This window comes from Pseudaeromonas sp. HNCC25DJ180 (assembly GCF_055413345.1).
This window is the reverse complement of the sequence record NZ_JBVAYF010000004.1, coordinates 1-57,671: the sequence shown is the minus strand read 5'-3', so window position 1 is coordinate 57,671 and position 57,671 is coordinate 1. Positions and strand designations below refer to the sequence as shown.

General features: G+C 51.0%; 50 protein-coding genes and 2 other RNA genes (1 of these 52 running past the window's edge). 39 read left to right on the top strand and 13 right to left on the bottom strand.

The window, feature by feature from the left end; all coding sequences use genetic code 11:
• A protein-coding gene (locus ACZYTD_RS04610) for a transposase (RefSeq protein ID WP_463889786.1) crosses the window boundary here: on the top strand, positions 1 to 864 show its 3' portion. It extends 138 nt beyond the left edge of the window; only the last 864 of its 1,002 coding nucleotides appear in the window; its start codon lies off the left edge, out of view; its stop codon occupies positions 862 to 864.
• Between the two features lie 239 nt (positions 865 to 1,103).
• Here ACZYTD_RS04610 and ACZYTD_RS04605 read toward each other — a convergent pair whose 3' ends face one another.
• The 7 genes from ACZYTD_RS04605 to ACZYTD_RS04575 form a co-directional block, all read right to left on the bottom strand.
• Positions 1,104 to 1,454, bottom strand: a complete 351-nt coding sequence (locus tag ACZYTD_RS04605; RefSeq protein ID WP_463889784.1) for a hypothetical protein — start codon at positions 1,452 to 1,454, stop codon at positions 1,104 to 1,106.
• Positions 1,455 to 2,540: 1,086 nt separating this feature from the next.
• A complete protein-coding gene (locus ACZYTD_RS04600; protein ID WP_463889782.1) occupies positions 2,541 to 3,095 on the bottom strand; it encodes a hypothetical protein in 555 nt (184 codons plus the stop codon).
• Positions 3,046 to 10,362, bottom strand: a complete 7,317-nt coding sequence (locus ACZYTD_RS04595; RefSeq protein WP_463889780.1) for an RHS repeat-associated core domain-containing protein — start codon at positions 10,360 to 10,362, stop codon at positions 3,046 to 3,048. Before ACZYTD_RS04595 ends, ACZYTD_RS04600 begins: the two co-directional genes overlap by 50 nt.
• 294 nt (positions 10,363 to 10,656) lie before the next feature.
• Complete coding sequence (locus ACZYTD_RS04590; RefSeq protein WP_463889778.1) at positions 10,657 to 10,995, bottom strand: hypothetical protein; 339 nt, start codon at positions 10,993 to 10,995, stop codon at positions 10,657 to 10,659.
• Between the two features lie 853 nt (positions 10,996 to 11,848).
• Positions 11,849 to 13,270 (bottom strand): exodeoxyribonuclease I, encoded by a 1,422-nt coding sequence (sbcB, locus tag ACZYTD_RS04585; protein WP_463889776.1) that lies wholly within the window; start codon positions 13,268 to 13,270, stop codon positions 11,849 to 11,851.
• A 177-nt stretch (positions 13,271 to 13,447) separates the two neighbouring features.
• Positions 13,448 to 13,864, bottom strand: coding sequence for a hypothetical protein (locus ACZYTD_RS04580; RefSeq protein ID WP_463889773.1), 417 nt, complete (start codon positions 13,862 to 13,864; stop codon positions 13,448 to 13,450).
• Positions 13,865 to 14,021: 157 nt separating this feature from the next.
• Positions 14,022 to 14,372, bottom strand: coding sequence for a DUF3693 domain-containing protein (locus ACZYTD_RS04575; RefSeq protein WP_463889771.1), 351 nt, complete (start codon positions 14,370 to 14,372; stop codon positions 14,022 to 14,024).
• A gap of 426 nt (positions 14,373 to 14,798) precedes the next feature.
• On the opposite strand from ACZYTD_RS04575, the gene ACZYTD_RS04570 reads away from it, so the two are divergent.
• From ACZYTD_RS04570 to ACZYTD_RS04455, 24 genes are all read left to right on the top strand, one after another.
• Positions 14,799 to 16,178 carry a replication initiation factor domain-containing protein gene (locus ACZYTD_RS04570; protein WP_463889769.1) on the top strand — a complete coding sequence of 460 codons (1,380 nt, stop codon included), beginning with the start codon at positions 14,799 to 14,801 and terminating at the stop codon, positions 16,176 to 16,178.
• A complete protein-coding gene (locus ACZYTD_RS04565; protein WP_463889767.1) occupies positions 16,171 to 16,572 on the top strand; it encodes a hypothetical protein in 402 nt (133 codons plus the stop codon). The genes ACZYTD_RS04570 and ACZYTD_RS04565 overlap by 8 nt, the downstream gene beginning before the upstream one ends.
• Positions 16,569 to 16,784, top strand: coding sequence for a hypothetical protein (locus tag ACZYTD_RS04560; RefSeq protein WP_463889765.1), 216 nt, complete (start codon positions 16,569 to 16,571; stop codon positions 16,782 to 16,784). Before ACZYTD_RS04565 ends, ACZYTD_RS04560 begins: the two co-directional genes overlap by 4 nt.
• A gap of 23 nt (positions 16,785 to 16,807) precedes the next feature.
• Positions 16,808 to 17,041 carry a hypothetical protein gene (locus ACZYTD_RS04555; protein WP_463889763.1) on the top strand — a complete coding sequence of 78 codons (234 nt, stop codon included), beginning with the start codon at positions 16,808 to 16,810 and terminating at the stop codon, positions 17,039 to 17,041.
• 111 nt (positions 17,042 to 17,152) lie between these two features.
• The gene (locus ACZYTD_RS04550; RefSeq protein WP_463889761.1) at positions 17,153 to 18,865 is read left to right on the top strand and encodes a hypothetical protein; all 1,713 of its coding nucleotides are present in this window, start codon (positions 17,153 to 17,155) and stop codon (positions 18,863 to 18,865) included.
• Positions 18,865 to 19,263, top strand: coding sequence for a hypothetical protein (locus ACZYTD_RS04545; protein WP_463889759.1), 399 nt, complete (start codon positions 18,865 to 18,867; stop codon positions 19,261 to 19,263). Before ACZYTD_RS04550 ends, ACZYTD_RS04545 begins: the two co-directional genes overlap by 1 nt.
• A 1-nt stretch (position 19,264) precedes the next feature.
• On the top strand, positions 19,265 to 20,599 hold the full coding sequence (locus tag ACZYTD_RS04540; RefSeq protein ID WP_463889757.1) for a zonular occludens toxin domain-containing protein: 1,335 nt from the start codon (positions 19,265 to 19,267) through the stop codon (positions 20,597 to 20,599).
• A gap of 478 nt (positions 20,600 to 21,077) precedes the next feature.
• Positions 21,078 to 21,497, top strand: coding sequence for a hypothetical protein (locus ACZYTD_RS04535; RefSeq protein WP_463889755.1), 420 nt, complete (start codon positions 21,078 to 21,080; stop codon positions 21,495 to 21,497).
• 817 nt (positions 21,498 to 22,314) lie between these two features.
• Entirely contained in the window at positions 22,315 to 22,737 is a 423-nt protein-coding gene (locus ACZYTD_RS04530) for an NADH-quinone oxidoreductase subunit A (protein WP_463889753.1), read from the top strand.
• A gap of 8 nt (positions 22,738 to 22,745) precedes the next feature.
• Positions 22,746 to 23,420: a NuoB/complex I 20 kDa subunit family protein gene (locus tag ACZYTD_RS04525; protein ID WP_463889752.1), complete on the top strand. Its 675-nt coding sequence runs from the start codon at positions 22,746 to 22,748 to the stop codon at positions 23,418 to 23,420.
• Positions 23,421 to 23,429: 9 nt separating this feature from the next.
• Positions 23,430 to 25,235, top strand: a complete 1,806-nt coding sequence (gene nuoC, locus ACZYTD_RS04520) for an NADH-quinone oxidoreductase subunit C/D (protein ID WP_463889750.1) — start codon at positions 23,430 to 23,432, stop codon at positions 25,233 to 25,235.
• Between the two features lie 2 nt (positions 25,236 to 25,237).
• Complete coding sequence (gene nuoE / locus ACZYTD_RS04515; RefSeq protein ID WP_463889749.1) at positions 25,238 to 25,780, top strand: NADH-quinone oxidoreductase subunit NuoE; 543 nt, start codon at positions 25,238 to 25,240, stop codon at positions 25,778 to 25,780.
• Positions 25,777 to 27,114, top strand: coding sequence for an NADH-quinone oxidoreductase subunit NuoF (gene nuoF / locus ACZYTD_RS04510; RefSeq protein ID WP_463889748.1), 1,338 nt, complete (start codon positions 25,777 to 25,779; stop codon positions 27,112 to 27,114). The genes nuoE and nuoF overlap by 4 nt, the downstream gene beginning before the upstream one ends.
• A gap of 59 nt (positions 27,115 to 27,173) precedes the next feature.
• Positions 27,174 to 29,900, top strand: coding sequence for an NADH-quinone oxidoreductase subunit NuoG (gene nuoG / locus ACZYTD_RS04505; RefSeq protein ID WP_463889747.1), 2,727 nt, complete (start codon positions 27,174 to 27,176; stop codon positions 29,898 to 29,900).
• Entirely contained in the window at positions 29,900 to 30,871 is a 972-nt protein-coding gene (nuoH, locus tag ACZYTD_RS04500) for an NADH-quinone oxidoreductase subunit NuoH (RefSeq protein ID WP_463890101.1), read from the top strand. Before nuoG ends, nuoH begins: the two co-directional genes overlap by 1 nt.
• 9 nt (positions 30,872 to 30,880) lie before the next feature.
• Positions 30,881 to 31,423: an NADH-quinone oxidoreductase subunit NuoI gene (gene nuoI / locus ACZYTD_RS04495; protein ID WP_463889746.1), complete on the top strand. Its 543-nt coding sequence runs from the start codon at positions 30,881 to 30,883 to the stop codon at positions 31,421 to 31,423.
• Positions 31,424 to 31,433: 10 nt separating this feature from the next.
• Positions 31,434 to 31,967 carry an NADH-quinone oxidoreductase subunit J gene (gene nuoJ, locus ACZYTD_RS04490; RefSeq protein ID WP_463889745.1) on the top strand — a complete coding sequence of 178 codons (534 nt, stop codon included), beginning with the start codon at positions 31,434 to 31,436 and terminating at the stop codon, positions 31,965 to 31,967.
• Positions 31,964 to 32,272 (top strand): NADH-quinone oxidoreductase subunit NuoK, encoded by a 309-nt coding sequence (nuoK, locus tag ACZYTD_RS04485; protein ID WP_463889744.1) that lies wholly within the window; start codon positions 31,964 to 31,966, stop codon positions 32,270 to 32,272. The genes nuoJ and nuoK overlap by 4 nt, the downstream gene beginning before the upstream one ends.
• Complete coding sequence (gene nuoL / locus ACZYTD_RS04480; RefSeq protein ID WP_463889743.1) at positions 32,269 to 34,116, top strand: NADH-quinone oxidoreductase subunit L; 1,848 nt, start codon at positions 32,269 to 32,271, stop codon at positions 34,114 to 34,116. The genes nuoK and nuoL overlap by 4 nt, the downstream gene beginning before the upstream one ends.
• 16 nt (positions 34,117 to 34,132) lie before the next feature.
• A complete protein-coding gene (gene nuoM / locus ACZYTD_RS04475) occupies positions 34,133 to 35,656 on the top strand; it encodes an NADH-quinone oxidoreductase subunit M (protein WP_463889742.1) in 1,524 nt (507 codons plus the stop codon).
• A complete protein-coding gene (gene nuoN / locus ACZYTD_RS04470; protein WP_463889741.1) occupies positions 35,657 to 37,117 on the top strand; it encodes an NADH-quinone oxidoreductase subunit NuoN in 1,461 nt (486 codons plus the stop codon).
• 161 nt (positions 37,118 to 37,278) lie between these two features.
• The gene (locus ACZYTD_RS04465; protein ID WP_463889740.1) at positions 37,279 to 38,037 is read left to right on the top strand and encodes a transporter substrate-binding domain-containing protein; all 759 of its coding nucleotides are present in this window, start codon (positions 37,279 to 37,281) and stop codon (positions 38,035 to 38,037) included.
• 134 nt (positions 38,038 to 38,171) lie between these two features.
• An RNA gene (gene ffs, locus ACZYTD_RS04460) (signal recognition particle sRNA small type) lies at positions 38,172 to 38,268 on the top strand.
• Between the two features lie 86 nt (positions 38,269 to 38,354).
• Positions 38,355 to 39,554, top strand: a complete 1,200-nt coding sequence (locus tag ACZYTD_RS04455; RefSeq protein ID WP_463889738.1) for a tyrosine-type recombinase/integrase — start codon at positions 38,355 to 38,357, stop codon at positions 39,552 to 39,554.
• Positions 39,555 to 39,976: 422 nt separating this feature from the next.
• Here the strand turns inward: ACZYTD_RS04455 and ACZYTD_RS04450 are convergent, their stop codons facing one another.
• Positions 39,977 to 41,071, bottom strand: coding sequence for a hypothetical protein (locus ACZYTD_RS04450; protein WP_463889737.1), 1,095 nt, complete (start codon positions 41,069 to 41,071; stop codon positions 39,977 to 39,979).
• A gap of 141 nt (positions 41,072 to 41,212) precedes the next feature.
• Between ACZYTD_RS04450 and ACZYTD_RS04445 the strand changes: the two genes are divergently transcribed.
• The 8 genes from ACZYTD_RS04445 (at position 41,213) to ACZYTD_RS04410 (ending at position 48,084) form a co-directional block, all read left to right on the top strand.
• Complete coding sequence (locus tag ACZYTD_RS04445; RefSeq protein WP_463889736.1) at positions 41,213 to 43,882, top strand: DUF927 domain-containing protein; 2,670 nt, start codon at positions 41,213 to 41,215, stop codon at positions 43,880 to 43,882.
• Positions 43,836 to 44,261, top strand: a complete 426-nt coding sequence (locus ACZYTD_RS04440) for a hypothetical protein (RefSeq protein WP_463889734.1) — start codon at positions 43,836 to 43,838, stop codon at positions 44,259 to 44,261. Before ACZYTD_RS04445 ends, ACZYTD_RS04440 begins: the two co-directional genes overlap by 47 nt.
• 659 nt (positions 44,262 to 44,920) lie before the next feature.
• Positions 44,921 to 45,391 (top strand): RadC family protein, encoded by a 471-nt coding sequence (gene radC, locus ACZYTD_RS04435; RefSeq protein ID WP_463889732.1) that lies wholly within the window; start codon positions 44,921 to 44,923, stop codon positions 45,389 to 45,391.
• Positions 45,388 to 45,786: a DUF2787 family protein gene (locus ACZYTD_RS04430; protein ID WP_463889730.1), complete on the top strand. Its 399-nt coding sequence runs from the start codon at positions 45,388 to 45,390 to the stop codon at positions 45,784 to 45,786. The genes radC and ACZYTD_RS04430 overlap by 4 nt, the downstream gene beginning before the upstream one ends.
• Before the next feature lie 143 nt (positions 45,787 to 45,929).
• Positions 45,930 to 46,097, top strand: coding sequence for a hypothetical protein (locus ACZYTD_RS04425; RefSeq protein ID WP_463889728.1), 168 nt, complete (start codon positions 45,930 to 45,932; stop codon positions 46,095 to 46,097).
• A 250-nt stretch (positions 46,098 to 46,347) separates the two neighbouring features.
• Positions 46,348 to 46,905: a recombinase family protein gene (locus ACZYTD_RS04420; protein ID WP_463889726.1), complete on the top strand. Its 558-nt coding sequence runs from the start codon at positions 46,348 to 46,350 to the stop codon at positions 46,903 to 46,905.
• Between the two features lie 34 nt (positions 46,906 to 46,939).
• Positions 46,940 to 47,728 carry a hypothetical protein gene (locus ACZYTD_RS04415; RefSeq protein WP_463889724.1) on the top strand — a complete coding sequence of 263 codons (789 nt, stop codon included), beginning with the start codon at positions 46,940 to 46,942 and terminating at the stop codon, positions 47,726 to 47,728.
• Positions 47,719 to 48,084: a hypothetical protein gene (locus ACZYTD_RS04410; RefSeq protein WP_463889722.1), complete on the top strand. Its 366-nt coding sequence runs from the start codon at positions 47,719 to 47,721 to the stop codon at positions 48,082 to 48,084. The genes ACZYTD_RS04415 and ACZYTD_RS04410 overlap by 10 nt, the downstream gene beginning before the upstream one ends.
• 403 nt (positions 48,085 to 48,487) lie before the next feature.
• Here the strand turns inward: ACZYTD_RS04410 and ACZYTD_RS04405 are convergent, their stop codons facing one another.
• Entirely contained in the window at positions 48,488 to 48,721 is a 234-nt protein-coding gene (locus ACZYTD_RS04405; protein ID WP_463889720.1) for a hypothetical protein, read from the bottom strand.
• 7 nt (positions 48,722 to 48,728) lie between these two features.
• On the bottom strand, positions 48,729 to 48,911 hold the full coding sequence (locus ACZYTD_RS04400) for a hypothetical protein (RefSeq protein ID WP_463889718.1): 183 nt from the start codon (positions 48,909 to 48,911) through the stop codon (positions 48,729 to 48,731).
• Between the two features lie 218 nt (positions 48,912 to 49,129).
• On the opposite strand from ACZYTD_RS04400, the gene ACZYTD_RS04395 reads away from it, so the two are divergent.
• Positions 49,130 to 50,128: a DNA cytosine methyltransferase gene (locus ACZYTD_RS04395; protein ID WP_463889715.1), complete on the top strand. Its 999-nt coding sequence runs from the start codon at positions 49,130 to 49,132 to the stop codon at positions 50,126 to 50,128.
• A gap of 28 nt (positions 50,129 to 50,156) precedes the next feature.
• On the opposite strand, the gene ACZYTD_RS04390 is transcribed toward ACZYTD_RS04395, so the two are convergent.
• Positions 50,157 to 50,948 (bottom strand): NaeI family type II restriction endonuclease, encoded by a 792-nt coding sequence (locus tag ACZYTD_RS04390; RefSeq protein ID WP_463889712.1) that lies wholly within the window; start codon positions 50,946 to 50,948, stop codon positions 50,157 to 50,159.
• 784 nt (positions 50,949 to 51,732) lie between these two features.
• Here ACZYTD_RS04390 and ffs (ACZYTD_RS04385) point away from each other — a divergent pair.
• An RNA gene (gene ffs / locus ACZYTD_RS04385) (signal recognition particle sRNA small type) lies at positions 51,733 to 51,829 on the top strand.
• 373 nt (positions 51,830 to 52,202) lie between these two features.
• Positions 52,203 to 52,532, top strand: a complete 330-nt coding sequence (locus ACZYTD_RS04380) for a helix-turn-helix domain-containing protein (RefSeq protein WP_463889710.1) — start codon at positions 52,203 to 52,205, stop codon at positions 52,530 to 52,532.
• Positions 52,533 to 52,721: 189 nt separating this feature from the next.
• On the opposite strand, the gene ACZYTD_RS04375 is transcribed toward ACZYTD_RS04380, so the two are convergent.
• Complete coding sequence (locus ACZYTD_RS04375) at positions 52,722 to 54,881, bottom strand: phytase (RefSeq protein ID WP_463889707.1); 2,160 nt, start codon at positions 54,879 to 54,881, stop codon at positions 52,722 to 52,724.
• 304 nt (positions 54,882 to 55,185) lie between these two features.
• On the opposite strand from ACZYTD_RS04375, the gene ACZYTD_RS04370 reads away from it, so the two are divergent.
• The 3 genes from ACZYTD_RS04370 to ACZYTD_RS04360 all read left to right on the top strand — a co-directional run bounded on the left by ACZYTD_RS04370 (position 55,186) and on the right by ACZYTD_RS04360 (position 57,161).
• The gene (locus ACZYTD_RS04370) at positions 55,186 to 55,461 is read left to right on the top strand and encodes a hypothetical protein (protein ID WP_463889704.1); all 276 of its coding nucleotides are present in this window, start codon (positions 55,186 to 55,188) and stop codon (positions 55,459 to 55,461) included.
• A 481-nt stretch (positions 55,462 to 55,942) separates the two neighbouring features.
• Entirely contained in the window at positions 55,943 to 56,749 is an 807-nt protein-coding gene (locus ACZYTD_RS04365) for a hypothetical protein (RefSeq protein WP_463889702.1), read from the top strand.
• Positions 56,739 to 57,161 (top strand): hypothetical protein, encoded by a 423-nt coding sequence (locus tag ACZYTD_RS04360; RefSeq protein WP_463889699.1) that lies wholly within the window; start codon positions 56,739 to 56,741, stop codon positions 57,159 to 57,161. The genes ACZYTD_RS04365 and ACZYTD_RS04360 overlap by 11 nt, the downstream gene beginning before the upstream one ends.
• Before the next feature lie 330 nt (positions 57,162 to 57,491).
• Here the strand turns inward: ACZYTD_RS04360 and ACZYTD_RS04355 are convergent, their stop codons facing one another.
• Entirely contained in the window at positions 57,492 to 57,620 is a 129-nt protein-coding gene (locus ACZYTD_RS04355; RefSeq protein WP_463889696.1) for a LysR family transcriptional regulator, read from the bottom strand.
• Positions 57,621 to 57,671: the final 51 nt, after the last annotated feature.

Genomic DNA, 57,671 nt, shown 5'->3' with positions numbered 1-57,671 from the left:
TGGATATTGGCGCGGTTGGCCCTGCTGGCTGAGGTCTTCACCATAGAATTGTTCTCGTATGCTGTGATGTCCAATCACTACCATCTTGTCGTTAATATCAACCAGAACAAGGCATTATCTTTGACTCAGCACGAGGTCATCTCCCGTTGGAGCAGACTGTTCCGCGTCCCTGCGATTGTCGAGCGCTGGCAGCAAGGTAACGCGCAAGAAGGCGAAACCGAGGTGGCAGAAAAATTGGTCGCCCTGTGGCGTCAACGCTTGGCGGATGTTTCCTGGTATATGCGCTGCCTCAATGAATACATAGCGCGGGAGGCCAACCTTGAAGATGGTTGCAAGGGGCGATTCTGGGAAGGCCGTTTTAAATCCCAAGCCATACTGGATAAGCCCGGGTTGCTGGCCTGCATGGTTTATGTGGATCTCAATCCACTGCGCGCCTGCCTGGTTTCCACACCGGAAGAGTCCGCAGACGTCTCCATCCACCAACGCTTGGTGGAACATAAACGGCTGGCTGAAACAAATGGCACGACAGGCCAGCCCGAAGCAAACCACCCCTGGTTGCTGCCATTTGCCACCACAACTTCCGAGCCAATGAGCTTACCCTGTACCTTGAATGATTACCTGCAATTGCTGGACTGGACAGGAAGAGCAAGGCGTGAAGATAAGCGAGGTGCTATTGCTGCCGATATTCCGCTTATCATGTCTCGCCTGGGGATTGATAGCGGTAGCTTCCTGTCTCAACTGGCGATAAAGCAGCTATCACGCGGCACTGTCATTGGGCTGGTCACGGGCGCTGCAGATCATGCCAAACTCACGAACCGACAGAAGGTCAAGGGCAGTTTGCTAAGGCCGACCGCACTACAGTAATGCCCCCAGCTTATATTATCCCTAGCCATTGATCAGAAGCTTATGCGCTCTTCACTGTCCCTGGGCCGTCCTCACCGTTTTACCTGCGAAAGACGTGTGTAGCGGTTGTTGTTACCAGTCATTGAACATCTCCATTAGCGCTCAGTCCGGGTGATGCTGGAAGGATCTCTACCTGTAGCACCGGTTTGAGGTGGGTGTCCTTTTCAGCTCTATTAGATTTACTATCTATTTAGTTACCTTTAATTTTTGACATCCATTGCTGACAACTTGACAGACTTTCCAGATGGGCCATCGATGCAATTATTGTTACCTATAACCCAAACAAGCTTCTCAGAAGCCTTTGCTGTCAGAGCCATGCTTATGATTGCTTTATCATAATCCTGCGCTGGGTCCAACCAAAGAGATATAAAATTACTTTGAGTATTACAGGTGCTTGTGCTATCGAAATTGCCTTTACTAATGCTGACGAATATTTTTCCATTATAAGCAAATATGCTGCTCACATATCCTTGATAAGAATCGCAAAATGCTTGTGTGCTAAACAACATAAATGATAGTGATAGCAATAGCAATGACTTTCTTAGTGACATAAATCATCCTTGTTTTGAAATTAATTAGCGCATGAGGCGGTGAATAATACAGTCAAGTATTGAGTTTTAATAAATTAAATGATTGATTGCGGGTAAGCTGGCTTAAAAGCTGAATTTTAATTCTTTATAACCAAGTAATCAGCTCTAGCGCAAGTCTGTTTATTGGTGGCGTCTGTGCTATCTAGAATAAAATAGTGTAGCTCATCAATTCTGACTATTACATCTCTTTTACCTTGCCACCTTGGGTGCCGGCGAATGAATAGCTGCTTAATAAAATGCTTATTATGGCAATGGTCTTTTCCATGTTGTCTCCAATATTAAATCGTAATATGCTGGCAGATTACTCCAGTGCCATATATTCTGGTGAGGCAGCGGGCTGGTTTTTCTCTGTGCATTGGGTCAGTGTGGGCCAGTAAAAATATATCTTGCGGTTGGTGGTTAATGCCGTTAATAAGGTGGAGAGGGCATTTTTCTTGCTATCTGCGGAGCACAGTTTCATAGCAGGTTTGGCCAGCTAATGCGGAATGAGACAACAGGGCGAGTGTTATGGCGAACATGGTTTTCTTGCACTGCATAATTAATTCCTTCTAATAACCATAATGGTTCTGTATGCGGCACGTAACAAGATGGTGCCGAGGCATTGATTGATATCAATCACTAACGGGTAGCTATAGAACATCACTGCACAGAGTGACTTTTATACACCAACTCCATTCGGTTAATACTCTAAGAGGGAGAGGGATATCTTTTCCCTTGGTGCAGAGAAAAGACACCCTCCTTTCCGATTTTACAGGTGAGTGCTGGGGGTTGCTTTTTAGCAGCTAGTAGCGCCAAGCGCCACCCCCTCCCAACCTCCCCCTTGGCAGGGGGAGGAGCTGTGCTATTCATTTTTCGATATTTATCATACAACATGACCCAAGATAGGTATAAGAGACAGCTAGTAACTCGTTGACGCTGGGCCAATTAGCAGGCTGTGTGCTCGAGTCAGCATCCACTCCAACAGAACACGTCTGAACGAGGCGTGGATACTGTTTTTATATACCGAAAGTTGGATCGGATGCGCTGTCGCCTGTCATTAGCCTGACGTTAATTGTAGTAGTCGCCTTTGACTAAATACCATTTGGAGTCAGCAAGCTGAGATAATCTTACCTTGCTTTGATTTTTAAAAACTGATTTGTAGTAGTAGCTAGGCTCCTCAAAATATTCAATTCTGGTCACTTCACATGTTTTTATAGGTAAGCAAAAGCCATCAGATATTATCCATATAGTTACTGAAAGGCTCTTTGCCCCAGAGTCTCCATCTAGGGAAGAATTAATTGCTATGCAGTGTTGATTAATCATGGGGAAGCTAATCTTGTTCTTTAGGGAAAGAACACCCTTCTCTGACTTAAGCAGGTTTTTTTGATTGCCATCACCACATAACTGCATGTAACTTATATTTTCCCCTCTTTTTATTATATTTAATAGCTCATTTAATCCGCTATAATTTAATTGAAACCAAGCAGCCATGCTTTCTGGTGAGAACACATCGTTGTAGTGATCTTTATTACAGCCGGGAGTACACGCAAAGACCAATGCAATCAATTGTACTCTACCAAAAACTAAACCCATGGCCACCATAGACTTTATTTCCATAATCATGTCCCTCCATTATTAGCTTTGAGTCACCTTCTCTGTCTCCCCATGTGAAGCCAAGATTTGTTATTCCTCTCGCAATGGAATTAATTGTGACTGGTGCCGATAGAGCAACAGCAGCATAACTTCCACCACCTTGTTTAAAAGTTTGATATACGCCAGCCCCTGATAGCGATGTCGACAGTGGATAACCTTGTGCTACAGCCATAATCCCAAAGTGTACGTTGCCAAATTCAGACATACGGTACTCGCCAAAAGCTTCTTGTAAAAAGCGTACATTTTTATAATCCCATGTCCCTTCTTTTTTTACTTTCCCGATGAAATCTACTGTCGATAACTTTGTTGCTTCATCAAAGTTTTTATCAATGTCTATATTACCTTTTTTAAGGATGTCGCCCCATTTTGATTCAAACTCTTCCTTGAGTTGCTGGATTTTATAATCGATTGCCATATCATTTAACAGTCGGGAATACGCCCCCGTAATTGCCCCGTTGGCAAACTTGCCACCACTCAGTTCGGAGGCTGTGCCACCAATCATTGCGGCCACAATGGCATTTTTGGATCGTTCAACAAAGCCATTACCTCCGACTTCGGGCATCCACTTCATTTGTCCGGCAAACTGAGTAAAGCCTGCACTTAGGAAGCCGTTACCAAAGCTTCCCCCCTGACTGACAGACAATACCCCACCCGTGACGCCATGGGCCATCAATTTTCCGGCATTAAAGCCACCAGCTTCGCCAAATGCTTGATGTATGCCCCCAAATGCTGCGCCAGATATGGCGCCAAAGGCGGCTCCCTTTAGCGTTCCAGACCCTACATAACCAGAAATGGCCCCTGTGATGGCACCGATAGCAATAAAATTGCTCGACGAAATAGATAGCGCGGCCCATAAGGGGCCGGCCATGGGCAAGCATACCGCAATCGCCACCGCCGCTATGGTGCGCCAGTTATGTTTAACAAAGTTTTTCAAGCCGCTAAAGAAGAAGCCGCTGGGGTCGGTCATATTCAGCGGGTTGTTCAGTACATAGCTGTAGCGGTTGTAGCTTTGCAGGTTGTCTGGGGCTTGCACGAAGGGGTCGGCCTGCAGGAAGCGTCCCAACTGGGCATCATAGATGCGGCCATTCATATGGGTGATCCCCAGTTCATCCACCTCCTCATGACCGGTAAAACCGCGGGGCGTTGCGGCCGAGAGCCACTGGTGGCTCGGGAAGCGGGCACCACTGACCAGCAGTTGGCTCTTGCCCCAGGCGTCAAACAGGCGCTGCTCGGTTAGCGCGCCGCTGTCATCACTGACGGCGATGATGGAGCCCAGGTGATCGGTATGGTTATAGAAGCGTTTGCCTATCTTGGTCTTTTCATAATAGAGATAGGTCACCCCCGCCAGGTTGTAGCGATGGGTGATACTGCTGCCGCTCTTGTCCTGAGTGGTGATGCGCTCATAGCCACCCAGATTATGGGTGACGACATCAATGCCGTTGTTATCTTCGGTGCGTACATCGTGGCGTCGATAGCGGTTGCCATCCGGGCCATAGCTGAACTCGGTAAGGCTGGCGCCCTTCTTGATGCTCAGCAGGCGATCCTGACCATCGTAGTTCAGGGTGCGAGCACCATCGCTTAACAGGTTGCCGTTGCTGTCATAGCTAAAGCTCTGGCTGCCGAGCTTGACCAGACGATAAGGGTTCTCTGCCGCATACTGATAGTCGGCTAAATTGCCTTTTCTCGTCAGGTTGCCAAGGCCGTCATAGCTGAAGTTCTCTTGCTGCTCTGGTTGGGCATCCATGGCGGGTAAACCGGCCAATTCTGGGCGGGCGCCGATGGATGATTTTCGCCATTGCAGACGGTTGAGATCATCATAGCCAAAGGTTTCATTCACCGACTGCCAGTTCAGCCAACTGCCGCCATAATTTGCGTTACGGCTTACCAGATTTCCCAACTCATTGTAGCCATAGCTCTGACTGATCAGCGTTGGCTGCGGGTTGGTCTCTGTACTGGGAATACCAATGCTGATGGCCTGTATGGCACCGGTCTGTTGATTGTAATCCCGGGTGGTGATGACTTTATTACCCTGTAATTCACGGGTTATATGGCCATTTTCATCCATGCCCAAGATCACACGCAGTGTTTTAACGGTACTGATAGTGCCATTTTTCTGAATAGTCTGGATGACTCGATCTAAGTAGCCGCTTTCGTTGTAAACATTGCGGAAACCGACACGAGTATTGTCGAGTTGAACTGGGTAAAGCACATTATCAAGTCGCCCTTGAGCATCGTACTGGTTGGTTATCTCGTACTTGATCAAGTTGATCCAGGTGGTCAGCGTGAGTGGCCGGGATAGGGCGTCATAGCTCTGCTCCTCAGCGTATTCATTGTTTACAAAGCTGGAGCAATTGACGTTACCGCTCTGTTGCCAGCGGCGGTAGAGTTTCCCCTTGCCATTGGTGGCCAAATCATACTGATAGCAGATGGTTTGCACCTGCTGGTTATTCACCGGAGTAATGGTCTTGCGCACCAAGCGCCCCAAGCCATCGTACTCTTGGCTGATGACACTCTTGTTGGCATCACTCTGCTGGAGCAGTTGGCCAAAGCCATTGTAGCTATAGGTCCACACGCCCTTGGTCAGATCGGTCAGCTTATCCTTGTTGCCATTAATATCGGTGTGGCTGGTACTCAATACCAGGTTTTTAAGGTTGCCCGTCGCATCCTTATATTTACTGCTGACCTGGGTGTTGAGTCCGTTGGCGTCGTAACTGTAATTGTAGTTAAGCTCCTGTCCCATATTGTCGATGACTTGAGTCAGCTCGCCGTTGCCATTACGCACCTCCACCCGTTTTTGTTGTTTGGGGTTAAGTTGGGTGGTGGTGAAGCCGTTGTAGTTCCAGCTGCTGGTGCCTACGCCGGCCACGTCTTGTTGCACTATCCGCCCTAGAATGTCATAGCGGTTGCGTGTGCTGGGTGTTGAATCCCCCTCTGTTGGCCGATAGGTGGGTCTGACCGCCAGTATGGGGCCAAGTTGCAGCACGGGGCGCCCATCATTATCAAACTCGGCCCGGCTGACACTATAATGGGAGCCATCAAAGGCCAGCGTGGCCTCCTGGCGTTGTTGGCCAAACTTATCAAAGTAGCTGTACTTGAGCACACCCGTATTGCTGCGGCTTTCGGCCACATAGAGGGTAGAGGGGGCACATGCACTGCCGCTGCAGAAGTATTTATTGCCCGAGCTGTAGGAGCCATCATTGCTATAGCTACTAGATTGATTGGCAAACAGGTCTACCGTCTGATGGCTGATGATGCCATTAGCATCACTCTTGCTAATTTTGCGCACCAAACCAACCACAGCGGCACCATCGACCCCGTTGTAGAGGTAGCTAGTGGTTAATGCCGGGCTAGACCCGCCAGTGACGGTTTCACTACGCAGATAGTTACCGTTGGCATAGTCGCGGGTCACAGTGCGTGTCAGATTGCCGGAACTTTTGCTCTCAGAGGTCACGTTGCCATAAGCATCATATTGGTAGCGGGTGGTGAGTTGGCTGCTACCGCTCCCTTCGACACTGCTCTCTAACAAGCCATCAGCTTGGTAGTTGAAGGTCGAGAGTTTTAGCTGTGTCTGTGCAGCAGGGTCGATAGTTTGAGTTAAGCCAGCACAACTACGAGGGCCTAAGTTGCTGCTCCCCCGGATTTTGAGCACGGCGGCACAACTCAAGCGCCCTTTCTCGGCACCACCACCGGAGCCAGCGTAGTCATTGAGTGACACTGTGGTAAAGGTCGCGCCCGTGTTGCCCGTGTTATCGGTTAGCTGCACCTTGTTGTAAAGAACATTACCCCATTCATCTTGCAGCATGTTGCTTGTGGTGGTTGTCAGCAGAGCCTGACTATTTAGGTCGTTACTCTTCTCTGTGCTGCCGTCTTGATAGACCAGGTAACCACGCTGGGCTGTCACATCGGCATCAGCGAGAGCAAAGCCGGTTGATACGCCAGTGGTGGTGCCAGATTTGGCCCAGTGCCAGCTATTGTTAGCCGAGGAGAGCTCGGGTTTCGCCGCACTGCTGGTCAGATAGCGGGTGGTGGAGGCGGGCATGCCTGCAAGCGGGAAGTGCTGATGATAGAGAGTCGTGGTGCCTACCTGATCGCTAGACTTGATCGTGGTTAACATCTCAAAGCCGAGGAAGCCACTACCTTGGGTATCGAACATGCCTCCACCGTATTGATAATTGATCGTCACGGGGCCTGTCGGGCCATCTGATGTGACCTCAGATACCAAAAATAGGCCACTTCCCGATACGCTGCGGAAACGCGGGTTGTTGGCTGGTTTCTGGGTGGATTGGTTATAGGTATAGACGTTAGGATCTGTGGCTTGTTTGAAGGTTACGGTTGTGTTACCGCCCAGAGCCATAGGATCGGTATTGAATCGACGAATAACATGATCACGGATATTGCCTCGGCCACCTTGATTGACATAAATGGCTGAGTCCTTGATTGTGACCATATCTAGTCTGCCATTGCCCTGCACATCGGCAAACTGCACTGGCCCTTCACTATGAGTTAACACCCCGCGACGGTTAAAACTTAGTGCAGTGGCAGCATTAACATCAGCTGCAGCATGTGCTGCGCTGATATAAATTTCATATTGAGTGCTAGAGGCGGCATTTAGAACATCTGTTGCACCATCACCATTAATATCGACGAACAGTACATTGTCATTGGTGATGTTGGTAAGTGGTGCCGGATTGCTGAAGCCGCTGTTCAATAATAGCGTATTGCCTACACCTATGATTCCATACCAGGTGTTATTCATCTTAAACGCAAAGTCGGTCAGGCCATCACCGTTAAAGTCGACAGCATGCAGATTGGTCGCGTCATTTGCTACATCTATAGTAGCTCTATATTTTAATGCCTCATAGGCTCCGGTTGTTCTACCTGTTCCAGTAAATATTTTCCATTGTGACGTAGTGGTTGGGCTTCCCAGAGTCCATCGATAATCATACTGGGAGGTTGTAGGGTTTGATATTTTTTTATATTTTTGCTGACAATCACTTACAGAGCTGACATCAGTATGAAATTCATACGTTCCTTGTCCACCCGTAATTTGGCAACCATATTGAGCCGTATTCCTCTTCTGGCTAAACACTAGGTCTGAAATTCCATCGCCGTTCACATCGACCAGGTTGGCACCTTCCAATGTAAAGTCGTATGTAATTTTAGTTGAACCTATGTTCTCTTCGGTTGGAAGCCCGGTTAATATTATGGGCGCGGTGTTGCGAAAGCCCATTCCATTGCTGGTTGTGTTTATAATCCCTTTAATAAGACTCTCTTGTTTAAAGGCGATATCCTCTAATCCATCACCATTAATATCCATGACTATGGTGTTGGACTCCAATCCACTAGAGGGAATGTTTAGAGGGTAGATGTTGGAGCTGTAATCGGTGTTGACTATTTCACATTCATAATATTGTCGAGCGACGCAAACCTTGTCGGCAACTGTGCGTATGGTTGGTGAGAATTGAATAATCTGCCACTGACCATCTTTGCTGACTAAGAGATCCTTTACCGAATCCCCATTCCAGTCGATCAATTGGCTATATTCTGGTTTATCACTAGCACCGAGTAGTTTCACCTCGTTTGTGGCGCCATTACTCATATACCAATTTTTGTCACTGTAGAAGAGATAGTCGGCAATGCCATCACCCGTAATGTCGGCTACTCGTACATTATTTGGATTGTCAAATCTTTTATAGGTTAGATGTTTTTCCGTGGTATTATTGAATGATTCTGCATTGTCCGTTGGTGATTTTTTTGCTGGTTTTGTCCAAGTAAAAGAGAGGGGGGGAAGACACTGTTTATTGCCAGAAGAGTCAAATTCTGCCCCACACTCCTGAATGGCAGTGAGGTAATTTTTTTCCTCCTCCATCTGAGCAAAATCGTAGAAGGCTGAATACTTGCGTGTCGGTTGATCATCCACAGATATCAGTATGCTGTTGAGCAGCTTAGTGCTGTTAATCAGGGCTCCGGCAAGGAATTTTGAGCGGCTCTTGGGTGACTCTCGGTAGCCGAATTCTACCTTAATATTTGGGGTTGCGGAGGTGGATATATTACCACCATAGCTAATTCCATCTAGTAAATATTCTTGCTGGTTGATGTTTTTATATTTGAAATCTATATAGTTATTTTTGGAGTCTATTATTCGCGATAGCCCCCACGACAACGTCACTACCTGGGTGATTTTTAAACTGGTTTTCCCATCGCCGGCACCATTATCCATGCCATAATAAAGCTTATCCCCGTTTTTCTTTTCGATAAGAAAATAGGATGGGCCATTTCCGCTTGGATAGGTAGCGGTGATTTTTTGTTGGCTGGCGATTTCGGTGTAGTAACTGTTGGCACTCCAATATGTGGCATCACTGATTTGAGTTCTTGGCGCACTGCCAATCGGATAGAGGCGTTGACCATCAAGACAGAGGCGGTCTGACGTGTCAAATTTGATACCGGCAATGATGCCATCTTGGGCAATGTTTTTGGCGCAACGACTGATACCACTGGTGCCTGATATGTTCCAACCCATGCCCAAAACCCCTTCACCAATAGAGCTGGAATAGCTGAGGGATAGCTGGGGTTTCATGTTGCCACGGCCTGCGGGTAATTGAATTGGCACATCATAGTTGATGCCGCCATCTTCCCCAACGCGGAAGCTGGCGGCAGTGGAGCCAACTTTATTTGCCGGTTCAGGTTGCTCATTATTAGCTCTGGTATCCCAAAAGCTGGAACCATTACTAAGCAGATACCCATCACTAAATACAAAATCGGCGCGATTATCGCCGTTGACATCTCGTATGGCTAATGAGGAATTATTTGCGGCCAGGATGTCAGCTTGTGATGCATTAAATGTTATTAGCTGATTACTATCTCGCAGAGCGATAAAGCTATCACTCTGTGCGTTTGGCGCTCTAAATAACAAATCACTCTTGCCATCGCCATTGAAGTCTGCTTTAACTAATTGGTAGTCTGAAATAGGTAGCAGACCATATCCTTGTGCTTGCCACTCAGCTTGAGAGATATTTGTTCTTTTCCATTCGCTACCACTGCGATCTAGTTTCCAATATCCGTCACTTGGCATGAAGTTGACAGGTGTTGCAATGTCGCCATGAATAATCAGTAGCTCTGGGTCTCCTTTGTAATAAAAGCTCGAGCCTGAGCTATATAAGGTCCCAGCCTGCACGCTGCCAAGCGAACAGCTTAATATTATTAAGCCGAGAAAACTGTTTTTGAATGGCTGTTCCATTTCATTCCCTTGATTAATGGCTTTGCTGCTTGTTGGATAACAATACATAGGTGTTTTTTTAAAGTTAGAAGCTAAATATTAGGTGTTGTTCTGGTGTATGTAATACATAAGGTAGAACTATTGTTAGCCAGTATTTCTATTTAAGATTCTGGGCGGGAGATGGCTGAGTATTAAATAATAAGACTGAGTTTTTAAGTGGTTGCTTAACAGTTGTTATTGCATTGTATTTAATGACTCATCACCCAATGGGGAATGAACATCACCGATGCTGCAGCCATATACTTTGTTTTGCCATTATCGAGTAAGTCGTATTTGTGTTATATGGCACTGCGAGTTTGGGTTATGTGGCCACACTTCTGACTTATCGGCTAGAAATATTATATTGTTTTGAGCGTGAAATGCTGACAATAAAATGCTTAGGTTTTTTGAAAACCCTAAGTCTGACATCTTCAACCAATATCCACCGGGGCAGCTTGTATGTGGCGTGTCAACTGAAAATAATGTATCTCCGTCAGGGAAGTTTGAATAAGAGTTTATTTCGCTAATTTTTGTTGCTGGACTCATAACGACTTCAGCTTGAATGCTTCCAGTAAAAAGCGGTAATAATAAAATATACGGGATTATTTTTGACATTGATGACTCCTGTTGATATGCATGTAATTTTTGTTGCGTGTTGCAGAGTATTTGTTCGCAACCATGTTGTATTGTAGGGCGAAGGCAAACTACCGAGTTGTGAGTATAATTTTTGTTAGGAATATTCAAATGAAATACTCATCAATCATCACCTATCGGCTAACTGCATGATGGTATTGTTCAAGTACTTTGAGTTTTAAAAAATTACTCTTTATGTTGACTCGATTGGTTTACCAATCACTCAGTATTTGATCAGTAAGGCTTCTTAGTAAAAAATAAAAGTAACATATAACTATCAACTCGGTAATTATGCGCTTAATCTCTCACTCGCATATATTAGTAAAAAGTTAGTGAAAGGCTGGTTTAATAATTGGCTGTTGCAATGATTAGTTCTTAGCGATTATGACAGTGTATATCAGACTGTTTATAGAATTTAGATGTCATTGAGTGAGAATGTTCTCAGGCCCCAGATTGGCTTGCATAAGCGTGATAACCCACTTGTTAAAACTTCCCATGGCTACCGCACCGGAGATAATGTGATCTGGTTGGGGTTGTGGTGCTGTTTTTCACAATAATATGTGACTTTAGCTTCATTTTCTATTACAAAATAAATAAATGGTTATTTCGCATTATATTCATATACCAAGCTAATGATTATTCATTACTTGTTGTGATAGGGTGCTGATCTCATGTGAAATAGCCAGCCTGGCTCTCATTCTCATCTGGCTGTTAGGTGACGGCCCTGCCAAGGGCGAGGTTGCGAGAGGGGGCTCTGACTTATGAAGCACAAAAGTCTGATCCCCACCTTAATAAAAAATGGAAGGGCGAGAAACGACTACATCTAGTCCTGCTCTCAGAAGCTCTGCATATACTTGGCCAGAGATTTTAGCACCGCCAGCTTGTGGCTATCCTGGGCGTGTTGCTCCAGTAGCAGCTCTAACTTCAGCAGGTAACTATCGGCGTGCTGATCCAGGTAGTCGGCGCAGTGTTGGCGCCAGCGCAGGGCTTCCTCCGGGCTCAGCGTATGGGGGTAGTTGCGGGCCCGATAGCGGAAGAGCATGGCTTGCAGACGGGGGTCGTTAAACTGTATGGGGTCGCTGGCCAACTGCTCCGGGGGGCGGCTACGCACCAGCTCCATCATGGCCTTGTCACCATCCTGGCAGAAGCCCCCATACAGCTGTAGCTCAGCTTCGCGGCTGACCTGTTCGCTAGGGGTGTACTCCTCGCTGAACACCTGCAGCAATTTTTCCCTTATCTCAGGGTGCTGACGTAATAAATTCAGGCTGGTGCGGCATTGGGCTCTATTCAGCCCCAGTTCCTCGGCTCGCTGCTCCGTCAGGGTGGCGGCGGGGGCCAGGACTGGGCACTTGTTGATATGCACCAGTTTTACGCCTATGGGCAGGTTATCGCCCAGCTCATCGCGCTTGGTATAGAGGCGTTCGCGGATCTGTTCGCTCTCCAGCGCCACCAGGGGGGAGATATCCTGGTTGAGATCGACCACTATCACCGCATTGGCGTTAGTCGGGTGCCAGGCGACAGGGGAGACCCAGCTGGCGCAACCTTGCCAGGGGGAGAACATGCCAGAGACATGAACCAGCGGCTTCATGCTGATCACATCGATGAGCGCCTTGACCTGATTTTTGTTGCGTAACTTGAAGAGGTAGTCGAACAGCTTGGGTTGCTGGTCGCGGATAAGTTTGGCCAGGCCTATGGTGGCGTAGACATCCGAGAGGGCATCGTGGGCGTGTTCGTGGCCTATGCCATTGGCCTGGGTCAGCAGCTCCAGGCGGAAGCTGGGTTTGCCCTCACCATCATAGACCCAGTTAATTCCTTCGGGCCGCAGGGCATAGCAGGCGCGCACCACATCCAGCAGATCCCAGCGCGAGTTACCCTGCTGCCAGCTGTAGCCGTAGGGATCGAAATAGTTGCGATAGAGGGTATAGCGAGTGAACTCATCATCGAAACGGATGTTGTTGTAGCCCAGGATGCAGGTGTTGGCCTGGCTGAACTCGGCATGGATGCGCCGGATAAACTCAGCCTCATTCACGCCTTGTCGATTGACCAGTTGCGGTGTGATGCCGGTGATGAGACATGCCTCAGGCTCCGGCAGGTAATCGGTGGGCATCTGGCAGTAGATCATCAGCGGCTCGCCGATTGGGTTGAGCTCGGCATCGGTGCGGATCCCGGCAAACTGCGCCGGACGATCGCGCCCCGGGTGCGTTCCGAAGGTCTCATAATCGTGAAAGTAGAAGGTTGGCTGCTTAGGATTACTCATGAGCGTGTCGGTCAATCTCATCAATTGGGGCCAATGTCTGGAGGCCAAGAGAGCACAGGTTCGGATATTGTCACTCTCGAGCCCGGAGCCGGGTTGAAACTAGGTATGAGCGCGGCTCATGGTAAACCATATTCATCTGGGAGCAACAGCATAGGCTTGGATCGGGAGCTAGAGTGGCTAGCTGTCAGCGGTGTGCTTGGCATACGCTGCGCCATCGAAGCCCTGCTGGATCAACAGTTGAGCGGCTGCTTGGTGATCATCACATAGTAATAATGAGACGATCTTGCTCGGGAAGGCGGGGTTAACGCGCTGGTTGATGTCCCACAAAATACGGGCAGAACCACTCCCCATGACGGCGACAGCACAACTCAGGCCATGGGTGAGAGCCCAAGCCATGGCTTCTTTGATGAAGGGGGTACACTCGGGGGTGCGGCCAAGCCACTGCTGCAGATCTAGCACATGAGCCCACCGCTTGGGTTTGCCATGTTGCTGCCAAGCGTGTTGGAAATTTAGTAAACAGATGTGAGAGCCCTCTTCATTGAAGGGGCCGTTGAGCTGAGTCAAACAGATATTTCCTATCCAGGTGATAAGCATGTCACCGTGAGCTTCCTGTACCACTTTATTGTCCCCTCTGATTACACGGCTCCAGCATAGCAACATGGTGTCATTCGTTTAGGGAGCTGCATCACTGTGCTTTCACATGCTTGCTGATGAGTCCGAACATGCCATTATACCAATCAATTTAACGTAACTAATGCAATTGCGAAGCTAAAAATTCAGCTATCGGTAGTGCTAAAAAGGGGAGTAAAGCCGCGCCAGCTCTGGCTTGCAGGCTGGCGCTATATTTTTTTACGACTGATGCCCATGCGTTTTTTTCTTCTTCTGTTTTTGCTCGGGCCTCTGCTAGCTTTGTTACTACTTCTGCAGGGTCTATTCCGCATTCATTAGCTAGAAAAATCCCTAATTTATCAGTTAGTTGAACTTGGCCAGACCAAAGCATGTTTACATATGATTTGCTGATTTCAAGCTCTGCGGCCACTTGCTTTTGCTGAGTGTATTTTTTCTGCTTCATAAACAGCTCTATTAGCTCTTTTGAGTACATTTTTCTTTCCCCATGTGTTGCGTCTAACTCCTATCGTAGTTCATTTGGTTCAAAAATTACTGTATTGCCAGTTCAATAAATCTTGAATTACAGTGTCAACAATCTAAGGATTATTGGACCGGCACCATGACACAGAACATTGCTACGCAACAACCCGCACAACAAACCTACTGTGCCCGCGTTCTTCTTGCTGCGTCTGGTTATGGCCCTGACTCTACTGTTGGTGGCGAGTGATGGTTATGGTCTATTGGCAATCCGATGACGTTTTCGGCGTCTCCTACTGCATTAACGGCCATGTCGATTTCTGTCGGTCGGTTTCGTCTCTCCATGGTCTTTGCGCTCACGAATATGGCGCGGGCAATTTTCAGCTTGTCGAAATCACCAACGAGCAACAGTACAACGAGCTTTTACAGTCTGGGGTGTTCTATGCCCAGCCATAAGACCATCATTGACTATCTGAGCTTCACCTTTGCCCCGCCATTGCTTCGCCGTCTCACTGAGCTGGCCAAGATGGGCGCCAAGCTCAAAAGCCCCCTGGCTGGTATTGATTGGCATATCGCCCACCGTGAACTTGCTTCATATATTGAGCCGCTACTCATGCCGGATGAGTTCGTCCTTGATGGCTCTCTCTCCCAGCTCCATCAGTGTGGTTTTGAGCTTCAATCGTCTATCGTTGACCCTGAGCTTTCCGCCGCTGATAGCGCCCTTGCGTCTCGCGCTGTGTCATTTCATGGCTGTTACTCTGACTTGATTGCCTCCTTTGGTGTTCAGTGGCTGGATTCGCTATGCAAGGCCGAGCTTGATTTCTTCCTGCATGTTTTGAATGAGAGTGTCAGTCCGTCTGCCTCTTCCCCTCGCTGGACTGTCATTCCTAAGCTGGGCGGTATGTTCGGGTATAAAAACTCGGCATCCCTGCTTTGTGATGGTATGTCCGCTGGCGTTATCGCATGGGGCTCCTCTAACCATGGTTGCTTAGTGTCATTCACAGGTACGGGTTGTGCGGCATTAGATTTTCCGGCTCTCCATCGCATTCTTGCCCCCCTGGGTAAGCAAGCCCCTGCTTGTGATGCTCTTGGTGCCGATGGCTCTAAAATTCAAAAGTCTATTACCTTTGGTGCCAAAATCACTCGCCTTGATATTGCCCTGGACGATTATGAGGGCGATACCTTCGACCCTCACTCTATGTATCAGTGTGCCGAGGATGGCGCGTTTGTGGGTCGTGGTAAGCCCCCAAAATATTCGTGGGTTGAGTCTGGTACTTGCCTGCCTGCTGACCGCGCCCGTGCCTATGGTCGTCGCTATACGTTAGAGCCGTCATCGGGAGTGACCTTCTATGTGGGTCATCGTGAATCTGGCAAGCTGGTGCGCTTTTATGAGAAGGGCAAACAGATGAAAAGTGAGGATTATCCGAATTGGCAACGTGCCGAGGTGGAAATCCACGCTAAAGACCGTGTAATTCCGTTTGATGCGTTGATTAATCCAGATGCTTATTTCGCTGGGGCTTATCCAGTCCTTGCCGATATTCTTCGTGATGTGACGCCTATATTGATTTGCACATTTCGGAATAGTTTTGAAATCAACGAATCTGTTGCCATTGAAAATGGTCGCCGCCAAATTGGCCGCTTAGTTAATTACATGTCCCGCGTGGCTAGAATGTCGCCGTTTGATATTGTTGCTACTTTTTTATCTGGTTTAGACCCGCTGTCTATTCCACGCCGTTTATCCGTCCCTGTGCCTCAAGAGTATATAAATTCGTTTGCGGCCGAGGGGTTTTATTCTGATATTGAGGGTGCTCATTATGTCTAACATTTCAACAGGTGTTTTTTGTCGCGGCGTGTTAGTTGGCTATGCCACTGTGGATGATAGCTACAATAATAAATCTGGTGACCGTGTCGAAAAAACCGCTCACCTCATCGGTATTCGCAAAATGATTATCGACCGATTTGGTATGCCGTCTGAGGTTACTCAGCCGTTGGTTTTGTCTGACTCGTTGCTTAAGAATAAGCCGTTTATGCAGTCAATTACCGTTTGTCGCGGCATGATGGTCGAAGCCCCTCTTTCTGGGTTCTCCGATTTCCATAATCGCCCGTATGTTTCCAATGATTGTGTTTTGACCCCATTGGGTGCTCAGCCGTCATCTGTTGAATCGATGTTTTCATCTGATATTCAAGAGCCTGCCTTTGCTGGCGACAAGAAATGAATTGCCTGACCGTTAATGGTGAAATATTTACGGTCACTCAATTGCCAGATGGTGAGCAATGCACTGGTTATGTGCTGTTAACTCAAACTGATTTACAGCAGCATTTATATGAATTTGATGCTGCTACCTTCGACCAGATATTAGGATGGATGCTTGTTTCATTCGTATCAGGTCACATCGCTGGGCGTATCTGTCGTTTGATGCGCATTTAATAACTGTAGGAGTTTTACTCATTATGAGACATTTCGTCACTCGCGTTAAATATTACGGCGTCCGTACTGCCGCCGTTGGTTCTGGTCTGATGTTGTCTGCTGGTGCTGCCATGGCCGAAGGTGATAGCACCACTACGGCCATCAATGGTGCCCTTACCAGAGGTGATGCTGCTGTGGGTCTCGTCGTTACTGGCGTGATTGGTTTGGCTGCCCTGGCCTTTGGTCTCACTATGATTAAAGGCTGGCTGGGCAAGTAATGCTTGCCGCTGCCCTTCTGGCGTCCGCAGGTGCCCTTGTGTTCGCCATGGGTTTCCTGAGCGGTGTTTTCACTTCTTAGGAGTTAGGGCGGGAAACCGCCCTAGTTTATTATGCTGCTTAGAGTCTTGACCTATTCCTGTCTTTTATTCCTGATTGTTTTTTCAATCGGTCTTTCTTTTGCTTCTGAATTCGTACCTGCTCAGCCTAGCTTTATTAACTCTCTTGGCAATTGCCGTGATTCCAATTGGAATTGGTCTATTGAGGGTGTTTCTGGCTCTGCTTGTTCTGCTTATTTTAAAACCCATTCTCCATGGGATTCTTGCACTATTAATACATCCTCTTCTCTCGTTAATAATTCCATTCCTTGTCTTACTTCTGGTGGTTCAACTCTCGGGTATTGGTATCCTGTTAAATCTTACTCTTGTCCTCCTGCTGACAATCCTACTTATACAATTGGTCCAACTTCCGATGCCACTGGTGCTATGGTTTGCGGTCAAAAGCAATGCGAATACTCCACCGGCTCTTTTGAGGCAAATGGTTTATCCAATGGTTCTGGCACTGCTTGTGTTATGGGTTGCCAAGCCAAAGTTCTTTACCCGTCTAGAGCTCAAGGTCAGTTCGGTTGGCTTTTTACTGGCGTTCGAGGTGTTGATGCCTGTCATTGTCCTGCTGGGGTTTCTAATTGCTGGGTTTCCGGTTCTTCTACTACTGTCGACCCCGTTCCTAGTGCTGAAACTCAGTGCTATGCGTACGATGATGGCTCTATTAAGTCTGTCGATTGCGGTAAGAATGGCTCAATGACTGTCGATGTGGGTGCTATTCAAGAGGCTATTTTTACCACTGATACTAAAGTTAATCAGATTGAAAGCTCTCTTGAGGCTTATTCCTCCATCATTTTAGACCATACGCGTCAACTGAATCAGAATGGTTTGGATATTGCGTCTCTTTTAGCTCGCGCTCCCGTTCCTGGCCCCCAGGGTGTTAAGGGGGATAAAGGGGATAAGGGTGATACTGGTGCCCAGGGTATTAATGGTTCCCGTGGTGCTGATGGTAGGGACGGCGCCCAAGGCGTTGCGGGTGTAGATGGCAAGGACGGCGCCCAGGGTGTTGCAGGGGTAGACGGCAAGGACGGCGCCCAGGGTGTTGCAGGGGTAGACGGCAAGGACGGCGCCCAGGGTGTTGCAGGGGTAGACGGCAAGGACGGTGCCCAGGGTGTTGCGGGGGTAGACGGCAAGGACGGTGCCCAGGGTGTTGCGGGGGTAGACGGCAAGGACGGTGCCCAGGGTGTTGCGGGGGTAGACGGCAAGGATGGCGCTCAAGGCGTTGCGGGCGTAGACGGTGAGGATGGTATGAGCGTTACCGCCTTCCAAGATGGTCTTGATGCCGTTGTTATGTCGTCTGAGGGGGTTGAGCTTGCCCGTGTTGCTGGGGTTGATAAAGATGGCATCATTGAATCGGTCGATAAGACCACTCAAGCTATAAGCGATTTATCTGCAAAGTTTGATATCACGCCTCCCTCTGGTGGCGGTGATAATCCATATGCTGAGATATTTGGTCAGAGTTTTCGCGATGATATAAAAGCCGAAACTGAATCTGCGCAAGAAGAGTTGCTTAAAATAGCTAACGAAGCTCGCGATGTTTTTAAATATAATGATTTGTCTGCCACTGGTAATTTTGATACCAATGCCCAAGACATTATGGGCGCTAGTGTTGATTTGTCTGGCCGTAGGTTATATGACATTCTTGCCGATAATGGCATTGCCGCTATGGTGATGTTTTTTGCGGCTGTCGTTGGTTTTGGAATTATAATGAGGTCTAAATAATGAATCGAAATTTCTATTTTCTTTTATTCTTTGTTTCCTCTTTGGCATTTGCCGCTGACGGTTCTCAATCGTCGTTTAGTTGGTTATTTGATAGAGTTAATAGTGTTGCATTGTTTTTTGATGAAATGCCAAACATTATCCAGCGCGGCTTAGCTTGTTTAATTGAGTTTTATTATTATGGTGTTATTCAAGCTAAAGTAATGGCCATCAAGTTTGCTTATGGTGTGGCCAAGCAGATTTCCTCTGATTTAATGATTTCCCAGCAAATGGCGACATACTTATCTTTGTTGCCATCTAATTTGCAGTATGCTTTGCAGACGTTGGGTTTTCTTAATGCCATAAATCTTATTGCTAATTGTTTGTTGACTCGGTTTGTTCTGGGTTTGGTTGGGTGGTGATATGGCCATAGTCCTTGAACATGGGCCTAATGGCTCTTATAAGACTTCATCCGTTATCTGGTATCGCCTTCTTACCGCGTTGCGTGAGGGGCGTGTGGTTGTTACTAATATTCTTGGACTATTCCCCCTGGAGGAAATTGAAAAGCGTTTAGGTGAGAAGTTCCCCGACTCGGCGCGTTTGTTTCGCGTGTTTGCGCTTGATGCGGATATGCGCGCTTTGTGGCGCCGCTGGTTTCACTGGATGCCCATTGGCGCCCTTGTCATTATGGATGAGTGCCAAGATATATTCCCTAAAACTGGTTGGAAATCTCAAGAGATCGATTTAAAGCCAATTGACATTTATCGTAATCATTTGCCTGCTGATTTAATTGAGTATTTCAAATCCACTCATAACAAATATAAGCCCGTCTTGGATTCTTGTGATACCGATGATTCTGGGCGTTTATTGTTGAATATTGATGGCACAATTATTTATCCAGCCAATATCGATGAGGCGTGGACTCGGCATCGGCATTTTAATTGGGATATTATTTTTGTTACTCCGGCTATTAATCATCTTAGTGATTTAATTCGTTCTTGTTCCGAAGTGGCGTTTTCATATGCTTCTAAGGATTCGTTATTTTGGCGCAAAAGGAAACCTAGAATCTATGAGCATAGACCAAAGGAAAATGGTGTTCCAAGTAAAAATGATCCGGTATTCTCGCGTCATGTTCCTGTCGCGGTTCACTTATTGTATAAATCAACTCAGACGGGCGCCGTGGTTAAAAGCGGTCAATCTGTGGGGCCGTTATCAACGGTTAAGGGTAAAGTCGTTTTTTACTTTGTTATACCCGCCACTTTCTTTATTTTTTTCTACTTATGCTATTATTTTTTCTCGATTATTTCGGGTTCTAGTCAATCGAATTCTGCGCCCGCTCCTGCGGCTATTTCTGTATCTGTTAAAGCGTCTCCTGGTGCTCATATTCGTAATGATGGTAATGCGGTTGCTACTCTTGAACCTGTTAAGCCTTCTTTTTTGATGCCGTTTAATTCAACTGAGGTTTGGATTTCTGGCGTATCTGGTTATATTGACAAGCATTTAAAATTCCGTGGTGTTGTGATATTCAACATTGATGTTGATAAAAAACAGTTGTCTGTTGATGACTCAATATTGTCGGGCATTGGTTATCATTACCGCCTTATTAATGACTGCGTGGCCGAACTGCGAGACCCGCGTGGTTTGAGTCGTATGATCACTTGTAAACCTGACGAAATATCCTCTAACCCTATTACTCCCGATGCCGCTCATGTTATTGCCTCAAATTCCCCTTTGATTTCCCCTTTTAGCGATAAATAACCATCCAGCGGCTGGAGCGGGCGAGCGGCCAAGCGAGGAGCGACAGCGGCGGGGTGGGGTTATCGTTTACGTTAGTTTCTGTTTGTTCTGACGCCGTAGGTGTCCACGGGTTTGGGTGTAGCCCAAGGTTTTAATCCCGTAGGGATTGCGAGTGAGGGAGCCTGCGACTGAGCGTAACACAAGCCGGCTTGCCAACTTTTTTGAAACTCCCCTCTTGTCCGGCGCGTAGTTTTCCCCCTTCGTTCAATCAACGAAACCCCTCCCTTTCTGCCAAACTGCTTTTAGTGCGCTTGCGCATCAGCCTTTGTTCTTGATTCTTGCTTGGGGTGGCGCCGGTGTTCGTCCATCCCGTATAGTAATACGGGGTGAAAGTCCTTCTAGCTACTCCCGCCCGCTCTTCTTCTTTTCCGGCTCTTGGCTTGTTCGGCTTTCTGGCTGTGTAGTATCGTGGGTGCTTGGGATTCTATTGGGGTTTGCTATGCCGTTGCCTAAGCAGGTGTTTGAGCTGAATACGGGGTATATTGGTCGGGGGTTCTGGTTCGCGCTTGGTTTTACTCCTGTGTTTCTTCTCCTGTCGTGGTTAGCCATGTCGCTTTATTTCCATCTGGCTCTTCGCAGTGCCGACGAATTTTTCACGCGGGAGACTCAGCGTATGTCGCTAGAGCGCCAGCAGATGCAATCTGAGGTTAACGCCTTCGCTCATGCTGCCATTGCTCCTGCTGTGAATAGCTTTCGTGCTATGGCTCCTCCTGTGGTGCCTTCTCATGCTGAGATTGGTCCTGCCCGGCAGTTAACCCAGGCCGAGCGGCAAGAGCGCGAATGTAGTCAGCTTATGCTTCAGTTTTCTGAGTCTCAGGATCCTGCAGTGAAGGAGCAGATGTATAAAGTTTGCCCATGAAAAAGGGCCGTTTGGCCCTTCTTTATTTTTGTCTCCAGTACCATGCGAATTGCCGTTTTTGATTCGGTCTATCCCTGACTCGCGCCTCTGCTTGTCTTTGTAGTATCTCCCATAGTCTTTCGACGCTAAGGGTTTCTCCTCCTGGAGCCATTAGCAAGTTTGCTCGGATTTGCCATCCCTTCCACTGTTGATTTAATTCGTCCAGTTTTACCCCTCCTACTATTTCCATTAGTAGTCGGCATTCCGGTGGGATAGGGTGTCCGCCATCCCACTTTGTGACTGTTGTCACGCTTCTTGAACAAAGTTTTGCTGTTCTTTCTATGCTCAAACCGCATGTATGCCATCTAAAAATAAGGTTTTTGTGTATTTTTCTTTTCATTGTCCTTCAACTCGTCATTTTATTGAGTTGAACATTTAAGAGTATTTACTCTGCTTTTTAACATAATGGTGCAATTGCGAAGTGACGTTTTATATAAACATGTCGAGCTTCCTACTCTCCGGTCATTCGCATAGTCCGGCCCCGTTTGCGGTGTGGGCCGCAATCAACGATCTGTCATAGAGTCTGGAGATACTGATATCTGCGGCTAGCTGGGGCTTACGACATGATGGCAATGGTTGGTATAGGCTAGGGGGCCAGTGCGTAGCCCATCTATGTGATATTGCTGGTTTTATTTAACTAGCAATTAACCACTGCGTCACAATTTGCGGAAAGACTCACAATTCCTACATCTTCAATCACCTATCATTGCTAAGACAAATCTAAGACCCCGCCTATATATGGGGCCCCTATTCCACACTTTTGGTTAAGGAAGATCGTATGTCTACGGAACTCTTGGCTCAGCACTGGGCTTTTGGTGTGTATCTGTTGGCGGGTGTGGGTTTGTGTCTGGTGATGATAGGGCTAGCCTCCCTGTTAGGTGGTCGGGCGTTTGGTCGTGCCAAAAACAAACCCTTCGAGTCAGGGGTCGACTCAGTCGGCACAGCGCGCCTGCGTTTTTCTGCCAAGTTCTATCTGGTCGCCATGTTCTTCGTCATCTTCGACGTTGAGGCGCTCTATCTCTTCGCCTGGTCCGTTTCCGTGCGTGAAACGGGTTGGATGGGCTTCATTGAAGCCGCCATCTTTATCCTGTTACTGCTGGTAGGCCTTATCTATCTGGTGCGCATTGGTGCCCTGGACTGGACACCCTTGCGTTCGCGTCGTCAAACACGGACTGAGCAGTCACTTCCGCCATCTGTCTGAGGTTTCGTATGAAGTACACCCTGACACGTATCGATCCCGATGCTACCCATGACCGTTATCCTCTGGAGCAGAAACAGACGGTGGATGATCCCCTGATGCAGCAGGCTGAACGCGGCATCTTGATGGGTAAGGTCGAAGATGTGTTGCATAACGCCGTGAACTGGGGCCGCAAGAATTCGTTGTGGCCCTATAACTTTGGTATCTCCTGTTGTTATGTGGAGATGACCACCGCCTTCACCGCCCCCCACGATGTGGCGCGCTTCGGGGCTGAAGTGATCCGAGCCTCACCGCGTCAAGCTGACTTCATGGTGATAGCCGGTACGCCTTTCATCAAGATGGCGCCGGTTATCCAGCGCTTATATGAGCAGATGCTGGAGCCCAAGTGGGTCATCTCAATGGGCGCCTGTGCCAACTCAGGCGGCATGTATGACATCTACTCTGTGGTGCAGGGGGTAGACAAGTTTTTACCCGTGGATGTTTACATTCCCGGTTGCCCGCCTCGTCCGGAGGCTTTTTTGCAGGCGCTGATGCTGCTGCAGGACTCCATCGGCAAGGAGCGACGTCCTCTTTCCTGGGTGGTGGGTGATCAAGGGGTCTATCGGCCGCAGATGGATTCTGAGCGGGAGCGCAAGCGTGGTGAACGCATTGCCGTCACTAACTTACGCACGCCTGACGAGATTTAGGGAGCGGCCATGAGACTGACTGATCAATTCCCCGTTAACCCTGGTATGCAGGCATGGCAACCCGATGATCATGCCAACTCAGCCGTGGTGATCGAACTCTTTGCCCATTTTGGGGCCGAGCACTTCGTGGTGCAAACCACGCGCATGGGCATTCCGGTGATTTGGCTGCCCCGCGATAAATTGCTGGAGGTACTGGCCTTCTTGCAGAAGGTGCCTAAGCCCTATGTGATGCTCTATGACCTGCACGGTATCGATGAGCGTTTGCGTACCCACAGAGCGGGGCTGCCCCCGGCTGACTTTACCGTTTTCTACCATCTGCTCTCCATAGAGCGGAACAGCGATGTGATGCTCAAGGTGCCGCTGAACGAAGCAGACTTGAACCTGCCGACGGCCACCGAGCTGTTTGCCAATGCCAACTGGTATGAGCGCGAAGTGTGGGATCTGCTGGGGATCAAGTTCAGCGGTCACCCCCATCTGACCCGCATCATGATGCCCAAGAGCTGGCAGGGACACCCGCTGCGCAAGGATTACCCGGCCCGGGCTACCGAGTTCGACCCCTTTATGCTCGATGCCGCCAAGCAGGACATGGAGCAGGAGGCGCTGCGCTTCAAGCCGGAAGAGTGGGGCATGCGCCGCTCCAGCGAGAGTGAAGATTACATGTTCCTCAACCTGGGCCCCAATCACCCTTCCGCCCACGGAGCCTTCCGCATCGTGCTGCAGTTGGATGGGGAAGAGGTGCGCGACTGTGTGCCTGACATCGGCTATCACCACCGTGGTGCCGAGAAGATGGGGGAGCGCCAATCCTGGCATAGCTATATCCCCTTCACCGATCGGGTGGAGTATCTGGGCGGGGTGATGAACAACCTGCCCTATGTGCTGGCCGTGGAAAAACTGGCGGGCATTACCGTTCCCAATCGGGTCAATGTTATCCGGGTCATGCTGTGCGAGCTCTTCCGCATCAACAGCCATCTTCTGTTCCTGGGCACCTATATCCAGGATGTGGGGGCCATGACGCCAGTGTTCTATGCCTTCACCGACCGGCAGAAGATTTACACCATCATAGAGGCCATCACCGGGGCGCGTATGCACCCGGCCTGGTTCCGCATCGGTGGGGTGGCCCATGACTTGCCTAATGGCTGGCAGCGGTTGGTACAGGAAAATCTGCTGGACTGGCTGCCCAAGCGGCTGAATGAGTATGTCAAAGCCGCCATGCAAAATAGCGTGCTCAAGGGGCGCACCATAGGGGTCGCCGCCTATACCACTCAAGAGGCACTGCAGTGGGGGGTGACCGGCGCCGGTTTACGGGCCACAGGTCTGAATTTCGACCTGCGCAAATGGCGTCCCTATTCCGGTTACGAGCAATTTGATTTTGAGGTGCCCGTCGGCGCCAATGGTGATGCCTATGACCGAGCCATGGTGCGGATCGAGGAGATCCGCCAGAGCATGCGCATCATAGAGCAGTGCATGAAGAACATGCCCTCCGGCCCCTTCAAGGCGGAGCATCCGCTGACGACGCCGCCGCCCAAGGATCGCACGCTGCAGGATATCGAGACCCTGATCACCCACTTCTTGCAGGTCTCCTGGGGGCCTGTGATGCCGGCGGGTGAGTCACTGCAGATGATTGAGGCCACCAAGGGGGCCAACAGTTATTACCTGACGAGCGATGGCAGCACCATGAGCTATCGCACCCGGATCCGGACGCCCAGCTTTGCCCATCTGCAGCAGATCCCCTCTGTGATCCGCGGCAGCATGGTCTCAGATCTCATCGTCTATCTGGGCAGTATCGATTTTGTTATGTCGGATGTGGACCGCTAATTATGACTCATGAATGCCAATGTCAACCTGGAGGGTGCGCCTCTAGCAGCCAGGCGGAGCCGTTTGAACTGAGCTGTGCCGAGCGCGAGGCCATAGAGCATGAAAAGGGGCACTATGAAGATGCTCGGGCTGCTTCCATTGAAGCCTTGAAAATCGTGCAGAAGGCTCGGGGTTGGGTACCGGACGGCGCCATTCACGCCATTGCCCAGCAGTTGGGGATCCCGGCCAGCGATATTGAAGGGGTGGCTACCTTCTATAGCCAGATCTTCCGGCAACCTGTGGGCCGCCACATCATCCGCCTGTGTGACAGCGTGGTCTGTTTCATCACGGGTTACCAGTCACTCTTGCAGGCGTTGGAGAGCAAACTGGGGATTGGCCTGGGGCAAACCACATCTGACGGTCGTTTTACCCTGTTGCCGGTCTGCTGCCTGGGCAATTGCGACAAGGGGCCCACCCTGATGATAGACGATGACACCCATGCCTTCGGCTCCGGTGACGCTATCACCATGGCTGAGCTGGAGCGTCTACTGGAGCACTATCCATGATCTTGACTGCAGAGAAGCAACCGCTCACTTGGCGCCTGCGCTCCGATAGCCAGCCTGTCTGGCTCGATGAGTACAGGGCCAAGCAGGGCTATGTGGCGGCAGAGCGTGCCATCAAGGGTATGGCGCCGCTGGAGGTGACCAATCTGGTCAAAGAGGCCGGCTTGCGCGGTCGCGGCGGGGCCGGGTTTCCCACCGGGGTGAAGTGGAGCCTGATGCCCATGGAGGCCCGCTTCGATCGCAAATACCTGTTGTGCAATGCCGATGAGATGGAGCCAGGCACCTACAAGGATCGCCTCTTGATGGAGCAGCTGCCTCATCAGCTGATAGAGGGGATGATACTCGCCGCCTGGGCGCTACAGACCTATCGCGGTTACATCTTTTTGCGTGGCGAGTATGTGGTGGCCGCCGAGCGGCTGCGCCGGGCGATAGAGGAAGCAAAAGCCGCCGGGCTGCTGGGCAAGAATATTCTGGGCAGTGGTTTTGATTTTGAGCTCTTTGTCCATACCGGGGCTGGTCGCTACATCTGTGGCGAAGAGACGGCGCTCATCAGCTCGCTGGAGGGGCGTCGTGCCAACCCGCGTGCCAAGCCGCCGTTCCCGGCTGTGGTCGGAGCCTGGGGCAAGCCCACCTGTGTCAACAATGTGGAAACCCTGAACAACGTACCCGCCATAGTGCTCAACGGTGCAGCCTGGTACAAGGGACTCAGTGCAGGTAAGAGCACAGACGCCGGCACCAAGTTGATGGGCTTCTCCGGTCGAGTGCAACGTCCTGGTCTGTGGGAGCTGCCCTTTGGCACCACGGCCCGGGAGATACTGGAGGAGTATGCCGGTGGCATGCAACCGGGCTACACCTTCAAAGCCTGGCAGCCGGGTGGGGCGGGCACCGATTTTCTCACCGAGCAGCACCTGGATCTGCCGATGGATTTTGACTCCATAGGCAAGGCGGGTAGTCGCTTGGGCACGGCGCTGGCCATGGCGGTGGATAACACCATCAACATGGTCTCCCTGACCCGCAACCTGGAAGAGTTCTTTGCCCGCGAATCCTGCGGCTGGTGTACCCCTTGCCGTGATGGCCTGCCCTGGAGCGTCAAGATCTTGCGCGCCCTGGAGCAGGGGCAGGGTCAAGCCGGTGACATCGAGACCCTGGAGCAGCTGTGTCGCTCCCTGGGCCCGGGCAAGACCTTCTGTGCCCATGCACCGGGGGCGGTGGAGCCGCTGCAGAGCGCCATCAAGTATTTTCGAGCCGAGTTTGAGGCGGGTATTGCCGCCTCGACGCATGAGAGCCGGCAACCTCTAGCGGGCATTCAACCCAATCTGCTCAGTGAGCGTTGGTAGTCGCCCGGTCGCCCGATTGGTGTGAATTGGCGTGAACAGAACAAGGGATAAACATTGCTATGGCCACGATCCATGTAGATGGCAAGGAATTTGAAGTAGATGGCGCAGACAACCTGTTGCAGGCCTGTCTCTCGTTAGGCTTGGATGTGCCCTATTTTTGCTGGCACCCGGCGCTGGGCAGCGTGGGGGCCTGTCGCCAATGCGCAGTTAAACAGTATCAAAATGCCGATGATAAGCGTGGCCGTCTGGTGATGTCCTGTATGACGCCCGCCAGCGAAGGCACCTATATCTCCATCGAAGATGAAGAGGCCAAGGCATTTCGCAAGAACGTGGTGGAGTGGCTGATGACCAACCACCCTCACGACTGTCCGGTCTGTGAAGAGGGGGGCGCCTGCCATCTGCAGGATATGACTGTGATGACGGGCCACAACAGTCGTCGTTATCGCTTCACCAAACGTACCCACAAAAATCAGGAGCTGGGCCCTTTCATCTCCCATGAGATGAATCGCTGCATCGCCTGCTATCGCTGTGTCCGCTACTACAAGGATTATGCCGATGGCACCGATCTGGGGGTCTACGGCGCCCACGATAACGTCTACTTTGGCCGGGTAGAGGATGGGACGCTGGAGAGTGAATTTTCCGGTAACCTGGTCGAGATCTGCCCCACCGGGGTATTCACCGACAAGACCCACTCTGCCCGTTTCAACCGCAAGTGGGACATGCAGTTTGCCCCCAGCATCTGTCAGGGGTGCGCTCTGGGGTGCAACATCAGTCCGGGTGAGCGTTATGGCGAGCTCAGACGCATCGAAAACCGCTTCAATGGTGCGGTTAACCACTACTTCCTCTGTGATCGTGGCCGTTTTGGCTATGGCTATGTCAATCGTCTGGATCGCCCCAAGCACCCTCTGGCCCAACGCGGGCGGGAGCAGAATCGACTCGAGCTCAACGACGCCCTCAATCGGGTGGCGGATAAGTTGCGGGGGGCCAGCCAAGTCATAGGCATAGGGTCACCACGCGCCTCACTGGAGAGCAACTTTGCCCTGCGTGAGCTGGTGGGAGCCGAAAACTTCTACAGTGGCATCGAGCTTAGAGAGTGGGCGGCTCTGCATCGTATGGTGCATATCATGCAGGCCAGTGGCATTCCCCTGGCGACCCTGCGGGAAGTGGAGGAGCATGATGCCGTGCTGGTGCTGGGTGAGGATATTACCCAGACGGCGGCGCGGCTGGCCCTATCGGTACGGCAGGCCACCAAGGGCAAGGCCCGCGAGATGGCCCGGGATCTGAAAGTGGATCTGTGGCAAACCGCCGCCATCCAGACCCTGGGGCAGGGGGCTCGTTACCCACTGCTCATCACCAGTCTGGATGAGACTCGGCTGGACGATGCGGCCACGGCTACCTTCCACGGGGCTTATGAAGATCAAGCCCGCCTTGGCTTTGCCATCGCTCATCTGCTGGATCCGGAAGCGCCTGCGGTCAGCGATCTCAGCGCCGATGAAGAGGCCCGGGCTCACGCTTGGGCCCAGTTGCTCAAAGCCGCTAAACGCCCCTTGATAGTGGCAGGTACCACGGCGGGCTCCCTGGCCCTACTGGATGCCGCCGCCAATGTGGCCAAGGCACTTAAGCAGAGCCAGCAGCCAGTCGCGCTATTTATGGTGGCCGAAGAGGTCAACTCAGTGGGCTTGGCCCTGCTGGGAGGCCAGCCGCTGGAGATCGCCTTCTCGCGGCTGGAGCAGGAGTCCGAGGTGGCGCTGGTGGTGATGGAGAATGATCTCTACCGCCGGGCCAGTCGTCAGCAGGTGGATAGGGTGCTGGATCGCGTCTCTCATTTAGTGGTGCTCGATCACCAGTATCACGATACCGCCAAACGCGCCGATCTCATTCTGCCCGCCGCCACCTTTGCCGAAGGGGATGGCACTGTGGTCAGCAGTGAGGCGCGTGCCCAGCGTTACTTCCAGCTCTATGACCCGGCCTTTTATGATGAGAGTGTCCTGATCAAGGAGAGCTGGCGCTGGCTGGATGCCATTGGCCAGTTGATTGCCCACCGTCATTACCAGTGGCGCTCTTTGGAGGAGTTGACAACGGCTTGTGCCCAATCCACTCCGGCGCTGCAGCCGATTGTCGCGGCCGCCCCCAACGCCCGTTTTCGCATCAAGGGAATGAAACTGGCCCGGGAACCCCATCGCTACAGTGGTCGTACCGCCATGCGTGCCAATCTGGACGTCCATGAGCGCCGAGCACCCCAAGATGAGGACTCACCTTTCGCCTTCTCCATGGAGGGGTACTCTGGCAGTCGTGAGCCCTTCCAACAGGTGCCATTTGCCTGGGCTCCCGGTTGGAACTCGCCTTCCGCCTGGAACAAATTCCAGGCTGAGGTGGGGGGCCATCTGCGCGCCGGAGATCCTGGCCTGCGGCTCATCGAAGCCTCGGTCTCACCCTCCCTGCACTACTTTAATCAGGTCCCGGCCCGTTTTAGTGGCCATGGTACCAGCTTGGTGGTGGTCAACTACCCGCAACTCTTTGGCTCGGAAGAGCTGTCGGCTCGCTCAGAGGTGTTCCAGCTGCGGATGAGTGACGCCAAGCTATACCTGAACCCCCAAGATGCCGCCCGTTTGGGCTTGTCGGCCGGGCTGGTGGAGTTTGAATGGGAAGGGAGTCACTGGCGGCTGCAATTGCAGTTAAGTGATGAACTGGCCACGGGTCTCATGGGGCTGCCGCTTGGCTTACCAGGCTTGCCTACGGCCCTGCACCATCAGCAGATCACCACTGTGCGGGAGGCGGTACTATGATGTTTGACGAACAGTTACTGGCGATCATCATCTCCGTAGCCAAGGCGTTACTGATCCTGGTGGTGGTGGTAGGGGCGGGCGCCTTCATGAGCTTCATCGAGCGCCGCTTGTTGGGGTTATGGCAGGATCGTTATGGCCCAAACCGGGTCGGTCCAGGCGGGATTTTCCAACTGGTGGCCGATATGTTGAAGATGTTCTTCAAAGAGGACTGGATCCCGCCCTTTGCCGATCGCCGCATCTTCGTGCTGGCGCCTATCATCGCCTTTACCGCCTTTTTGATGGCCTTTGTGATCGTGCCCATCACCCCTACTTGGGGGGTGGCGGATCTCAATATTGGCGTGCTCTACTTCTTTGCCATTGCGGGTCTGGCTGTCTATGCCGTCCTGTTTGCCGGTTGGTCCAGCAACAACAAGTATGCCCTGCTGGGTAGCCTGCGGGCCTCGGCTCAGACCCTGAGTTATGAAGTTTTTCTGGGGCTCTCCCTCATGGGCATCGTCATTCAGAGCGGTACCTTTAATCTGCGCGAGATTGTCGAGGCCCAGGCCGGGATGTGGAACATAATCCCGCAGTTTTTCGGCTTTGTGACCTTTGCTTTTGCCGGCGTGGCCGTGACACACAGACACCCCTTCGATCAACCCGAGGCCGAGCAAGAGCTGGCCGATGGGTATCACATCGAGTACGCAGGCATGAAGTGGGGGCTGTTCTTTGTCGGCGAGTACATAGGCATAGTGCTGGTCTCCTCCATGATTGTCAGCCTCTTCTTCGGTGGTTGGCTGGGCCCCTGGTTGCCCCCCCTGGTCTGGTTTGTATTGAAGACAGGTTTCTTCATGATGCTCTTTATCCTGCTGCGCGCCTCCTTGCCTCGACCCCGCTTCGATCAGGTGATGTCGTTTGGCTGGAAGGTGTGTCTGCCCCTGACCCTGCTCAACATGCTGGCGACCGGGGCTTGGGTTCTTCTGAGTCAAAGCTGAGGCAGCTGTATGATTATTAAAGAAATTATTAATGGTGTCGGCACTCAGATCCGCAGTCTGGCCATGATCTTCTCCCATACCTGGCGCAAGCGGGACACCCTCTGCTACCCGGAGGAGGCAGTCTACATGCCACCCCGTTACCGTGGACGCATAGTCCTGACCCGGGACCCCGACGGGGATGAGCGCTGTGTCGCCTGTAATCTGTGCGCCGTGGCCTGTCCTGTGGGTTGTATCTCGCTACAGAAGAGTGAACGGGAGGATGGTCGCTGGTATCCGGAGTTCTTTCGCATCAACTTCTCCCGCTGCATCTTTTGCGGTTTGTGCGAAGAGGCTTGCCCCACTACCGCCATTCAGCTCACGCCAGATTTTGAGCTGGGGGAGTATCGGCGTCAGGATCTGGTCTACGAGAAAGAGGATCTGCTCATCTCCGGCCCCGGCAAGTACCCGGACTACAACTTCTATCGCATGAGCGGTATGGCCATAGACGGCAAGCCCAAGGGGGCTGCCGAGCACGAAGCCAAGCCGATTGATGTCAAGAGCCTGATGCCCTGAGGAGTAACCCATGGAGTTAGTTGCGTTTTATGCCTCGGCACTCATTGCCATAGTGGCGACGGTGCGGGTGATCAGTAACAGTAATCCGATGCATGCCCTGCTCAATCTCATTATCTCCTTGATTGCGGTGGCCATGATCTTCTTCACCTTGGGGGCCGGTTTTGCTGGGGCCATGCAGGTGATCGTCTATGCCGGGGCCATTATGGTGCTGTTTGTATTCGTGGTGATGATGCTGAACTTAGGCAGTGCCGAGGTGCAGGAGAAACAGTGGTTGACGCCGGGTAGTTGGGCTCTGCCCGCCGTGCTGGCCTTCCTGCTGCTGATCATACTGGGCAATGCCATTCTCTCGGTGCAAGGCGCCACCATAGGTGGCACGGAAGTGACAGCCAAGGCCGTGGGGATCAGCCTGTTTGGCCCCTATCTGCTGGCCGTAGAGCTGGCCTCCATCCTGCTGCTGGCGGGGCTAGTGACCGCCTATCATCTGGGCAAGGAAGATAAACAGGGCGAAGTTCTCGCCACCCATCACGAAGGAGGCAAGCAATGAACGCCATTCCCATGGAGCATGGGCTGCTGGTAGCCGCCGTACTCTTCTGTTTGGGGCTCTGTGGCCTGCTGATGCGTCGTAACCTGTTGTTTATTCTCATGAGCATCGAAGTCATGATGAATGCAACGGCGTTGGCGTTTGTGGTGGCCGGGAGTCGTTGGGGTCAGGCTGATGGCCAGATCATGTACATTCTGGTGATCTCGCTGGCGGCTGCCGAGGCCAGTATCGGGTTGGCGTTATTGCTGATGCTCTATCGCCGTCATCACACACTGGATGTGGATATCGTGAGCGAGATGCGCGGATGAGCCTACTATTTCTGACGTTTTTGTTTCCCTTGCTAAGCGCATTGCTCTTAGCCTTCTCCAGTGGCCGTTGGCAGGAGTCCCGTGCCGCGTTACTGGGGGTGGGCAGTGTCGGCCTCTCGGCCTTGGTGGCCCTCTGGGTCGGCATTGATTTTCTCGCCCATCCACCGCTTGAGGGGGTGTATCTGCAACCGCTCTGGCGTTGGGTCTCAGTGGGGGCGTTTCAACCTGCTCTCCAGTTGCGGCTGGATGGCCTCTCGCTGACTATGTTGGGCGTCGTGACCGGGGTGGGGTTCTTCATTCACCTCTTCGCCTCCTGGTATATGCGCGGGGAGGAGGGCTACTCCCGTTTCTTCGCCTATACCAACCTCTTCATCGCCAGCATGCTGTTCCTCATCCTGGCGGACGATCTGATGTTTGTCTATCTGGGTTGGGAAGGGGTCGGTTTGTGCAGCTATCTGCTGATCGGCTTCTACTATCGCCATCCGGCCAACGGTGCCGCGGCGCTCAAAGCCTTCGTGGTGACGCGAGTGGGCGATGTGTTCCTGGCCATCGGTATGTTCATCCTCTACCGGGAGCTGGGGACCTTGAACATTAGCGAGCTGGTGGTGCGAGCTAGCGAGCTGTGGCCTAGTGGCTCACCTGCGCTGCGTCTTGCCTGTTTGCTGCTGTTGGGGGGCGCCGTGGGTAAATCGGCCCAGTTGCCGTTGCAAACCTGGCTTGCCGATGCCATGGCCGGCCCAACTCCGGTCTCGGCCTTGATCCACGCCGCCACCATGGTGACCGCAGGCGTCTATCTTATTGCCCGGACTCACGGCCTGTTTGTGCTGGAGCCGGATGTGCTGCATCTGGTGGCGGTCGTAGGAGCCTTGACGCTGTTGCTGGCGGGTTTTGCGGCTCTGGTGCAGACCGATATCAAGCGTATCCTGGCTTACTCCACCATGAGCCAGATAGGTTACATGTTCCTGGCCTTGGGCGTGGGAGCCTGGGATGGCGCCATCTTCCATCTGATGACCCACGCTTTCTTCAAGGCCCTGCTCTTCCTCTCGGCGGGCTCTGTGATCCTGGCCTGCCACCATGAGCAGAATATCTTCAAGATGGGGGGGCTACGCCGTTCACTGCCTCTGGTCTACGCCTGTTTCCTGGTAGGGGGCTCGGCTCTGGCGGCTCTGCCTCTGGTCACGGCGGGCTTCTACAGTAAGGATGCCATCCTCTGGCAGGTGCAGGCCTCGGGGCAGACGACGCTGTTATGGGCGGGTCTGGTGGGGGCGTTTCTTACCTCCCTCTATACCTTCCGTCTCATCGTCATCGTCTTTCATGGCAAGCCACAAGTTCAGGCGCATCCTGGACATGGGGTGGCTCATCATCTGCCGTTACTGGTGCTGATGCTGCTCTCCACCTTTGTCGGTGCGCTGATCGTCCCCCCGCTGGCGGGGGTCTTACCTGCCGCCCCTGGGGCTGGTATCGAGGAGGGTAAGCATGCCCTTGAGCTGCTTTCCGGCATCGTGGCCTTGGTGGGTATTGGCTTGGCGTTCTGGCTATTCAGTGGTGAGCGCAAGTTGGTCTCATCGCTGGCATCTTGCGGGGTAGGGCGGTTACTGAGCCAGCTCTGGCTCCATGCCTGGGGCTTTGACTGGCTCTATGATCGCCTCTTTGTTCGCCCCTACCTCTGGTTGACCCGGATCCTGGCCGCTGACCCTTGTGATCGGCTGATGGAGCTACCTGCCTGGTTTGCCAGCCTGGGTAACCAACTGCTGGGCAAAACGGTTTCCGGTAAGTTGCGCTGGTATGCCGCATCCATGGGGCTCGGTACCCTGATGGTGCTGGCGTTGTTGCTGTTAGTCTGACAAGAGAGCGATTATCGTGATGCTATTATGGATACTTTTGACCCCGTTTATTGGTGGGTTACTCTGTTGGCAATCTGAACGCCTGAGCATGCAGACGCCACGCTGGATTGCGCTGCTTTCCATGTTGTTAACCCTGTCGATCTCCATCCTCCTCTGGTTACAGGGCGATTTTTCCCTGAGCCAGCAGGGCATTCCCGCCTGGAGTGCCGAGTGCAATCTGCCCTGGATACCGCGCTTTGGCATCTCGTTTCATCTGGCGGTGGATGGCCTCTCCCTGCTGATGGTGCTGTTGACCGGCTTTCTCGGGGTGATGGCGGTGCTCTGCTCCTGGCGTGAAATTGGCCAGCGAACCGGCTTTTTTCATCTCAACCTGCTCTGGATCCTGGGGGGGGTGATCGGTGTCTTCATGGCGCTGGATCTGTTCCTCTTCTTTTTCTTCTGGGAGATGATGCTAGTACCCATGTACTTTCTCATCGCCCTCTGGGGCCATGTGGCCTCGGATGGTCGCTCGCGGATCAATGCAGCCACCAAGTTCTTCATCTACACCCAGTCCAGCGGTTTGGTGATGCTGGTGGCGATCCTGGGTTTGGTGCTGGTTCACTATCAGGCGACCGGAGTGCTCTCCTTCAGCTATGAGACCCTGCTCAACACGCCCATGAGTCATGAGGTGGAGTATCTGCTGATGTTGGGCTTCTTCCTGGCTTTTGCCGTCAAGATGCCGGTCGTGCCCTTGCATGGTTGGTTGCCCGATGCCCACAGTCAGGCGCCCACAGCCGGTTCAGTGGACTTGGCCGGTATCTTGCTAAAAACGGCCGCCTATGGCTTGTTGCGCTTTAGCTTGCCACTCTTTCCCCATGCCTCGGCCGAGTTTGCGCCCATTGCCATGGCGCTGGGCCTGGGTGGCATTATCTATGGTGCCGTACTGGCCTTCAGTCAAACCGATATCAAGCGCCTCATTGCCTACACCAGTATTTCCCACATGGGCTTCGTGCTTATCGCCATCTACTCTGGCACCCAGTTGGCCCTGCAGGGCGCGGTGATCCAGATGATTGCCCATGGTCTCTCGGCGGCGGCGCTGTTTATTCTGTGTGGTCAGATCTATGAGCGACTGCATACCCGGGATCTGCGCCAGATGGGCGGCTTGTGGGGGCGTATCCGCTATTTGCCCGGCATTATGCTCTTTTTCGCCGTGGCTTCGTTGGGGCTCCCTGGTACCGGTAACTTTGTCGGTGAGTTTTTGATCCTGCTGGGTAGCTTCCCCGTGGCGCCTACCGTGGTGGTGATAGCCACGTTCGGTCTGGTACTGGCCTCTGTCTACTCCCTGATCATGATGCAGCGCGCCTGCTTTGGTCCGGCCAAGAGTGAGGCCCCTCTGGCGGGGTTAGGGGGCCGCGAACTGGGCATGATGTTGCTGTTGGCGGGGTTACTCATAGCCCTGGGTATCTATCCGCAGCCGGTGATCGATACGGCCAGTGGCACAGTCAGCTCGGTTCAGCATTGGTTTGTGGCACTCTCATCCGTGCACGAAGGGGTACTTTAGATGACGTTTTCCAATTCGCAGTTGATCGCCGCGCTACCGTTGTTTATCACGGCCTTGACCATGGTCGCATTGATGCTGGCCATTGCCTGGCGGCGCTGTATCAATACGGCCTTTGTGATCACGGCAGGGGGGCTGAATCTGGCCCTGCTGTCGCTATTTGCCGTGGGGGGGGTGTTGCCTATCGAGGTAACACCCCTGCTGCAGGTGGATGGTTACGGTGTGTTTTATATGGCACTGGTGCTGATGGCCGCGTTAGCCAGTACCACCTTTGCCCATGCCTGGCTCAAGCGTTACCCGGATAATCGCGAAGAGTTCTATCTGCTGCTACTGATCGCCACCTGCGGAGGTCTGGTGTTGGCCGTGACCCAGCATCTGGCCTCCCTGTTTATCGGTATCGAACTCATCTCTCTACCCATGTTTGGTCTGGTGGGCTATGCCTACCGGGAGCGCCGCTCACTGGAGGCGGCCATCAAGTACATGGTGCTCTCGGCTACTGCGACCGGTTTCCTGTTGTTTGGTATCGCCTTGCTCTATGCCCAGGTAGGGAGCCTCAGTTTCATCGACTTGGGCAAGAGCCTGGCGGTGGAGCCTGCCCATCAGCCACTGTTGCTGGCCGGGCTTGGTATGATGCTGGTTGGCTTTGCCTTCAAGCTCTCGATTGCCCCCTTTCATCTCTGGACGCCGGATGTGTATGAGGGCGCCCCGGCTCCTGTGGCTGCATTCCTGGCTACTGCCAGCAAGATCGCCATCTTCTGCGCCCTGTTGCGCTTTTACCTGGCGGTGCCTGCAGCCGATGCCCATATGATGCAGCTGCTCTTGAGTGTATTGGCCATCCTCTCCATTCTGGCGGGTAACCTGTTGGCCCTGCAGCAGAGCAACATCAAGCGGATGCTGGGTTACTCCTCGGTGGCGCACTTTGGTTATCTGCTCGCCGTGGTGGTGGCCAGTCGCCAGCAGGTGCTGCCCATCGAGGCGGCAGGGGTTTATCTGTTGATGTATCTCTTTACCAGCCTTGGCGCCTTTGGTGTGGTCAGCCTGATGTCCAGCCCCTATCAGGGCAAGGATGCCGACTCCCTGCATAGCTATCGCGGCCTCTTCTGGCATAGACCCTATCTTACCGCTGTGCTGACTGTCATGATGCTCTCGCTGGCGGGTATTCCCATGACCCTCGGTTTCATCGGCAAGTTCTACATTATCAGCGTCGGTGTCCAGGCTGGGCTCTGGTGGCTGACTGGCGCCGTGGTGCTGGGCAGTGCCATCGGCCTCTATTACTACCTGCGGGTCATGGTCACCCTCTACTTGCGTGAACCAAGCCAGCCGGTGCGGGATGCCGAGCAGGATTGGGCGCTCTCGGCTGGTGGTATTGTCGTCTTGCTTTCGGCCCTGATAGTGTTGGCGCTGGGGATCTTTCCCCAGCCGTTGCTGGAGTTGGTGCAGAGTGCCCACATCATGGGCTCATAGGGGCTCACTCTGCTCTGCTCCATCCTCCCTTTACTAGGCCACGCTTATGTGGCCTGTTTCTTAAGCTTGGTTCACAGTCAAAAGGCGTTAGGATAGTCAGAATGGGTCGTGACCAACTCTTGCTTGGACGGAGTGATTATCAATGAATTTGCGTGTGCCAGATGAACTCTTTTTCAGTGCTTAGATGCTACCGCGTCCTCTTGCTGATAGTGCTGGCGTTGGCGGCAGGGAATGCCTGGACTCAGCCATTGCGCTGTGGTCTGGCCTTGGGCTTTCCTCCTTACCAGTATCAGAGATCAGGCAAGGCAGATGGTTTTGATGCGCAGGTGGTGCATCTGTTGTTCAGCAAGATGGAGATTGAATTACTGCTGGTGCAGGATAACTGGGATCTGGTGCTCAACGAGCTGCGCTTTGGCCACCTGGATTTCATCACAGGCATGGAGATAACCCCGCAGCGGCAACGCTACTTCGATTTTACCCTGCCCTATTATGAACGAACCGGTGTGCTGTTTGTGATGGCCAATAATTCTGGGGTACAGCAGCTATCCGATCTCTATGGCAAGCTGATCAGTGGTGATCGACAGACTTTACTGGAAGAGGAGTGGCGAGAGCAGGGGATCCGTGAGCGTTTTCGGATCTTGAAAGTGGATAGCAAACAAGAGGCCATGTCCCTGCTCAAACAAGGCAAGATCGAGGGTGCCATCATGCCCCGAGAAGTGGGGATCTACCTGGCCAAGCAGTTGGGCGTCCAAGTTCGCGAGTTGGTCAGAGCCAAACAAGGTGCCCCTGTGGCTCTGGCGGTGAAAAAGGGCAATATCCAATTGCTGCAACGGCTTGATGCCACCTTACGTCAACTGATCGCCGATGGAACTATTGAGCGGACATATCAACACTGGTTGCATGATGAAAGCGGCCGTTAACCCCGAGTCATTCCGCGCTAACCGTGGCCCGATCCAGGCTGCCTGCTTTTGCGTCACTTGATACACTCCAGGGTGAAAAACATTGCAAACTCAGAGAGCTATCGTTAGTATCCACTGCGTTGTTATGGGGGCTCTGTTGGTCCTCCCGCATCGGAATCTCGTCGACCTGGTCAGGACCGGAAGGTAGCAGCCAAGGCGAGTCCTTCGAGTGCCGGGATGTGGCTTGCAGAGCCTCCACCATTTCTAGTTCATCAATAAGTTAGCCAAAAAGCCCGTCTGGTCATCCACTTTATGTGGACGAACTGGAGGCAACCTCAATGAATCTCTGGCTCAGTCCCCGCGGTATCTGGTACTTCCGCAAGATCACTACGCTGCCCTGTGGCCGCCGCAAAGAAATCAAGAAGACGCTTAGAACAAGAGACAAGTCCGAAGCCAAGAAGAAGGTGTTGGATTTGCTGGCCTGTATGCGTTCGGGTGGCAAAACTCGTCCAGATAAGCCATTGCCATCTTCCTTTCTTGAACAGGTCAGCCTACTGTCTTCAGACCCTATCGTTGTAACAAGTCGGCCAGAGTTTCAGGCATCAACACGGCGTAACCCTTCGCGTTCAGTGGAGCCTCCAAAGCTCTCCAAGTTGGTCGATAAGTATCTCAAGGAGCGTTCGCTGTCTTGGTCACCCAATGAGACTAAGCACCAGAGGAACTATCTAGGCACTTTCATCACATGCATAGGGGATAAACCCGTAAACAAGTATGTCAAAAGTGACGCAGTACGATTCAAGGATTGGCTGATGGGATCTGGCAAAAGCCCTACCACTATCAACAAGTACCTTCAGAAGCTATCCCTGTTCTTCAAGTGGATCACAGCTCATCACGAAGGGATAAGCAACCTGTTCGAAGGCTTGAGTATTCAGCGGGTCAAAGAGACAAACCCTCGTAGTGCCTACACCGAGGCTGAGTTACGTATGTTCATTGCGTGGGCCAAACGCCAGAAACCTCATCGAAAATGGATCGCGTTGCTTGGTGTTTATACGGGGGCCAGAGCCAACGAAATTTGCCAGCTATACGCCGACGACATTCAGTGCATCGATGGTGTGTGGTGTATTAACATTCGCAGTAATCGAGATGACCAGAAGCTAAAGACAGCTAACAGTGCTCGTTATGTTCCCATCCATTCGATGCTACTTGCTGAGGGCTTCCTTGATTTCTTACAAAGCCGTGCTGGTGGTAGACTGTTTACTGAATTAAGTTTCGTCCAAGGTTGTTATAGTCATGGTTGGGGGAAATGGTTTAGCTGCAACAAACCCATTTCTAAGGACTTTCATAGTCTGAGGCACACAGTAGCGAATGCGTTCAAAGCATCGGGGGAACCAGTTCAATACGCCGCCGCAATTCTAGGACATGCCAATGGTGGAATCAGCTACGATAGATATGGAGGACAGGTTTCCATTAGTAAGTTGAAAGATGCCCTCGAAAGATGTTTGGTAGATAAACGATCTTTATGCACATGGAATAAATGATTTTAAATATAATAGTGTTTGTTGCGGATGTAATGCTGGTTAGATGTGTAGATATATCAAGAAGATTATTGGTTGAGGTAACAAAGTAACAAAGTAACAAAGTAACAAAGTAACAAAGTAACAAAGTAACAAAGTAACAAAGTAACAAAGTAACAAAGTAACAAAGTAACAAAGTAATGCATGGGTTAAATGTGTTGATAATAAAACTCATCACCATTTTATTGTAACCTTGTAACCTTGTAACCTTGTAACCTTGTAACCTTGTAACCTTGTAACCTTGTAACCTTGTAACCTTGTAACCTTGTAACCTTGTAACCTTGATGGTGAATTAAATATGGTGCGGCTAAGATTCAATGGTTTAATTCTTGGTTTATTGAATCAAAGTTGGGTAGCGTTAAACGGAAATATCTATCGTTATATTTTCAATAATCGATCATGTAATCACTCATTTCTTTATGTGACCTTAATGTTAACTCTTTGAATTCATTTGGAATTTTGCCAAGTCCATCCCACTTTTTAATGGACCCATCTGGAAGTGAATATTCATACACATTGAATTTATCCCCCATATCTGGGATAGGGAATTTTGAAATCTCATTTATAAACGCCTGCACGTTATTACGGTTATGCCAAAAAGCTTTAAGTTTTTTATCTCCGTATATAAGTGTCGAGTGAATTCCATCACCTAAAACCATATACGCCCCCATCACCGTACCTATAAGGTTGGAGTTTATTCGAGTGGATTCACTATATTCAACATCTGGCACTATCTCACCATTTTTAACTAACAGACTAAACATTATGCTATTTATAGCAAGAGCGATCAGTCCTTTGCTTACCCACTTAAAGTTACCGGATAACATAGAAATATTATATAGTGATTCAATTAGGCTGTCATAATTCAACGGGTTATTATCATCTAAGTGTCTCTCCCAAATCCCATCTGCATAGCCCTCAAGGTATATATTAACGGATGGTTTTGATAAGTGAATGTTTTTGTACGATTTCTCTCGTTTAGTTAAGGTCTTTTCATCATTCGTAATAATTTTTTTTACAATAGGATTATATTGGTTGAGTGAAGGTTTTTTGCCTTGTGAATACTTCATTCCCAATAGGTATCCATTTAAGTAGACACCTAAAATCTCAACGTTAAAATTTATTAAATTTACTCTTTTGGGCTTTAATTTTGAGTTCGGCTTTAAATGGTAGCATTTATCAAATGAAGGACAATTTTTCCTATTGCTATTATGAAACTCATTCAGTTGATTTATTGGCTCAAGCATGAATTTTTTCAATCTACTGGATAGTTGGTAATCGTTTTCCAATGCGATTTTTACACAATTCAAAAGAGCTGATGAGACGGTGAAAATATTCTCGCTTAATTTCTTGACCAATGTCTGATCAGGTTTATTTTTCTCTATTTTATCTTTTATATCATCCAAAAGGTCGCAATAGTTATCGACATATAAATTAAAGTAATGCTCGTCACTCAGATGAGTGTTAGTTTTTTCACCCATAAATTACAGCCCTTACCACAAATGATGATTTTTTGCAAATCGGGGGTTTGAAACCCTAGAGATGCGGCTAAATGGTATACGGAGAATACTCCCCTGGCTTCCACAATTCATGTGGTGAGCGTCAACAAGTATGGAGTAACTATGAATACATTGTATGAAAGTCGTATCAATACCCTAACGCAACACTTACACACTTATGGCATCAAAGTGTGTCAAGAACCGTTGGTGATTGAAGAGAACAATATCTCACGATTCCAAACACCTTTGGATAAAAAAGGAGCACGATCTGGTTTTGCCATCCTGTTTAACAACACTAGTGGTGAGCTAGAGGCTGCTCAGTATGGTGATTGGCATGATCCTGACAAGAAATCACTGTGGGTTTGGAATAAGGAAGGACGGTCACCAAAACAACTTGAAGAACTACATAAGTATATCGAAGAGGTGAGACAGAACCGTCAAAAAGACATAGATCTTGTCCATCAGGAATCAGCTAAGCGATTGGAGGCCCAATGGTCTGCTGCAGTCTCTGCGACAGACAAGCACCCTTACTTACAGAGGAAAAATGTACAGGCATATGGTTTAAGGTTGGACCCACATAAGGGTGACTTAGTCATCCCCCTTTGCAATGGTGTGGGTAAGTTGATGACGGTACAAACCATCGATGCTGACGGTACGAAAAAGCTGGCAAAGGGAGGAAAGGCCCAAGGTTCTCATTTTATGATCCAAGGGAGTAATGACTACATTTTAATCGCTGAAGGCTATGCCACAACTGCGACGTTATTCGCAACTACAGGGTATACCTCTGTGATGGCGGTCAATTGCGGCAATATGAGTGTAGTCGCTAGAACTCTCTCTGCACTGTATCCACATTCCACACTGGTCCTGTGTGCGGATAATGACTGTCACAAGGATCCCAATCGGAATCCTGGGGTTGAAGCCGCCAGGAGTGCAGCCAAGCAGGTTAATGGCTTAGTATGCATTCCAAGGTTCAAGGACTTAGAAGGCCAACCTACAGATTTCAACGACTTAGCTACTCGTGAAGGTTCTGACGAAGTACAACAACAAGTAAACGCTGTATTGGCTCTAGGTGGCATACCTTCAGGTTACATGCTGCAAGATGGCACCATATTTCAAGTGAAACTAGTGAGAGATGGTGAAGGTAAAACCCGAGAACAACACACAGCACTTTGTTCATACCTGCGGGTTGTGGCGTTGACTCGCTCTCATCGTGGGAATTCGTGGGGAAGACTTCTGGAGCTCATTGATCAAGATGGCAACAAGCATCTGTTTACTATGACCATGGAGACACTTGCGATGGATAATGCTGCTTGGTTGGGTGATTTACTCAACAAAGGACTTGTTCCTCTCAGTGATAGCCGATTCATAAAGAGTTATCTATTGCAGTGTAACCCCAGGAAACGCCTGTTATGTGCCAACAAAGTCGGTTGGTATGACAACACCTATGTGACCAAGCAAGGAGCTATTGGCTCAGATGCTCAAAACATCATCTATCAGGATGCCAACAGTAATGAGTTGGAAAATGGAGGTTTCCCCGCTCAAGGAGCTCTGAGTGATTGGCAAACAAAACTGGCTTCACTTTGTATCAATAATAGCCGATTACTTTTTGCTACATCAGCAGCATTTGGGGCCATAGTTCTACCATTTTTGTTTGGTGAGTCTGGTGGTTTTCACTTTCGTTGTGGTAGCAGTCGGGGCAAAACAACCATTTTACAATTGGCCCAGTCGGTGATGTCCAGCGGTTCAACTCTGGCCCGCTGGCGAGCAACCGCTAATGGTCTTGAAGGTATTGCATCGGCTCATAATCACAGCCTTCTTGTTCTGGATGAACTCAGTCAGCTTGCTGAGACCAATCCAAAGGTTGCTGGAGAGGCCATTTATATGCTGGGAAACGGTGAAGGAAAACAGCGAGCCAAACAAAACGGGTCTTTAGCCAAACGGGTTAGCTGGCAGCTTTTGTTCCTATCTGCTGGAGAGGTCTCCTTGGCTGGGATATTGGAGCAAGCCGGGATCACTGAGCGTGGTGGTCAAAGTGTTCGTTTTATTGATATTCCAGCAGATGCCGGTAAGGGATTTGGCGTATTCGATGAAATCAGAGGATACGAGGATGGGAACCAGATGGCACAAGCAATCAAACGTTATGCTGGAGAGCTTTTTGGCTCGGCGGCTCTGGGGTTCATCAATCAGTTCAGTATGGATGTGAGTAATAACACGCAACGACTGAATGTTTTGGTGGCGGAGTTTATTGATTCCCTTCAATTAGCATCGACAGTTGATCCCCAGATAAAACGTGTTGCACAACGATTTGCCATAGTGGCAGCCGCAGGTGAGTTAGCAAATGAGCTCAATATCACGGGCTGGCCCGTAGGGCAAGCCCGATGGGGAGCCAAAGTTTGCTTTGACGCTTGGTTGGCCCAACGGGGAAGTACAGAGTCTCAGGAGTCGGATGTAATCTTGGCCACATTGAGAGATCGATTGGTGCAATGGAAAGCCAAAATCATAGATCTACATGGTCTAGATGGAGCATCACCGTTCGAGGTGTGGGGATATACCGACAATTCGGGAGACTACTTCATGCTGCCTAAGCCGTTTCGCGAGCATATCTGCAAAGGTCTGGAAATTCGCGAAGTGGAAAAGGTGCTAAGTGACTATGAGTTGTTGGTTAAGAATGGAACCTCAGCCTCCAAAGTCAAAAAGATTCAGGGAAATGCCTTACGGGTGTACCACATCAAAAGAGCCGTACTGGATGACCAAACTGATGAGCAACCAGCCACAAATACAGCCGTTGCATAAGGGGGCAATGATGAAAATTCTTCACAAAAATATTGAGATTTCTTCCTACGATACCCCTGGTTTACTAGAGCTGAGTAAGGTTATAGACGCCGTGGCAACAGCACTTGAGCAAGAGAGGCTTGCCATCATTATTAACAATGTCGGCTATGGCTTCGGGGTGAAGGTTGAGTGCATCTGCTCTGTCGATAATGAACTGAAAGATCTCATGAAGATTTTGGGGCAGCGTTACCGGGTCAAAGAAGGGGTTGGAAGTTCAGTTCATCTGACAGAGACAGGAATGGTACTGCGTTGTGCCAATATCCGTAGGGCAAGGGAGCTAGCAAATGCCATGCGTCAGACCATCTTGTGTTATCGACATGATCTTGTTTGTGTGGCCTAGGAGAAATGAGATGCAAAGAATGAATAGAATAATGACCAATTCTTACATGAGAGATCCTAGCGCTGGTCGATTGCACCGAGTCTTATACTGGTATAACAATATTCCATATTGTTGGATCGAGAGGGGGTCTAACGGGACCTTTCGCTTGCGGATAGAGTTGGATTTTGATCTGTCCGAGGAGTTTCGCCGCAATGTAGTGACAGAACTCAACAGTCGAGCGTTTGGTATCTATCCTAATAGCAACAAGAACTGGGTGTACAGAAGCGGTGTACAACTTTGGTCCAGAAATGAACAAATATTGGCAAGTATCGCCCAAATGTATCACCAACTTGTTCTTCAAGAGCTGCTAAATCATAGGGTTGTCTACCAAGAACCATCCTCTCCTGAGCTGGTTATTCATTTTCATAACCGACCTCAGCTCGCGTCATGATCATATCGGGGCCTCGCGCCCCGTTTTTGTCCCCAATGTGACCTCTGTAATCTCCCAAATTCCATCGCTAATCAAAAAGTTACACGGTAACAACGGTAACAACCATAAAAAGGCTCCCCATCCCCACGCCATAGGATGCCCGTACCCTCCTTATACCGCCTAACCAATCCAATATTGCTCCGCTGTTTGGGCATAAGCAATGTGATGACCACTATCACGGAGCTTTCCCATGCCAACCACATCCTATGTTATCCAAGGCCCGCTCACTGCCGACCAGGTGCTAGAGAAGGCCAGCGAAATCATGCTCGAACGCCTGGTCCGCCAAGGCAAACTCAGCAGTCCGCAAGACACCCGACACTACCTAACCGCCCAACTGGGTCCCAAAGAGTACGAGGTGTTCCTTGTGCTGTTTTTGGATAACCAGAATCAACTGCTGGCTACCGAGGAGATGTTTCGAGGCACCATCAACGCCGCATCCGTTTACCCTCGTGAAGTCGTCAAAATGGCCCTCAAGCATAATGCGGCAGCGGTCATTTTTGCTCATAACCATCCATCTGGTGAGCCAGAGCCCTCTCAAGCAGACCGCTCCTTAACCGACCGACTGACCGCCGCCATGTCCTTGGTGGATATCCGGGTGCTCGACCACCTGGTCGTGGGGGGAGGGCAGACCGTTTCGTTTGCTGAGCGGGGGTGGCTATGACGCCCTTTGCCCTTCCTCTGTCAGCCATGATGCGGGGCATGCTTGATGCTGCCATTCATGAACACCCCACCGCGTCAGCCATCATCTTGAGTTTTCGTGACCCGAGCTACTCACCAGAGCAAGGCGGTTACCACCCAGTAGAAATCCGCTTAGAGCACCGACAGGCGTGCTGGCAGTTAGCCTACATCACGGACTTTGCCTACTTCGGGCCCCCTGGGTTTGCTGAGCTGGAGAAGGATGTGGATTTTGACTTCAACGCTGGGGTGGGCTTTCTACCCTGGCTTGGAGAGCGGCCCCTGGCCGACTTCACCGACCTCTACCTGTGCTGGGAAGAGAACTTTCTAACCTACTGCCAGAGGGAGGTCTATCAGCTCAATGTGACTACGGAGAAGTAAGACGCCATGAATGTGTTTTGGAAAACCCTACTGTTGGATGCCCTAAAGGCTGCCTTGACGGCATTTGCGTCAGTCATTGCGAATGCCCTGATGGCCCGCTACATGCCCCCGATGTACTTTCAAATGAACTCTGAGGAATACCCATGAACAAGACACTGCTTGTAACTTCTGTAACCGTGTTACTGACCTCCGGCATGCTGTTGTTGGCCCGTCAGTACCGCCACGGCTCACAGACCACACCGGTCGAACGGCAACGGTTGTTGCGAGATAACCTGTTTGCCATGAGTAAGGGGGCAACCCGACCTCATTGAGGTCCCCCTCATGCACCTCGGGTTGTTCACCCCTTAAGCAACCATCAATCGACAGATAACGCTGTCGTTCCCCAAGCGGGCCGTCCCTCACAGGATTGGCCCGTTTTCATTTCAACCACTGGCATACGTCAATAGGTCAAGCCCTTGTGACGCCCCCGAAACAGGCCGTAATAGCCGGTCAATAGGGTGGTTTGCAGGCTTTTGACCGGTCGAGTCAGTGTACCTTGCCCTATTGACCAGGAGGGAAACCATGGCACTGGTAGGTTACGCACGAGTCAGTACCGTTGGGCAAAGCCTGGATGCTCAACTGCATGCCCTGCAGGGTTGCGACAAAGTGTTCCAGGAAAAGGAGAGTGGAGCCAAGGACGACCGGCCCCAGCTTAAACAGTTGCTCGAGTTTGTGCGGGAGAGTGATGTGGTGCTGGTCACCAAGCTGGACCGACTGGCGAGAAACACCCGGCATCTGCTGGAAATCTCGGAGTTCTTGCACAAGAAGAAGGTCTCGCTACGGGTCCTTAACCTGGGCATCGACACCTCGACCCCGACGGGAAAGCTGATGCTCACCATGATTGGGGCCATTGCCACGTTCGAGCGGGAGTTGATGCTAGAGCGACAAGCCGAAGGGATTGCCCTGGCCAAGGAGCGAGGGGTCTACAAAGGCCGCAAACCGACCGCCATGGCTAAGGGTAACGAGGTGTTAAGTCTAATCGATAGCGGGGTTCCCAAGGCGGAGGCAGCACGACGCCTGGGTATCAGCGTATCGAGCGTACAACGCATATTGAGAAATTCAGGGAGAAGCTGGTCGTGAGGCCAGCTCATATCAACACTAACGGAGTAGCAACATGCAGGAACCAGAAATACACGCTGTACCCGATGCGGACCCTATGCCCCCCCAACCAGCTCGCAAGAAGCTCAACCTCTTTGACCGACACATGATGTGGCTACGGGAGGTGACCCAAGCAACGCACTATCACAACGACGTAAACCATAACCCGTTTAAACGAGGGGGTATCTGCAGCCGGAACCACTATCTGATGACCCTCCTCGAAGCGACAGTAGCCTGCCTAGCGGCGATCATGCTGATTTACCTTTTTGCATTGCTAGTCGTGATACCCGCAGAGATGGACAGGAGTGTCTGGGTACTGCCACTCGGCGGGGTCGTCGTGCTACTTAGCATGGGCCACTGGGCGTTGCTGCTCTACATCGCTTTTGAGAAACGCTTGATGGCGATCTATAACGACGCCGACATGGTGAACATCAAATCAATGACCATGAAGGTCATCATCGCAGTGACCACGATTGGGACCATCTGCAAAGTGTTTGTCAGCCTATACGTTTTCGAGCACGACATTAGCGTAGATCGTCGTTACCTCACCGAGGTCTACGATGTGATAGCCAACGTGCTGATGTGGGGTGGCCTGTTTGCCATGTATCTGGTGCCGTGTGGGGCGACTCATGATGCCTTGGTCGACAGTCACCCCGAGATTGATGAGCATCGGAAGTATGCCACTCCGGTTATCTGCTTGTTGCAATTGGGATTAATGGGGCCACTGCTCCTGTGGACGAACATCCATCTGTTCTTCTATCCCTTTATTGCCGTGTTCCATTGGATAAAAAACACATGGCTATGATAAGGGGCGGGGTCCTCTTCCTTATGCTCTTCGCCATGCCAGCCTATGCCGACACGCCTCAGGAGCTGGTCATCAAGTTGAGAACCGGGAGTTACTGGTATGGGATCGCATTGGCTTGCAAGGCTAACACATCCGGTGATAACCGAAATGAATGGGCGTATCTGATGCAAAGGGCGGATGAGGTAGGGCGAACCGATGTCATGCAAGCCTTGCTGGGCGAGGTCAACATAGACTACCTGAAGTTGCAAATGAAGCTAAGTATGGATCAAGGGGTGGCACTAGGGAACGAGTCTGGTTGTGGCGATCCAGAAAAGCAACTGTTCATCGAATGGCTCACGACGCGAGTCCCTTTATAGACCAAACGACACCAAGAGAGGAACCTATGATTTACTACTATCTACACCACACGCCTGACTGTGCACCGTTACAGTTGACCTCTGACTACCCGTTGGATGTGCAACCGGGGGCGGTGATTTGGCACCAAGACCGCGTGTTTGAAGTTATGGCAGGAGCTCCCGTCGTGCAAAACCCAGAGGTGGGGCATAGCGTTCATGTGGCGGTAAAATGGCTTGACGAGGTATCTGGCTACCGGATTAGAAACGAGTTGGCTGCGGGAACATTCTACAAGCGGCTCATGCCGGAGCAAAACTAAAAAGGGTACTCAGTATGTCCTGGCTTTTGTTGATGCTGGTTGTGATTGAGGTTGTCTCGATTGCAACCGGAAAGTAATGTAACAGAAGGAGCCGCAAGGCTCCTTATTTAGCACCGTTTGATGGCCTGCAACGTGTACTGCTGCTTGGCCCGACAGCCCCGACACCAAGACTGGATGCGAACCACCCCGGCCATCCGTCGGTCACCGAACTCTCCCGCCCGGTAGAAGACATGCTGGCCCGCTAACTCAGAGCAGTTGGGGCAACTCTTAAGCTGCTGACCATGCTCGTATAAGGTGACAGAATGGTTGAGTGGCAGGCCACAACGACAAAGCTCAGACATTGGCACCTCACTTACGGCGGTCGTCAACTTCCCTAGCCACTCCCTTGAAGGGCTCTCCACCTTGCTTCTGCTCGATGAACCGTCCAGTTTCGGTGTCCCGTTTGGTGTAGTTACCGTTGATGGGGTTTTGCACTTGAGTGCGGTCTTTAACGGAGCCTTGACGATAACCATTGCCAGTATTGGTAGCCATGACATATCCAGAGTTGTTTGGGTCTTTAGTATGTTACGCCTTGGGTGAAAATCGATCAACAGTGTCTGCAACGAACGATTGAAGCAGCATATTTTCGACAACATAAAAGAATAACTTAGATTTCCATAACAGACATACTGGAATATGTGCATATATACAGTATTATTAGTTTGTATAGTGTCTGGTAGAATGCCCGACCAGCAAAAGAGGAATTAAAAATGTTTACATCGATTGAGTTATGTGCGGGAGCCGGAGGTCAAGCTCTTGGGCTTCATCTAGCAGGTTTCAAACATAAGGCTCTGATCGAGATTGAACCAGCCGCTTGTCAGACTCTTGAACACAATAATCAAGTACATGATCTAGGGTGGGAAGACATCATAAATGGTGATGTTATTGAATTTGCTAAAAATGAAGCTCACCGTTATGAAGGTCTGGTCGATTTGGTCGCTGGTGGTGTGCCATGTCCTCCATTTTCAAAAGCAGGCAAGCAGTTAGGGCAGAACGACGAGAGAGATTTGTTTCCCACAGCTCTTGAAATCGTATCAATCATTAAGCCCAATGCCGTGATGCTAGAAAATGTGCCTGGTTTGCTTGAGGCTAAGTTTGATAAATACAGAGAGCAGATCCGTCAGCAGTTATACAAGATGGGCTATGAATGCGAATGGCGATTGTTACAGGCTTCAGACTTTGGGGTACCACAACTGCGTCCTAGAGTGATTTTGGTTGCCTTAAAAAAGGATGTTTTTCATCTTTTCAGTTGGCCAGATATCTCGCGTGAAGCTGCACCTACTGTTGGTGATGCCTTATATGACTTAATGGCCTCAAACGGGTGGGAAGGTGCTGCAGCGTGGAGAGAAAAAGCTAATAGGATCGCTCCAACTCTGGTTGGTGGTTCTAAAAAGCATGGTGGGCCAGATCTTGGTCCGACACGAGCCAAGAAACAGTGGCAAGAACTTGCGGTTAACGGACATAAAATCGGAAATGAGCCTCCAGAGCCTGGATTTACCGGGGCAAAGGAGGGATTAGAAGGTATGCCCCTGTTAACGGTAAGGATGGCAGCTAGGATCCAGGGTTTTCCTGATTGGTGGTTCTTTTGTGGTAAGAAAACTGCAAGCTATCGCCAAGTAGGTAATGCATTTCCTCCTCCAGTTTCTGAAGCTGTTGGACGGGAAATTATTAAAGCCTTGCGAAAGGCTAAGCAACGTAAAGCAGCCTAGAACGTTGCTTGTGAATGGAAAAAGAGGGTCATCCCTCTTTTTTTACTGCAACCCATTCGTCATCCTTGATATGACAAAAACCATACTGGTCTAATAACTCTCGGTCATACTTACCGCCCAGTATTAGGATCCCTTCCTTCTCAAGTACGTCTCGCGCCCCTCCGTTTTTTCTTAACCTCTTCAGCGGATCTTGCTGCTGAGCTATTGATTCTATAACCCAACGCGAGAACGGCTTGTTGTGAACTAATCGCAACAATCTACGAATTCGCTCAGCGCCAGATGCAAATCTATCGGTTAACTGTACCCTTACGGCTGGGTCAAGAGCCTCAAAAAAATTTGGAGGCATGTTTGCATGACGGCATATCCAGTAGATTGCTGGATGCCCCTGACTTATGCTGCGTTTTTGATCTCGATTCATCCCTTTCGTCAAAACATCAATCGAGCAGAAAACCACCCCAACACTGAATGTTGCTTTTTTATCGTTTTCTTGAATGAGAAGGCAGTGATGATCAATCGCTTCACTAGGGATCATCCATGTCCCTTTTATTGTGTTCTTGATGTCTACTTCATAGTCACCGATACGAAGATCCATTTTATCACCGTACTTGAATTGAAATTCATGCCGGAACAAGATCTCAACCTTTGTACCCACGTAGGTTTTTTCTGGACCATCTAACTCATCAAGAGACCAGCGGCCTGTTCTGGGCATATCAATGACCTCATCGACGGCCCGTCGAAGTAGACGACCGACTCGATCAATAAAAGCATCCATACCACCAGCTGTATCTATCAGCAGATCGGCAACTTCGAGGACAGACATGAGATCGCTTGCGGACCGCTCATGGTTTTCCTTGTATCCAACGCTTCGCATATCGAACATTTGTTGTAACTACCCTCGGGGCTGAAACCAATTGGCCAATGATATCAAATCAGTTGTTGGGATAGGTGCTCCAACTGCCCAACTTGAGGCTTTAAAATAGACGTAAGCAACGTATAGGAGTATGCCATGACCCTTCGGCGAAAGTTGATATTGAGTTTTTTGTTGTTCTGGACCTCGATTGCCCTGTTGCCCGCCCTCCAGTCGCAAACGGGACTTGCCCCGATGTGGCTTGGACGTTTTATTGAGTCGTTATGCTATGGTGGGGCAGTAGACTGGACAGCATTGGGCTGTTGCGGGTTGCACATATGGGCCAATCTAGGCCTGTTTTGGCCATCTTTGACGTTGGTTGTCATTAGCGCCATAGTCTTACTATAAGAACAGATAAACTTTGCAGGTTTCATCTCGAATAAACCCGTTGCAATAAGACATAAACACCCCTGAGTTTGTTCTAAATTTCCAACAATCTTCGTTCGTTAGACGATGTCGCATACTTCTATTCCCACCCCATTGCATCTGCAATTGACTCAATATTGCGAAGCTTTTAGGTGTATTCAACAACGATGCTGATGTATTCTTGCCGTGAAGAAATCTAACTTGTCCACTTTATGTGGATGACCAACTCGCTTGTGATTTTGATAAGCTTGTTGATTTACAAATGAGTGTTGGAGCGATACGCCAGAAAGCAATCTGATATATTTTCTTATTTATCATATGCTTTTGGCTCTGTTGGTCCTCCCGCATCGGAATCTCGTCGACCTGGTCAGGACCGGAAGGTAGCAGCCAAGGCGAGTCCTTCGAGTGCCGGGATGTGGCTTGCAGAGCCTCCACCATTTCTAGTTCATCAATAAGTTAGCTCTAAAATCCCCTCCAAGCCCGTTTGGTCATCCACTTTATCTGGGCGAACTGGAGGCAACCTCAATGAATCTCTGGCCGTCTCTGGCTTAAGTTATCCCCGCGGTATCTGGTACTTCCACGCTGCCCTGCGGTAGACGCAAAGAAATCAAGAAAACACTCAGAACAAGAGACAAATCTGAAGCCAAGAAGAAGGTGTTGGATTTGCTGGCCTGTATGCGTTCTGGCGGTGCTCATCCGATTGATAGGCCACAGCTTCTCTCACCATAAACGGCTGAAGCTAAGCTCTCCTTAGCGCGCTTGTTCGTATAACATCAAGAAAACCTCAGCCAGCAGATACCGATGACAAACCCTCTCCCCATCAGACTGAAAGTCGCGCGAAAGGCTGCGGGCCTGACACAACAACAGCTGGGTATGCGCTTAGGTATGGAACAGAGCTCGGCTAGCGCCAGAATGAATCAGTACGAAAAAGGCAAACACGCCCCTGACTATCAGACGATGCAACGCATCGCCCAGGAGCTGGGTTTTCCGGTGGCTTATTTCTATTGTGATGATGACGTGCAGGCCCAAATCCTGCGGCTTTGCGTAACGAAGACACGGGAGCAGCAACAAGCATTACTCGCCCAACTATCCATTGATGCAGGCGCCTCACTTAAGGCTAGTGATGAGTAGATCTGCTCTGCGGTAAGCGGTCCATCCGACTTCATATTTGCACCATTCTGCGGTCGCATCCGGTCTATGAGGCGGCTGAAAATAAAATCCGAAACCCAAGAGTGAGTTTCGGATTGATACCTAACCAGGATAGGGGCAAAGGGCCTTTAACCGCGAGATGTCAGTTGTTCTGGCCCCTTGCCCTGAGGCTTACTTGGCCTCGATGGCGCTGATGATCTCGGCCATGGACGCAAACTTGAAGTTCTGGTTTTCGCTGCCGTAACCGCTATCGACGTTATTGAAATCCTGAGCCACAAAGATCCCCTGCGGGTAGAGCGAGCCCAGATTGCCCGATGCCGCAGCAATGCCGTCGGTATCCATGGTGCCATCGACGCCCACGCTATCGTTGGCCAGCAGGGCGAAGCGTCCCAGAGCCTTGTGGTTGTTATTCATGTCGTAGACGGCGTAGCTGTTGTCGCCCTGGGAAGAGGCGATGAGCCACTTGCGGCTACCGTCGGCATAGACGGTCAACCCTTCGACATCGGCGGTCAGGTTGCCCTTGCCCACCTTGTCGACACTGGTGGCTGTGCTGGCACCGTTAGCACGGGCATCAAAACTCCAGATACCCACATCTTCTTCACCTACATAGAGGGTATGGCTGGCATCGTCGGCGACACATCCTTCAGGTTGGCTGGCCACACTCAGGGTACGTACCTTCTCGCCCGTGGGAGCCTTGGCCGAGCCACCAATCTGCCACTGCTCAATGTGGCCATCCTTGCCATTGAGGTAGACGTAGGTGGCGACATCGTCCTGATAGAGGCACAGACCATACACTTCGTCCACCGCCGAGAGCAGTTCACCTTTCAGGGTGTTGCTGCCGGTGGCGGTCAGCTTGGTCAGAGGGCTATCCAGTGTGCTGTTATCCAGCGCATAGAGGGCTACCGTGTTGCTGCTGCGGTTGGTGGCGGCAACCAGCGTGATGCGATCGCTGCCCAGCGCTACATTGTCACGCAGATCCACGTTGTTCATCTCGCCATCGTCCAGCTGCTGGATGAGTGAGCCATCCAGACCGTAGACCAGCAAACCAGCCTGCTTGTTGGTGCCAATCACCAGGCTCTTGCTGGCATCCTGCGGGTTGATCCAGATGGCAGGATCATCGGCGGCATCCCCATCGTCATCCATCTCCGGGGTTTCTGCTACCGGATAGATGGGGTCCACACCCGCCTGACTCAGGGCGCGCAGATCCTTGGCTTGCCAAGTCAGTTTGCTGCTTTGGGCCAACAGGCTCAAAGAGATCAGCTTACTATCCTTGTCATCCTCGATGAGCAGCCCAGCCGGGCTACTGGTGACGCCGTTATACTCCTCAACACCATCTACCTTGGAACCGGCGGCAACGCTCAGTGTGGTGAGCCACTTGCCCTTTTTGCGATCATAGACCTGTATCCCCTTGCTGTTATCGGCCGCCAGCAGATAGCCAGTTCCCTCTTCACCGATAAAGAGCCCGACATCCTCGACCTCTTCGAGTTCGCCCAGACCGATGGCGTCCACCATTTGACGAACCAGACCTGTCTCGGGATCGGCACCATAGCGCCAGACTCCGGCAGCCCCTTCGGCCAGGTAGAGCTGATTTTTCTCATCATCCACCACACAGCCTGAGACTTCACCGCCGATCTGCAGGGTGCGAACCGGTGCCGGCGCACCGGTATCTTCGCCCACAATGGCCGAGATCAGGGAGCCATTGTCCAGTTTCAGCTTCCACTGTTGTACCTGACCCGCTTCATCGAAGGTAATGGCTTGTAACTGGTCGCCAAACAGGGGGCGATAGAGGCAGACGCCAGCGGGTTCAAACTCCAGATCCAGCTTGCCCAGCGACGTCGGGGCGGCGTTGTCGGCATCAATGCTGTAAAACAGCAGGGAACCACTGTTATTGCTGACCGCCAGAATATCGTGCCCAAAACTGCCGTAGCGGATATCTACGCCCGTGGCCCCTTCGTTGTCGATATCATCATCCTGGGTGTGCAGCAGGGCGCCACTTTGCAGGGAGTAGACTTCAAGCCCGCGCTTCTTGTCCACAGTGTAGAGGCGCGCGGCCTCCTTATCGCTCTTGGGTGTCCAAACGGCGACATCTTCATTCTTGCCACCGGCTGTCTTGCCCAGAGCCAGGTCGGCGGTGAGTGCCGGAGCCGGGGTTGTCGGTGTAGTCGGTGTAGTCGGTGTAGTCGGTGTAGTCGGTGTAGTCGGTGTAGTGGGAGTCGTCGGCTTAGTGCTGGGAGCAGGAGAGAGGGGCGAAGCTGAAGAGTCACTATTACTGTCATTGCAGCCACTCAGTAGCAGGGTCGTGAGGGCGCAAGCAAGCCAAATCCGGTGCATAAAAATCCTTTGAATATGCAGAGTAAAAAGAGCGTCCAATCTGCTTTGGCTTGATGGCATTTTGATGGCAGCATTGTGACCGTTTGCCGTCATTAGGGTTGTGTCCTAGTGGCAGAGCTCTGACGCTGACGGGATATTCATCTCAGCTAGCTGTATATAAAAACAGTACCTGCGCTTTGATCATGCTAGTTCTGTTGGAGTAGATGATGACCCGCGCAGCCAGCTGATTTGCACATCGTCAACGCCTTATTACCACTGTATCTGTCGTTGTGTACGGCGGGCGTACTTGTGGGGGGAGGACGCCTTGACGGGCCGGGACTATAGCCATCGCAAGGTCTGGGTGCTGGAGCGATTAGCCTTGCTGGCAGAAGTCTTTGCCATCGAGCTGTGTGCTTATGAGGTGATGGCTAATCACTGTCATCTAGTCATTCATATCAATCAAGAAAAGGCGTCAGCTCTGACAGATGAAGACGTTATATCCCGCGGGCGTCGTTTGTTTAGTGTCCCGGCACTTGTCGAATTATGGTTGCAGGGCAAAACAGAAGGTTCCGAAAATGAGGTTGCAGTGAGCTCATTCTAAGCATGTTTCCAACGCGATTTACCGGGCGCCTGTGCGCTTATGACGGCTTTTGGGTTATGCCAAGCACCGCCTCTGTTTTGCCTCCCAAAAAGAAACAATTAGCTGTTGTTACTGAATATGGATGCATTTCAGATGAATATCATCCTGGATTGGGTGTCTAGGTGAAGTTGGAAGTGGATGTCCTATTTGACTCTTCTATTTGACTCTTCTATTTGACTCTTCTATTTGACTCTTCTATTTGACTTAGGTGGATGCCCTGCGACCCATCTCGCAATTATCAGCGACATGGCTTTGCTTGGGTCTCTAATGGCTTTACGCTGCTGGATGGGCTATGTAGCCCTGCCGTTCTACATGGGGCACGGGGATGCAAGCAAGGAGTCGCAGGTTTTTTCGCTGCGCACAGGGAGGTTCGACTGGCACAGTTCAGCCAGCGACCATGAAGCACTGCAAGGTGATATTTCTTTGATAAGGTGACGTTTTCATGTCGCAAAACGCGCAAAATTTATTGCTCTTTTTTAGTGAGAGCGAACAGCTTAAGGCGGCCGAATGCGTGCTCAATGCATTGGAGGCAGAGGATCAGGAGTCGATAGAGCATCATGCCGCAGCCGTGGGGGATGAGCTGGGGCCGTTATTGATAGCATGCTGGCAGGATGAGTGGTGTAACTGCGCATATGCCCGTCATTCTGATCACCTTGTTCTCAATTATGATTCGCGCAGTAGTGCGGGCGTTCCATTGCCTCTGCTTCATGCCTGGTTTGGTGCGGGGTTGTCGGCGGCAGTAGTCGAGATCTTCTTTGATCAGGTGGGTGAGCAGAAGCGCTATCACTTCGTGGACGATGCCTTGGTCAGCAAGGATAAGCTGGAGCGAGCGTATCCACAGTGGGTGGAGTCTATTGGACGTACTCTGCCACTACAGGATGATGAGGAAAATGAGGAGTATTGTGTCGCGCCCTCTTCACCTGTCTCGCTGCAGAGCCTGATAGCGCAAGAGCAGGAGCGAGAGGAGAAGGCGCAGGCATTGCTCCGGGAGATCACCAGCTTCACCTCGTTGGCGGCGGAAACGGGAACGCCCGCACTGGGTTTGATGAAGTCAGCCCTGCTGATCCGTTGCCTGTTCAAAGGCGTACTCCAGGCCCTGCTCTTTTCGTTGATCATGATATTGCTATTCAAGGGCATGTGGCTGTGGATTGTGCTGGGGATCGTCTTATTGGTGGTGCTGCCTCTGTTTTATGCTTGGCGCATGTTGAAGGGTTTGAGTGGTGAAGAGGTGGTGTCCGATGCTGACTGAAATTTCCTGGTGGGGCGGTTTATTGTTTCTTTGGTGGGCGGCTACCTATCGTATCGTGCTGCACGGACGCTCTCCTTTCACCTCGGTGAGCTTCTTCGCCAGCTATGTGGTGTTTGCGGCGGTGGCTGTACTGCTGGCGCTTTATTTTTACCCGCTGGCTCAAATTTGGTTGCAACTGGGCTATATGGGGTGTTTGGGCGTGGCCCTGCTGGCGTTTGTGGTCAGTGTGCTATGGCCGGAAAGTGAAGAGGAGGCGTTAATCGAGGCGGAACAGGACGAAGAGGAGGAGTCGAGTGGCGGTTTTTGGACTGCCGTTGGCAACGTTGTTCTCTATGGTCCTCAGGTTATTCCTTGTCTGTTAGCTGGCAGCAAGTGCTGGGAGTTGGCCAAGGGATTACACTGGATCGGCTAATTTTCAAAATGTCATGTTGATACGTTAAAAGCCGACTATTGAGTCGGCTTTTCTCTTATGAGGGGAAAGTGGGGATTGTCGCCAGGCTTGGGGGGCGGCTCCAGCTGGCGACTATATCCCTAAAGGCGCTGACAAGGGGGGCGGGGTTCCAGGGGGGGCGCATCATGCAATGGTCCAGCTGGCCTCAAGGTCATCAGGCGAAAGGGTACGAACCCAGGGGTGATCGACCGCCCAGCCCGACTATGGCGGCAAAGTCGCTGACCAGGTGCGCGACAAGCCCCGCAGTTCAGGGCGGGGAAGGATAGCTCGGACGGCAGCTGTCCTTGGGTTTTAGTGGGGTGTCTGCTTCGCGGGTTGGGTGACCCCCAGTCGTATGGCTGCACGGGTCACGTTGCGCTCGTCCAGTAGTGCATCCAGAGCCTTGAGGAGGTTGAAGTCCAGTGCCTTGATATCTTTCATTTTTATGTATAACGCAATAATTATTTATCTATATTATATCTTACGCTAACT

Bases quoted from the DNA above. Each gene is read 5' to 3' on its own strand.
- ACZYTD_RS04570 (WP_463889769.1), top strand. From the start codon at position 14,799: ATGCCCAGCCATAAGACCATCATTGACTATCTGAGCTTCACCTTTGCC.
- radC (WP_463889732.1), top strand. From the start codon at position 44,921: ATGCCAACCACATCCTATGTTATCCAAGGCCCGCTCACTGCCGACCAG.
- nuoK (WP_463889744.1), top strand. From the start codon at position 31,964: ATGAACGCCATTCCCATGGAGCATGGGCTGCTGGTAGCCGCCGTACTC.
- nuoF (WP_463889748.1), top strand. From the start codon at position 25,777: ATGATCTTGACTGCAGAGAAGCAACCGCTCACTTGGCGCCTGCGCTCC.
- ACZYTD_RS04565 (WP_463889767.1), top strand. From the start codon at position 16,171: ATGTCTAACATTTCAACAGGTGTTTTTTGTCGCGGCGTGTTAGTTGGC.
- ACZYTD_RS04445 (WP_463889736.1), top strand. From the start codon at position 41,213: ATGAATACATTGTATGAAAGTCGTATCAATACCCTAACGCAACACTTA.
- ACZYTD_RS04375 (WP_463889707.1), bottom strand. From the start codon at position 54,881: ATGCACCGGATTTGGCTTGCTTGCGCCCTCACGACCCTGCTACTGAGT.
- ACZYTD_RS04560 (WP_463889765.1), top strand. From the start codon at position 16,569: ATGAATTGCCTGACCGTTAATGGTGAAATATTTACGGTCACTCAATTG.
- ACZYTD_RS04415 (WP_463889724.1), top strand. From the start codon at position 46,940: ATGCAGGAACCAGAAATACACGCTGTACCCGATGCGGACCCTATGCCC.
- nuoL (WP_463889743.1), top strand. From the start codon at position 32,269: ATGAGCCTACTATTTCTGACGTTTTTGTTTCCCTTGCTAAGCGCATTG.
- ACZYTD_RS04580 (WP_463889773.1), bottom strand. From the start codon at position 13,864: ATGCTTATCACCTGGATAGGAAATATCTGTTTGACTCAGCTCAACGGC.
- ACZYTD_RS04425 (WP_463889728.1), top strand. From the start codon at position 45,930: ATGAACAAGACACTGCTTGTAACTTCTGTAACCGTGTTACTGACCTCC.
- ACZYTD_RS04355 (WP_463889696.1), bottom strand. From the start codon at position 57,620: ATGAAAGATATCAAGGCACTGGACTTCAACCTCCTCAAGGCTCTGGAT.
- ACZYTD_RS04550 (WP_463889761.1), top strand. From the start codon at position 17,153: ATGCTGCTTAGAGTCTTGACCTATTCCTGTCTTTTATTCCTGATTGTT.
- nuoC (WP_463889750.1), top strand. From the start codon at position 23,430: ATGAGACTGACTGATCAATTCCCCGTTAACCCTGGTATGCAGGCATGG.
- nuoH (WP_463890101.1), top strand. From the start codon at position 29,900: ATGTTTGACGAACAGTTACTGGCGATCATCATCTCCGTAGCCAAGGCG.
- ACZYTD_RS04410 (WP_463889722.1), top strand. From the start codon at position 47,719: ATGGCTATGATAAGGGGCGGGGTCCTCTTCCTTATGCTCTTCGCCATG.
- ACZYTD_RS04420 (WP_463889726.1), top strand. From the start codon at position 46,348: ATGGCACTGGTAGGTTACGCACGAGTCAGTACCGTTGGGCAAAGCCTG.
- ACZYTD_RS04390 (WP_463889712.1), bottom strand. From the start codon at position 50,948: ATGTCTGTCCTCGAAGTTGCCGATCTGCTGATAGATACAGCTGGTGGT.
- ACZYTD_RS04380 (WP_463889710.1), top strand. From the start codon at position 52,203: ATGACAAACCCTCTCCCCATCAGACTGAAAGTCGCGCGAAAGGCTGCG.
- nuoI (WP_463889746.1), top strand. From the start codon at position 30,881: ATGATTATTAAAGAAATTATTAATGGTGTCGGCACTCAGATCCGCAGT.
- ACZYTD_RS04540 (WP_463889757.1), top strand. From the start codon at position 19,265: ATGGCCATAGTCCTTGAACATGGGCCTAATGGCTCTTATAAGACTTCA.
- ACZYTD_RS04590 (WP_463889778.1), bottom strand. From the start codon at position 10,995: ATGTCAAAAATAATCCCGTATATTTTATTATTACCGCTTTTTACTGGA.
- ACZYTD_RS04575 (WP_463889771.1), bottom strand. From the start codon at position 14,372: ATGTACTCAAAAGAGCTAATAGAGCTGTTTATGAAGCAGAAAAAATAC.
- nuoN (WP_463889741.1), top strand. From the start codon at position 35,657: ATGACGTTTTCCAATTCGCAGTTGATCGCCGCGCTACCGTTGTTTATC.
- sbcB (WP_463889776.1), bottom strand. From the start codon at position 13,270: ATGAGTAATCCTAAGCAGCCAACCTTCTACTTTCACGATTATGAGACC.
- nuoE (WP_463889749.1), top strand. From the start codon at position 25,238: ATGACTCATGAATGCCAATGTCAACCTGGAGGGTGCGCCTCTAGCAGC.
- ACZYTD_RS04605 (WP_463889784.1), bottom strand. From the start codon at position 1,454: ATGTCACTAAGAAAGTCATTGCTATTGCTATCACTATCATTTATGTTG.
- ACZYTD_RS04555 (WP_463889763.1), top strand. From the start codon at position 16,808: ATGAGACATTTCGTCACTCGCGTTAAATATTACGGCGTCCGTACTGCC.
- ACZYTD_RS04400 (WP_463889718.1), bottom strand. From the start codon at position 48,911: ATGGCTACCAATACTGGCAATGGTTATCGTCAAGGCTCCGTTAAAGAC.
- ACZYTD_RS04525 (WP_463889752.1), top strand. From the start codon at position 22,746: ATGAAGTACACCCTGACACGTATCGATCCCGATGCTACCCATGACCGT.
- nuoG (WP_463889747.1), top strand. From the start codon at position 27,174: ATGGCCACGATCCATGTAGATGGCAAGGAATTTGAAGTAGATGGCGCA.
- ACZYTD_RS04545 (WP_463889759.1), top strand. From the start codon at position 18,865: ATGAATCGAAATTTCTATTTTCTTTTATTCTTTGTTTCCTCTTTGGCA.
- ACZYTD_RS04535 (WP_463889755.1), top strand. From the start codon at position 21,078: ATGCCGTTGCCTAAGCAGGTGTTTGAGCTGAATACGGGGTATATTGGT.
- ACZYTD_RS04395 (WP_463889715.1), top strand. From the start codon at position 49,130: ATGTTTACATCGATTGAGTTATGTGCGGGAGCCGGAGGTCAAGCTCTT.
- ACZYTD_RS04455 (WP_463889738.1), top strand. From the start codon at position 38,355: ATGAATCTCTGGCTCAGTCCCCGCGGTATCTGGTACTTCCGCAAGATC.
- ACZYTD_RS04600 (WP_463889782.1), bottom strand. From the start codon at position 3,095: ATGATTATGGAAATAAAGTCTATGGTGGCCATGGGTTTAGTTTTTGGT.
- ACZYTD_RS04440 (WP_463889734.1), top strand. From the start codon at position 43,836: ATGACCAAACTGATGAGCAACCAGCCACAAATACAGCCGTTGCATAAG.
- ACZYTD_RS04530 (WP_463889753.1), top strand. From the start codon at position 22,315: ATGTCTACGGAACTCTTGGCTCAGCACTGGGCTTTTGGTGTGTATCTG.
- ACZYTD_RS04405 (WP_463889720.1), bottom strand. From the start codon at position 48,721: ATGTCTGAGCTTTGTCGTTGTGGCCTGCCACTCAACCATTCTGTCACC.
- nuoJ (WP_463889745.1), top strand. From the start codon at position 31,434: ATGGAGTTAGTTGCGTTTTATGCCTCGGCACTCATTGCCATAGTGGCG.
- ACZYTD_RS04465 (WP_463889740.1), top strand. From the start codon at position 37,279: ATGAACTCTTTTTCAGTGCTTAGATGCTACCGCGTCCTCTTGCTGATA.
- ACZYTD_RS04595 (WP_463889780.1), bottom strand. From the start codon at position 10,362: ATGGAACAGCCATTCAAAAACAGTTTTCTCGGCTTAATAATATTAAGC.
- ACZYTD_RS04360 (WP_463889699.1), top strand. From the start codon at position 56,739: ATGCTGACTGAAATTTCCTGGTGGGGCGGTTTATTGTTTCTTTGGTGG.
- ACZYTD_RS04450 (WP_463889737.1), bottom strand. From the start codon at position 41,071: ATGGGTGAAAAAACTAACACTCATCTGAGTGACGAGCATTACTTTAAT.
- ACZYTD_RS04430 (WP_463889730.1), top strand. From the start codon at position 45,388: ATGACGCCCTTTGCCCTTCCTCTGTCAGCCATGATGCGGGGCATGCTT.
- ACZYTD_RS04365 (WP_463889702.1), top strand. From the start codon at position 55,943: ATGTCGCAAAACGCGCAAAATTTATTGCTCTTTTTTAGTGAGAGCGAA.